This window comes from Anoxybacillus sp. P3H1B (assembly GCF_001560855.1).
Lineage (GTDB): Bacteria > Bacillota > Bacilli > Bacillales > Anoxybacillaceae > Anoxybacteroides > Anoxybacteroides rupiense.
Map to the genome: position 1 here is coordinate 1 of NZ_LPUG01000027.1, position 57671 is coordinate 57671.

The 57671-nt window shown below is 41.5% G+C and carries 51 protein-coding genes, 4 pseudogenes, 3 CRISPR repeat arrays and 1 riboswitch (1 of these 59 running past the window's edge); of the genes and pseudogenes, 36 read left to right on the plus strand and 19 right to left on the minus strand.

The genetic code is table 11. The features are described from left to right. Positions 1-301: 301 nt before the first annotated feature. Positions 302-652 carry a heavy-metal-associated domain-containing protein gene (locus AT864_RS18400; protein WP_231734671.1) on the minus strand — a complete coding sequence of 117 codons (351 nt, stop codon included), beginning with the start codon at positions 650-652 and terminating at the stop codon, positions 302-304. Positions 653-921: 269 nt separating this feature from the next. On the opposite strand from AT864_RS18400, the gene AT864_RS15050 reads away from it, so the two are divergent. The 3 genes from AT864_RS15050 to AT864_RS15055 all read left to right on the plus strand — a co-directional run bounded on the left by AT864_RS15050 (position 922) and on the right by AT864_RS15055 (position 3785). Then, entirely contained in the window at positions 922-2769 is a 1848-nt protein-coding gene (locus tag AT864_RS15050; protein WP_066150295.1) for a monovalent cation:proton antiporter family protein, read from the plus strand. A gap of 184 nt (positions 2770-2953) precedes the next feature. After that, complete coding sequence (locus tag AT864_RS18405; protein ID WP_159720030.1) at positions 2954-3106, plus strand: hypothetical protein; 153 nt, start codon at positions 2954-2956, stop codon at positions 3104-3106. A 16-nt stretch (positions 3107-3122) separates the two neighbouring features. Next, positions 3123-3785, plus strand: coding sequence for a DUF975 family protein (locus tag AT864_RS15055; RefSeq protein ID WP_066150298.1), 663 nt, complete (start codon positions 3123-3125; stop codon positions 3783-3785). Positions 3786-4375: 590 nt separating this feature from the next. Here AT864_RS15055 and AT864_RS15060 read toward each other — a convergent pair. Continuing rightward, on the minus strand, positions 4376-5566 hold the full coding sequence (locus AT864_RS15060) for an MFS transporter (RefSeq protein ID WP_066150301.1): 1191 nt from the start codon (positions 5564-5566) through the stop codon (positions 4376-4378). Positions 5567-5689: 123 nt separating this feature from the next. Here AT864_RS15060 and AT864_RS15065 point away from each other — a divergent pair, with 123 nt between their 5' ends. Further along, on the plus strand, positions 5690-6574 hold the full coding sequence (locus AT864_RS15065) for a LysR family transcriptional regulator (protein ID WP_066150306.1): 885 nt from the start codon (positions 5690-5692) through the stop codon (positions 6572-6574). A 300-nt stretch (positions 6575-6874) separates the two neighbouring features. Here the strand turns inward: AT864_RS15065 and AT864_RS18795 are convergent, their stop codons facing one another. Next, positions 6875-6985 (minus strand): zinc-ribbon domain-containing protein, encoded by a 111-nt coding sequence (locus AT864_RS18795; RefSeq protein WP_244963593.1) that lies wholly within the window; start codon positions 6983-6985, stop codon positions 6875-6877. Positions 6986-7525: 540 nt separating this feature from the next. Beyond that, positions 7526-9223, minus strand: coding sequence for a sigma-54-dependent Fis family transcriptional regulator (locus AT864_RS15075; protein ID WP_066150309.1), 1698 nt, complete (start codon positions 9221-9223; stop codon positions 7526-7528). A 320-nt stretch (positions 9224-9543) separates the two neighbouring features. Here AT864_RS15075 and AT864_RS15080 point away from each other — a divergent pair, with 320 nt between their 5' ends. Both AT864_RS15080 and AT864_RS15085 read left to right on the plus strand, forming a co-directional pair. Next, on the plus strand, positions 9544-10392 hold the full coding sequence (locus AT864_RS15080) for an N-acyl homoserine lactonase family protein (protein WP_066150312.1): 849 nt from the start codon (positions 9544-9546) through the stop codon (positions 10390-10392). A gap of 17 nt (positions 10393-10409) precedes the next feature. Next, positions 10410-11609 (plus strand): iron-containing alcohol dehydrogenase, encoded by a 1200-nt coding sequence (locus AT864_RS15085; RefSeq protein ID WP_066150316.1) that lies wholly within the window; start codon positions 10410-10412, stop codon positions 11607-11609. A 291-nt stretch (positions 11610-11900) separates the two neighbouring features. On the opposite strand, the gene AT864_RS15090 is transcribed toward AT864_RS15085, so the two are convergent. Then, positions 11901-12080 carry a hypothetical protein gene (locus AT864_RS15090; protein ID WP_066150320.1) on the minus strand — a complete coding sequence of 60 codons (180 nt, stop codon included), beginning with the start codon at positions 12078-12080 and terminating at the stop codon, positions 11901-11903. A 1350-nt stretch (positions 12081-13430) separates the two neighbouring features. Here AT864_RS15090 and AT864_RS15100 point away from each other — a divergent pair. After that, positions 13431-14168: a geobacillin-26 family protein gene (locus tag AT864_RS15100; RefSeq protein WP_066150327.1), complete on the plus strand. Its 738-nt coding sequence runs from the start codon at positions 13431-13433 to the stop codon at positions 14166-14168. A 92-nt stretch (positions 14169-14260) separates the two neighbouring features. Here AT864_RS15100 and AT864_RS15105 read toward each other — a convergent pair whose 3' ends face one another. The 3 genes from AT864_RS15105 to AT864_RS15115 all read right to left on the minus strand — a co-directional run bounded on the left by AT864_RS15105 (position 14261) and on the right by AT864_RS15115 (position 15178). Further along, the gene (locus AT864_RS15105; RefSeq protein WP_066150329.1) at positions 14261-14458 is read right to left on the minus strand and encodes a DUF4177 domain-containing protein; all 198 of its coding nucleotides are present in this window, start codon (positions 14456-14458) and stop codon (positions 14261-14263) included. A gap of 100 nt (positions 14459-14558) precedes the next feature. Further along, the gene (locus AT864_RS15110; protein ID WP_066150334.1) at positions 14559-14876 is read right to left on the minus strand and encodes a helix-turn-helix transcriptional regulator; all 318 of its coding nucleotides are present in this window, start codon (positions 14874-14876) and stop codon (positions 14559-14561) included. Positions 14877-14986: 110 nt separating this feature from the next. Next, entirely contained in the window at positions 14987-15178 is a 192-nt protein-coding gene (locus AT864_RS15115; RefSeq protein ID WP_066150337.1) for a hypothetical protein, read from the minus strand. A gap of 312 nt (positions 15179-15490) precedes the next feature. Here AT864_RS15115 and AT864_RS15120 point away from each other — a divergent pair, with 312 nt between their 5' ends. From AT864_RS15120 to AT864_RS15150, 7 genes and pseudogenes are all read left to right on the plus strand, one after another. Beyond that, positions 15491-16471, plus strand: a complete 981-nt coding sequence (locus AT864_RS15120; RefSeq protein ID WP_066150340.1) for a YafY family protein — start codon at positions 15491-15493, stop codon at positions 16469-16471. 72 nt (positions 16472-16543) lie between these two features. Continuing rightward, positions 16544-17593, plus strand: coding sequence for a hypothetical protein (locus AT864_RS15125; RefSeq protein ID WP_066150343.1), 1050 nt, complete (start codon positions 16544-16546; stop codon positions 17591-17593). Beyond that, on the plus strand, positions 17593-20670 hold the full coding sequence (locus AT864_RS15130) for a hypothetical protein (protein WP_066150346.1): 3078 nt from the start codon (positions 17593-17595) through the stop codon (positions 20668-20670). Before AT864_RS15125 ends, AT864_RS15130 begins: the two co-directional genes overlap by 1 nt. A gap of 20 nt (positions 20671-20690) precedes the next feature. After that, positions 20691-23075, plus strand: coding sequence for a pPIWI_RE module domain-containing protein (locus AT864_RS15135; RefSeq protein ID WP_082741712.1), 2385 nt, complete (start codon positions 20691-20693; stop codon positions 23073-23075). Positions 23076-23399: 324 nt separating this feature from the next. After that, complete coding sequence (locus AT864_RS15140) at positions 23400-23903, plus strand: hypothetical protein (RefSeq protein ID WP_231734673.1); 504 nt, start codon at positions 23400-23402, stop codon at positions 23901-23903. A gap of 311 nt (positions 23904-24214) precedes the next feature. Continuing rightward, entirely contained in the window at positions 24215-24367 is a 153-nt protein-coding gene (locus AT864_RS18415) for a nucleotidyltransferase substrate binding protein (protein ID WP_231734675.1), read from the plus strand. Further along, a pseudogene (locus tag AT864_RS15150) lies at positions 24348-24631 on the plus strand (nucleotidyltransferase domain-containing protein). The gene AT864_RS18415 and the pseudogene AT864_RS15150 overlap by 20 nt, the downstream one beginning before the upstream one ends. Before the next feature lie 778 nt (positions 24632-25409). Here AT864_RS15150 and AT864_RS18800 read toward each other — a convergent pair. Continuing rightward, entirely contained in the window at positions 25410-26030 is a 621-nt protein-coding gene (locus tag AT864_RS18800; RefSeq protein ID WP_369815608.1) for a DUF4395 family protein, read from the minus strand. Between the two features lie 582 nt (positions 26031-26612). On the opposite strand from AT864_RS18800, the gene AT864_RS15165 reads away from it, so the two are divergent. Further along, positions 26613-27947 (plus strand): APC family permease, encoded by a 1335-nt coding sequence (locus AT864_RS15165; protein WP_066150358.1) that lies wholly within the window; start codon positions 26613-26615, stop codon positions 27945-27947. A gap of 224 nt (positions 27948-28171) precedes the next feature. Beyond that, complete coding sequence (locus AT864_RS15170) at positions 28172-28612, plus strand: PH domain-containing protein (RefSeq protein WP_066150361.1); 441 nt, start codon at positions 28172-28174, stop codon at positions 28610-28612. Between the two features lie 417 nt (positions 28613-29029). Here AT864_RS15170 and AT864_RS15175 read toward each other — a convergent pair whose 3' ends face one another. Further along, positions 29030-30055 carry an iron ABC transporter permease gene (locus AT864_RS15175; protein ID WP_066150364.1) on the minus strand — a complete coding sequence of 342 codons (1026 nt, stop codon included), beginning with the start codon at positions 30053-30055 and terminating at the stop codon, positions 29030-29032. Continuing rightward, positions 30055-31095: an iron ABC transporter permease gene (locus tag AT864_RS15180; RefSeq protein ID WP_066150368.1), complete on the minus strand. Its 1041-nt coding sequence runs from the start codon at positions 31093-31095 to the stop codon at positions 30055-30057. The genes AT864_RS15175 and AT864_RS15180 overlap by 1 nt, the downstream gene beginning before the upstream one ends. Before the next feature lie 572 nt (positions 31096-31667). Here AT864_RS15180 and AT864_RS15190 point away from each other — a divergent pair. Continuing rightward, positions 31668-32645 carry an iron-hydroxamate ABC transporter substrate-binding protein gene (locus AT864_RS15190; RefSeq protein WP_066150376.1) on the plus strand — a complete coding sequence of 326 codons (978 nt, stop codon included), beginning with the start codon at positions 31668-31670 and terminating at the stop codon, positions 32643-32645. 526 nt (positions 32646-33171) lie between these two features. Then, positions 33172-35528: a CRISPR direct-repeat array (repeat unit 30 nt; unit sequence GTTTTTATCTTAACTATGAGGGATTGAAAC). A gap of 243 nt (positions 35529-35771) precedes the next feature. Here AT864_RS15190 and AT864_RS15195 read toward each other — a convergent pair. Together AT864_RS15195 and AT864_RS15200 are read right to left on the minus strand one after the other, a co-directional pair. Beyond that, positions 35772-36182, minus strand: a complete 411-nt coding sequence (locus tag AT864_RS15195; protein WP_066150379.1) for a DUF86 domain-containing protein — start codon at positions 36180-36182, stop codon at positions 35772-35774. After that, on the minus strand, positions 36172-36579 hold the full coding sequence (locus AT864_RS15200) for a nucleotidyltransferase domain-containing protein (RefSeq protein ID WP_066150382.1): 408 nt from the start codon (positions 36577-36579) through the stop codon (positions 36172-36174). The genes AT864_RS15195 and AT864_RS15200 overlap by 11 nt, the downstream gene beginning before the upstream one ends. Before the next feature lie 358 nt (positions 36580-36937). On the opposite strand from AT864_RS15200, the pseudogene AT864_RS15205 reads away from it, so the two are divergent. The 6 genes and pseudogenes from AT864_RS15205 to AT864_RS18805 all read left to right on the plus strand — a co-directional run. Beyond that, a pseudogene (locus AT864_RS15205) lies at positions 36938-37233 on the plus strand (transposase); the annotation flags it as partial. Positions 37234-37542: 309 nt separating this feature from the next. Then, positions 37543-39270, plus strand: a complete 1728-nt coding sequence (locus AT864_RS15210; RefSeq protein WP_066150385.1) for a DNA-binding protein — start codon at positions 37543-37545, stop codon at positions 39268-39270. A gap of 304 nt (positions 39271-39574) precedes the next feature. Continuing rightward, positions 39575-39870: pseudogene (locus AT864_RS15220) on the plus strand (transposase). An 8-nt stretch (positions 39871-39878) separates the two neighbouring features. After that, positions 39879-40154, plus strand: coding sequence for an IS3 family transposase (locus tag AT864_RS17995; RefSeq protein WP_255357515.1), 276 nt, complete (start codon positions 39879-39881; stop codon positions 40152-40154). 40 nt (positions 40155-40194) lie between these two features. Next, positions 40195-40482 carry a DDE-type integrase/transposase/recombinase gene (locus AT864_RS18000; protein WP_197431030.1) on the plus strand — a complete coding sequence of 96 codons (288 nt, stop codon included), beginning with the start codon at positions 40195-40197 and terminating at the stop codon, positions 40480-40482. Between the two features lie 58 nt (positions 40483-40540). Further along, entirely contained in the window at positions 40541-40711 is a 171-nt protein-coding gene (locus AT864_RS18805) for an IS3 family transposase (protein ID WP_369815609.1), read from the plus strand. Between the two features lie 609 nt (positions 40712-41320). Here AT864_RS18805 and AT864_RS18555 read toward each other — a convergent pair. Together AT864_RS18555 and yhfH are read right to left on the minus strand one after the other, a co-directional pair. Beyond that, positions 41321-41452, minus strand: coding sequence for a hypothetical protein (locus AT864_RS18555; RefSeq protein ID WP_255357516.1), 132 nt, complete (start codon positions 41450-41452; stop codon positions 41321-41323). A 57-nt stretch (positions 41453-41509) separates the two neighbouring features. Beyond that, entirely contained in the window at positions 41510-41629 is a 120-nt protein-coding gene (gene yhfH / locus AT864_RS17750) for a protein YhfH (protein ID WP_080862588.1), read from the minus strand. Positions 41630-42026: 397 nt separating this feature from the next. Here yhfH and AT864_RS18010 point away from each other — a divergent pair, with 397 nt between their 5' ends. The 8 genes from AT864_RS18010 (at position 42027) to AT864_RS15255 (ending at position 48828) form a co-directional block, all read left to right on the plus strand. Beyond that, a complete protein-coding gene (locus AT864_RS18010) occupies positions 42027-42185 on the plus strand; it encodes a hypothetical protein (RefSeq protein WP_156450550.1) in 159 nt (52 codons plus the stop codon). A 199-nt stretch (positions 42186-42384) separates the two neighbouring features. Continuing rightward, positions 42385-42909, plus strand: a complete 525-nt coding sequence (locus AT864_RS15230) for a phosphatase PAP2 family protein (RefSeq protein ID WP_066150396.1) — start codon at positions 42385-42387, stop codon at positions 42907-42909. Between the two features lie 22 nt (positions 42910-42931). After that, on the plus strand, positions 42932-44074 hold the full coding sequence (locus AT864_RS15235; RefSeq protein ID WP_066150400.1) for a glycosyltransferase family 1 protein: 1143 nt from the start codon (positions 42932-42934) through the stop codon (positions 44072-44074). A gap of 344 nt (positions 44075-44418) precedes the next feature. Then, positions 44419-44845: direct repeats of the CRISPR family, unit length 30 nt; unit sequence GTTTGTATCTTAACTATCAGGGATTGAAAC. Positions 44846-44958: 113 nt separating this feature from the next. Continuing rightward, positions 44959-45198, plus strand: a complete 240-nt coding sequence (locus tag AT864_RS18810) for an IS3 family transposase (protein ID WP_156450551.1) — start codon at positions 44959-44961, stop codon at positions 45196-45198. A gap of 303 nt (positions 45199-45501) precedes the next feature. Continuing rightward, positions 45502-46482, plus strand: coding sequence for an ATP-binding cassette domain-containing protein (locus tag AT864_RS15240; RefSeq protein WP_066150433.1), 981 nt, complete (start codon positions 45502-45504; stop codon positions 46480-46482). Continuing rightward, positions 46472-47245 carry an ABC-2 family transporter protein gene (locus AT864_RS15245; protein WP_066150407.1) on the plus strand — a complete coding sequence of 258 codons (774 nt, stop codon included), beginning with the start codon at positions 46472-46474 and terminating at the stop codon, positions 47243-47245. The genes AT864_RS15240 and AT864_RS15245 overlap by 11 nt, the downstream gene beginning before the upstream one ends. 2 nt (positions 47246-47247) lie before the next feature. Then, positions 47248-48036, plus strand: coding sequence for an ABC transporter permease (locus AT864_RS15250; RefSeq protein WP_066150410.1), 789 nt, complete (start codon positions 47248-47250; stop codon positions 48034-48036). A gap of 123 nt (positions 48037-48159) precedes the next feature. Further along, positions 48160-48828 (plus strand): SOS response-associated peptidase, encoded by a 669-nt coding sequence (locus AT864_RS15255; RefSeq protein ID WP_066150414.1) that lies wholly within the window; start codon positions 48160-48162, stop codon positions 48826-48828. A gap of 310 nt (positions 48829-49138) precedes the next feature. On the opposite strand, the pseudogene AT864_RS18815 reads toward AT864_RS15255, so the two are convergent. The 4 genes and pseudogenes from AT864_RS18815 to AT864_RS15275 form a co-directional block, all read right to left on the minus strand. Then, positions 49139-50256: pseudogene (locus AT864_RS18815) on the minus strand (MFS transporter). Between the two features lie 172 nt (positions 50257-50428). Continuing rightward, positions 50429-51262 (minus strand): MetQ/NlpA family ABC transporter substrate-binding protein, encoded by an 834-nt coding sequence (locus tag AT864_RS15265; protein WP_066150417.1) that lies wholly within the window; start codon positions 51260-51262, stop codon positions 50429-50431. A gap of 41 nt (positions 51263-51303) precedes the next feature. Further along, positions 51304-51969: a methionine ABC transporter permease gene (locus AT864_RS15270; RefSeq protein ID WP_044741901.1), complete on the minus strand. Its 666-nt coding sequence runs from the start codon at positions 51967-51969 to the stop codon at positions 51304-51306. Then, positions 51959-52972 carry a methionine ABC transporter ATP-binding protein gene (locus tag AT864_RS15275; RefSeq protein WP_066150420.1) on the minus strand — a complete coding sequence of 338 codons (1014 nt, stop codon included), beginning with the start codon at positions 52970-52972 and terminating at the stop codon, positions 51959-51961. The genes AT864_RS15270 and AT864_RS15275 overlap by 11 nt, the downstream gene beginning before the upstream one ends. A 160-nt stretch (positions 52973-53132) precedes the next feature. Further along, a riboswitch (SAM riboswitch) is annotated at positions 53133-53241 on the minus strand. Between the two features lie 350 nt (positions 53242-53591). On the opposite strand from AT864_RS15275, the gene rpmG reads away from it, so the two are divergent. From rpmG to AT864_RS15300, 5 genes are all read left to right on the plus strand, one after another. Further along, positions 53592-53741 (plus strand): 50S ribosomal protein L33, encoded by a 150-nt coding sequence (gene rpmG / locus AT864_RS15280; RefSeq protein ID WP_066150423.1) that lies wholly within the window; start codon positions 53592-53594, stop codon positions 53739-53741. Between the two features lie 38 nt (positions 53742-53779). Then, on the plus strand, positions 53780-54037 hold the full coding sequence (locus tag AT864_RS15285; RefSeq protein WP_044741903.1) for a type B 50S ribosomal protein L31: 258 nt from the start codon (positions 53780-53782) through the stop codon (positions 54035-54037). Positions 54038-54452: 415 nt separating this feature from the next. Continuing rightward, a CRISPR array of direct repeats spans positions 54453-54944; the repeat unit is 30 nt; unit sequence GTTTGTATCTTAACTATGAGGAATTGAAAC. A gap of 579 nt (positions 54945-55523) precedes the next feature. After that, positions 55524-56324 (plus strand): enoyl-CoA hydratase/isomerase family protein, encoded by an 801-nt coding sequence (locus tag AT864_RS15290; protein ID WP_066150426.1) that lies wholly within the window; start codon positions 55524-55526, stop codon positions 56322-56324. 140 nt (positions 56325-56464) lie between these two features. Further along, the gene (locus AT864_RS15295) at positions 56465-57340 is read left to right on the plus strand and encodes a PaaX family transcriptional regulator C-terminal domain-containing protein (RefSeq protein ID WP_066150430.1); all 876 of its coding nucleotides are present in this window, start codon (positions 56465-56467) and stop codon (positions 57338-57340) included. Between the two features lie 89 nt (positions 57341-57429). Next, positions 57430-57671 carry the beginning of an MBL fold metallo-hydrolase gene (locus tag AT864_RS15300; protein WP_066150436.1) on the plus strand. The gene runs 742 nt beyond the window's last position, so only the first 242 of its 984 coding nucleotides appear in the window; the start codon lies at positions 57430-57432; its stop codon lies off the right edge, out of view.

Sequence of the window (57671 nt, forward strand, 5' to 3'; positions counted from 1 at the left end):
CGATAGTCTAACTTGTCCTCGAACCGTGGGGCACACGGGGATCGCTCGGTCAACTTCTCATCATGAGATGGGATTACCCGAGAAGCCCCCACCTCTAAGCGAAGCGTAGGTGGGGGGAGTATGTCACATATGATAAATCATTATATTATAGTGTAAGTACTTTTCATCATAAAAGAACAATTAGGAGGTTCATCTATGAGAGTAGCAAACGGGGTAGACATGCTGGAATTGACGGTTGAAGCTTTTAAAACTTGAAATGGTGGTCGACAAAGCCAAAACGGACATTGTCGATCACCATTTTTTACTGGATATGAAAATGATGCTGCTGTAACGTAATCATCATTTGTTCTTTTGAAATTTTTTTGTCGTCGAATTCGACTTTGATTTCCCCATCAGCCGTATCGATTAATACTCTTTCAACGCCTTCAAGTGAGTTTAAAAGCTGTTCGATTTGCTGAATTGGCTGCTGGGAAACTGCTTCTGTGACAAAAAAGGTTGCTTCTGACATACTCTTCTCCTTTAAATTCATAATTTCTTTTGTGGCATCCATACAAACTTGAAAATGGTTGAACCATTGTACCGCGGGAAGGTACGCCGCCGCCCCGTACTTCATGAAATCGTGCTGTGAAACGGCTGATCGGTTGTTAAGCACAACACAAATCCGGGATAAAGGCAAATGCCGCCACACACTAGTGTAACCAAACATTTGCAATTTTTATCCATAAAATGAACTCCGGCGTCTGACCAAGTCTAGGGTTTGAGCATTTTTTCGCAAAGAGTCAAGCGGAAAGGAAGCAAATGATAAAGAGCGAGCTTTTAGCTCAAAAAAGAGATCGTCCAATGGTTGGATAGGGACGGGAAAATTGTAAACTTCTTCGCGATTTTATATAATGGTGAAAACAAATGAAAGGAGGAACGATGATGGGGCAGCATTCATCGATTACATCTTTGCTCATTGTCATTGTTGTCGCATTTTTTACTCCGCTTTTCCTGCATCGTTTTCGCCTCCAAGTTATTCCGGTTGTTGTTGCTGAAACGGTTGTTGGAATTATGATCGGTAAAACGGGATTGAATATCGTTAAGTACGATATGTGGCTTGAAACATTGTCGACACTTGGTTTTCTCTTTCTGATGTTTTTAAGCGGATTGGAAATTGATTTTTCGGCATTTGCGCGTAAAACGAAAAAGAAGAAAGAGGACGAACCGAACACATTTGTTCTGGCCTCTACAGTGTTTGTCGGAATTTTTCTCGTATCACTTGGTCTGTCTTATTTATTTGTCTGGGCCGGCTACGTGGATAATGCCTTTTTAATGACGCTGATCATCTCGACGATCTCGCTTGGGGTGGTTGTGCCGACGTTGAAGGATGCCCAGCTGATGAAAACATCCGTTGGCCAGACGATTTTGCTGATCGCGGTCATTGCTGACTTAGTAACGATGGTGTTGTTGGCTGTTTTTGTTTCCGCAAATGAATCCAATAGCGGAAATACGTGGCTGCTTCTTGGCTTGTTTGTTGCTGGCGTTCTGTTTTATTTCGCCGGGAAACATTTTAAACGCCGTTCGTTTGTTGAAACGATGGCAAAGGGAACGATTCAAATCGGCACTCGCGCCGTCTTTACGCTTATTATTGTGCTGGTGGCTCTCTCGGAGTCGCTTGGAGCTGAAAATATTTTAGGCGCGTTTTTAGCTGGCGTTCTTGTTTCGTTGTTATCGCCCAATCCAGATTTTGTCCATAAGCTCGATTCCTTCGGCTATGGTTTTTTCATTCCGATCTTTTTTGTGATGGTTGGAGTGAACTTGGATTTGCGGCCGCTCTTTGCCGAACCGAAAATTTTATTGCTCATCCCGCTTCTCTTTCTCGCTCTTGTCATCTCGAAGGTGGTGCCTGTCTATTTGCTGCGTATTTGGTATGATTCCAGAACCACGCTTGCTTCGGGGTTTTTGCTCGTTTCCACACTGTCGCTTGTCATTGCCGCCGCGACCATTGCCGAACGTCTCGGGATGATTGATGAAAATATGAAAGGCGCGCTTATTTTAGTGGCCGTATTAACGAGCGTCGTTTCGCCGATCATGTTTAAGAAGCTATATAAGAAGCAGGTGGAGGAAACACCGAAAATGGCAGTGAAGCTGATTGGCACGAATCAGTTTACATTGGCGGCCGCCCGGGATTTAAACGCTCAGCAGTACGAGACGACCCTATACCATATTAAAGAAGAAAAGCTGGAGCTTTTGGCATTGGATCATGTGTTCCCGATTATTGATATTGAAGATTATTCATTTGCGGTATTAGAGGAAAACGGGGCATTTGCTGCGGATGTTGTAGTCGTTCTGACGGGCAATGAAGCAATTAATGCGCAAGTGGCTGCTTGGGCGAAGGAGCAGGGAGTTTCACGTGTCATCGCCTTTGTTGACTCGCCAAATACCGTTCAAGAATTGCAGGCAAAGGGAATTGAAACAGCTTCCATTGCTCTTTCGGCGGCTGCGGTCTTAAAGTCCTTCATTGTTTCGCCTCATATTGTCGATATGCTGACAGATAGCAACGCGGCGCTCCATGAAATCGAAATGAATCATTCCGCGTACCATGGGGTCTTGCTTCGTCAATTTCCATTCTTAGGAGATTGTATTATTGTCCGCATTTTCCGCGGCAACGAGTCGCTCATTCCTCATGGAGATACAGAATTGCGCATGGGCGACCGGCTGATTGTTACGGGCTCGGAAGAATATGTGTGGGAGCTAAAGGAACTGTTCGAATACGGGAAAGCATTGTGAAGCGAAAGAGCTGTTTTTTGCTTTTGATAGAAAAGAATCAGGTTTATCCATTAAATGAAATGATAGGTAATCCACACTAGTGAGAAAGAAGGAAGCGTTGTGCGAAAGAAGAACAACGCTTCTTTCTTTTGTATATAGAAGCCTGCCAAACGCAAGATGGTGAAGGAGTGAGGGGATTCGATCAATGTTGGAACGATTTTTGTTTTGCTTCATGACGACAAGCTTAAAAAAAGGTAATTTTTTACCATTATTTGTTATGAAAGGTGGAGATTTTATGAAATCTATGATAAATTGGAAACGAGCAGCGTATATTGGGACTGTAGGTGTTATTTTATGAACAAGGAGGAAGCATCATGAGTTTATCAGCATTGAAGCGTCAAGCAAGGCAGTCTCTTAAAGGAAAATGGGGCACAGCTGTTTTATTGATGATGATCTATTTTTTGGTGAGTGTGCTCATTCCGACGGTCATAGAGATCATCATAAGCGGGGGATGGGACGTATGGCTTGAGCAGGAGAACACGCCCGCTTCGGCCGATGTATTTAACATCCTGTACTCCCTTGCCGCGATTCCATTCAGTATCGTAGTATATTGGTTATTTTTAGAGGTATATAGAGGAAGCGATTTTAACATCGCCAACATCTTCACCATTTATGGAGAAGGGAAGCGTTCGCTTAAACTGATCGGCACCTCGATTTTGTTTGGCGTTTTCGTCTTGCTTTGGAGCCTATTGCTTATTATCCCTGGAATCATTAAATCATTGGCATATTCACAAACCTTCTTTTTATTGAAAGATCACCCGGAATACGGCGCTCTTCAAGCGATTACAGAAAGCCGCAAGCGGATGAAAGGGTATAAAGGGAAGCTGTTTTTATTATATTTGAGCTTTATCGGTTGGGGAATTTTAAGTATTTTCACCCTTGGCATCGGACTATTATGGCTTATTCCTTATGTTTATGCTTCACTTGCTGCCTTTTACGAAGAATTCATCCGCACGCAAGAAGAAAGCGTGGAATAATCAGGTACGATCGCTGCTCATCGCTGCATGCACCTCCCATCGCATGCGGAACAAGATAATGGCGGCCAGCGGATTGCCTCGTGATGGGCTTTCCATTGCCGCCATTGCTTTTTGGACAAAAATTCCGATAGATTTTATGGGGAAAATCGGGATCAGTCAGATGCTTTGCTAGATTGAAAGGAAACGAACAATCGGCCTTGTGTTTGGATAAAGTGGATCGCAGGGAACCGGCCAAAAGCATTTGACAGGCCGGTTTCTCGATCGATGGATTGGATCGGCCAAAAGCAGCTAAAACTCCGATAGAAAGAGAGTATTGGCTGCTTTTTTGGTAACTATTCACCCTAGTGCTAGTATGTAAAGGAATCCAGCATAAACAAGGCCCTCTCATCATAGAAAATGCTCTGGCGGGTGGGGAAGAGATTTTTTTATTAAATGGAAATTGATCCAGAGAGAAGGGCACCATCGCCTTGAGAGGCTCCGTCCCACACTGCGGCGGCGACACGCTGAGTCCCATCGCCGCTGAGCGGTCTGCGCAGGGTCAAGCTTGGTTCGCGCGCTCTTCGGGGGCGCTTTTCTTATGGTTGGTGCCATCAGCCTGTTTGGCGGACGGTTATGCCGGATTTGCCACCGCTTCGTTGGTCGAACCAGTAATACAGCCCGATACCGGCAAGGATAAGAAACGTGCTGCCAAGATATAAAACGCTGTAGCCTGTTTTGGCAGCGACAAGCCCCACGAAAAAGGAACCCATGCCAAATCCGAAGTCGAAAATCGATAGAAACGTTGCCGTTGCCAAACCTCTGTTGGGCGGCGGAGCGACTTGAATCGCGATCGTTTGCAAGCTCGGAAACGTCGTGCCCCAGCCAAGCCCAATGAGCCCGGCAGAAACAAGAAAAACAAGCGAGGTTGTCGCCGTGCTAAGCAAATAAGTGCCAAGCGCAAAGCAAACGATGGCCGGATAGATGATCACCTTCGCTCCGTAGCGGTCGAACCATTTTCCGGTGAACGGCCGTGAAATAAGGAGAACGGCTGCATAGATGATAAAAAAGTAGCTGGCTGCTCTTGAAAACCCTGCTTCCTTCGCGTAAATCGAAACAAAGGAAATGATTCCGGAATACGCCAGCCCAAAAAAAGCCGCCAAAAGGGAAACAGGAATGGCGGAGCGTTCCCAAAGCTTTCCGGCTGTTTTCTGCGCTTGGGCGGAGCGGCTGGCCGCGTTTTGCTTTGGCAAGCGGATGAATAGCCCGATGGCAATCGCTACGAGTGCGCATAAAGCGTTTATACTAAACATAGCGGCCGCCCCGTGCCGCATGACCGTTAAGCCGAGAAACGGGCCGATGACCATCGCGAGATTGACCGTTAAACCGAAATAGCCCATCCCTTCGCCTTTTCGCGAATCGGGAATTAGGTCGGCCACCATCGCGCCGTTAGCGGTCGTCGCCATGCCGAAACCGAGACCGTGAAAAAAGCGAAGCGCAAGCAAACCGACAAGCGAATGCGCGAAAAAATACAAAAGCGAAGCGGCGCCCATGATGATCATCGCACTTAAAAAGATGACGTACTTCCCGGACTTTCCCATCCACTTTCCGGAAATTGGCCGTACCATAATGGCTGCGATGAGAAATATCGTCGTAATTAAGCCGATGGATGACGGGCTGCTATGCAGTTCTTGGACGGCATACACCGGCAGTGTGACAAGCAAATAATAAAAAATAAAAAATGTAAAAAAGTTCACAAAAGCGACGAGAATAAAATTTTTTGTCCATAGTGGCTGTTGGTGCATCTGTCTCTCCTTCCTGTTGGATCTTTGCGGTATTGCCTTCTCTAGCATATCATGTCTATAATTATATGTTAAATATCTATTAAATAGTTGATATATACGTTTTGCCTATATAGGAGGATCGCCATGGACATTCGGCAATTGCGTTATTTTCTTGCGATTGTAGAAGAAGGACAAATCTCGCGGGCGGCTAAAAAGCTAAACATGGCCCAGCCGCCGCTAAGCCAGCAGCTGCGCCTAATGGAAGAAGAGCTTGGCGTAACGCTGCTTGAGAGACAGCGAAATAAAAAGAGCGTGGAATTGACGGAAGCCGGGAAAGTGTTGTATGAAAAAGCCCGGCACGTTTTACATGTGTTGGAAGAATCAATGCGGGAAGTCAAAGAAACAGGGGATGGAGTGCGGGGAGAACTGTCGCTCGGTGTCGCTTTATTGTGTGCATCCTATTTGCCGGAGAAGCTTCAGCGATTTCGCGAGCAATATCCGCACGTCTCATTTCGCTTGTGGGGAGGGGACCCGTTCAGCATTCGCGAGCGTTTAGAGCGGCGCGACATCGAATTGGCGATTGTCAGCCTTCCGATTGATGACAGCGGGCTTTCAATGGTTCGGCTTGGTACGGAGCCGTTTATGTTGGTGGCTCCAACGTCTTGGGAAATGTTGAATAATCAAACCGCGGTGTCGATAACGGAATTGGCGGACGTTCCCCTTCTTCTCGTCCGACGCGAAAAGGGAGAAGGGCTATATGAGCAGCTGATGGCGGAATGGGGGCGTTTCGGTATTCGCCCCAATGTTGTATGCGAATGCCAAGATGTCCACATTGTGCTCTCGCTCGTCGCTTTCGGCATGGGAGCCAGCATCATGCCGCGGACGGCGATTCCGCCTTTCATTCGCAAGGAACTGCGAGTCCTTGAGATCACCGATACAGCATTATGCTCGGAGACGGCATTGGTGTGGCTGAAAGACCGCCATTTATCAAAAGCAGCCCAGCGGTTGATAAAGATGCTAGCAGAATAACGAGCTGCTGCTATGGGTTAAACCGTGAAGGAACGACGAGTTTTGGCGGCGAAAGAGGGAGGATTTCCGGCGGGGCTACCGATATTTTTTAGTGTGGCCATCAGGCGCTCTTGCGGCTGATTCAATGGTACATGCGATAAATGAAACGAGATCGGCCCAAGCTCGCGGCTGAAGGGCAAGCCGGCGGTATGTCCCAGCCTACCTAGAAGCGCTTTATCGCTATACAGTTTAGGAAGCGAGTAAAGCCCTCCTCGCCGCCGTAGCAGCCCGCAGATTATGAAATACTCCCCAGGACTCACGTCAAGGGGATAAAGCTTTCCCGCATCTCGGACAAAATTGAAAGTCGCGATGCACTTGTTTTCCGCAATCGGGGCAATAGCGGCTCTCTTGCCGCTCCGGCCGCTGGTTCATGGCCAAATCGAACGTTCAGCGGATCGGGTTCTTCGCGGCTGTCGACAATATCCAGCACGGACATGCGGTTTTTTCCTGTAGCATTTTTGTAATGATAAACCGCTTGAAAAATGCCAAGCCCGATAAAAATCAGGCCAAAAACGGAAAAAACCGGGTGGCTCCAAACGGTGAATCACGCGTGATGGAAAACGTGTAACCGACGAGAAAAATTGAACCGTTTTCGCTAAATAAGAGTGAACACTTTTCTGGAAATTCCAGCGTAATCCCTATCACTTGACATGGAGCCTCTGCGTACAAGATATTTCCTAAAAAGCGAGCAACAACAAGAATCAGCCGCATGAAACGAGGCTGTCATGTACGCCACTCCATGTAAAGTGCACGCTTCTAACTGGTAAAAAACTGTTCAATTTAATCAGTCGAATTCTGTTCAGTTTTATTTAGCGGTCACAAGAGGTGGGAGCATAAATAAAAAGAACCAATTAAACTTTCAAATAAAAGCTTATTTTTTATTGATGTTAAACATGGCACCTGGCACGGTTTTTATTGATGGAGGTTCATATTCCACTTTTTTAATTTTTTTACAAGAGTCGAATGATCTACTCCTAATTGTTCCGCTGCTTTTCGAATGGAAGGGTGCTTTTGAATTGCTTCGCCAATGATTCGTTTTTCAAACTGTTCGACCCGTTGTTTCAGCGTGAGAGAAGTCGCTGTATGTGGTCGCTCATCAATATGCGGCGGCAGGTCGTGAGGTTCGATTGACTGTGATGGTACGGAAACGATCATGCTTTCGATCAAGTTTTTTAATTCTCTCACATTCCCCGGCCAATGATAATGCTTTAAAATGCTTTTTGTATCAGGGGATAAGGATTTGTTTATGCGATATAGCTTGCAATAGAAAGAGAAAAAATGATCCAAGAGCGGCTCGATATCTTCTGGGCGCTCAGCCAATGGCGGAATATGAATTTCAACGACTTGCAGCCGATAATATAAATCTTTGCGAAATGTTCCTTGGGAAATTAGCTTCCTTACATCTTGATTGGTGGCCGAAATAATTCGAATATCTAGGGTTTTTATTTGATGGCTGCCGATTCTTTGAATTTGTTTTTCTTGCAAAACGCGAAGCAGCTTTACCTGCAAAGATAATGGCATTTCGCCTATTTCATCAAGCATAATGGTTCCTTGGTCTGCTAATTCTAATAAACCGATTTTTCCTTCTTTTCGTGCTCCTGTAAATGCTCCTTTCTCATAGCCAAATAGTTCTGATTCTAGCAGCGGCTCCGGAATCGCTCCGCAGTTTACCTTGATAAACGGTTTGTCTTTCCGATCGCTTAAATGATGGATAAGATTGGCAATCACTTCTTTTCCAACACCAGATGGACCCGTTAACAGAACACTTGTAGGATAGGGGGCGATCTGTTTTACTTTTTCGAAAATTCTCTTCATAGCATCGCTTAGAAATACCATTTTTTCTTCTGAACCATCGATCGAGAACGTATACCGATGATGCCCCATTTTAAAAAAGCTTTTGGCTTTTTCCAATTCGGCTTTCATTTGAATAAGATGGGAGATGTCTCTGACGCTTGTTACCACCATCTCGATCTCGCCTTGTTGATCAAATACAGGATTTCCCGTGACGATGACATCCTTTTTTCCGCCTATTTTTTGCAAAATCGAGATGCGCTTTTTCTCTCTTAACACAAGAAGAGAGACAGACTGATCAAAATATCCTTTCTTAACAAGGTCCTCCATATGATTGCCTATCAGTTCTTCTCTACGGAAGCCAGTGATTTCCTCATAGGCGGAGTTGACCATTAATGTTCTTCCTTCCTTATCCACCACATAGATTCCATCTGTTGAAAATTCAATAATGGTTTCCATTTGCTTAAAAAGAGAATGGTAGTGCTCTATTTCGGATATATCTTGGAGGACGCTGATGGCTCCGGCCAATTCGCCATTTTGGTACACAGGAGTTCGATTGACAAGGCATTGGCGGCCCGCTATGTTCATTTTTACTCCAATTGAGCTTGTTTCGCTCTCTAACACATAGGGAAGCCGTGTGGTTGGGATGAGCTCCCGAATATCTTTCCCTTCCCAATGTTGGTTTTCGATCTGGAGAAGTTTTTTCGCAGAGGAGTTGATAAGCAAAATTTTCTTGTGGCGATCAACAACAATGACCCCGTTATGGATAGACGAAAAAATGCTTTCCCATATATGAGAATCTATGATTTTTTGTTTCATATAAGCCCTCCATATTTTTATAGATGGTGAATGAATTCACCATGTGGTGAAAAATATCACAATTCCTTTATTCGGTTCATATTTAAGCTTCTCCTTTTTATTGGTGATTTTTTTCACCTTTTCCTCATTTCTATTTCCATCCCGTTTGCCTTTTCGCTATCTTTTCTAGCTTTGGCACGATATTTGCTTGTAATAAAAATGAGGAAGAGAGGAGGGAAGCAAATGCCATGAACGATGCCTCTTTCCATAGAAAGTAAGCGCTGGTTTGAAAAATCGCTCGTTTAATTCGAGAGAATCAAAAAGATGAAGGAGGAATTTTGATGACGAATATGGTGAAAGCGCATCCTAAATTGTATGTGATGGATAACGGAAGGATGAGAATGGATAAAAACTGGATGATCGCCATGCATAATCCAGCGACGATTCACAATCCTCACGCGCCAACAGAATTTGTGGAATTTCCCATTTATACGGTGTTAATCGATCATCCAGAAGGCAAAATTCTTTTTGATACCGCTTGCAATCCCACTTCAATGGGACCTCAAGGGCGTTGGGCGGAATCGACGCAGCAAATGTTTCCATGGACGGCGAGCGAAGAGTGCCATCTTCACAATCGGCTAGAGCAATTAAAAGTGAGGCCGGAAGATATTAAGTTTGTAGTTGCCTCACATCTTCATCTTGATCATGCCGGATGTTTAGAAATGTTTACGAACGCGACGATTATTGTGCATGAGGATGAGCTAAATGGTACACTCCAATGTTATGCGCGCAATCAGAAAGAAGGGGCATACATTTGGGCCGATATTGATGCTTGGATTAAAAATCATCTGCAATGGCACACCATAAAGCGGCATGAAGATCATCTTTTACTGGCGGAAGGGATTAGGGTGCTTAATTTTGGGAGCGGACATGCATGGGGGATGCTTGGGTTGCATGTAGAATTGCCGGAAACAGGCGGCATTATTCTTGCTTCTGATGCTGTTTATACGACGGAAAGTTATGGTCCGCCGATTAAGCCGCCTGGCATTATTTACGATTCTCTCGGTTATATGAATACCGTCGAAAAAATCCGGCGAATAGCGAAGGAAACCCATTCACAAGTTTGGTTTGGACATGACTCTGAGCAATTTAAACAATTTCGTAAATCCACTGAGGGATTCTACGAATAAAGAAGGGGAAGAAGATCATGAGTGTTGCTAGGCTGGCTTTTGCATCCCTTAGTTATGTCGGATGGGGAGCGTTGGAGCAATTGCTTCCGGAGGTCAGGCGTTTTTCGCCGAAGAGGATTCTTGTCGTCACAGATCCTGCACTTGAGAAAATCGGCTTCATTCAACGAGTAACAGGTCCTTTGATCCAACAAGGATACGAGGTGGAGCTATACACAGATGTCGTTCCAGAGCCGCCGTTAGAAGTAGGAGAGAAGCTCGTTTCTATGACGCGCCAAGGCAAGTTTGATATGGTGATCGGAATCGGCGGGGGAAGCTCATTAGATTTAGCAAAATTAGCGGCTGTTTTGGCTGTACACGAGGGAACTGTTGCTGATTATTTAAACTTGACCGGCACCAAAACCGTCCAGCAAAAAGGGCTGCCGAAAATTTTGATTCCGACTACCTCAGGAACCGGTTCGGAGGTGACCAATATTTCCGTTCTTTCTTTGGAAACGACGAAAGATGTAGTAACGCATGATTATCTTTTAGCGGATGTAGCCATTGTCGATCCAGCATTGACCGTTACTGTGCCTCCTCGCGTCACAGCGGCTACCGGTATTGATGCATTGACCCATGCAGTGGAAGCCTATGTGTCTGTCCACGCCAACCCAACAACAGATGGCTTGGCTCTTCAAGCGATACGATTGATTGGGCGGTCTTTGCGAAAAGCGGTCGCAGACGGAAACGATAAACAAGCTCGGATCGACATGAGCAATGGCAGCTATTTAGCAGGACTCGCTTTCTTTCATGCGGGGGTGGCTGGTGTTCATGCCCTTGCCTATCCTTTAGGCGGACAATTTCATATTTCTCATGGAGAATCCAACGCTGTGTTATTGCCATATGTAATGGGATACATTCGCCAAAGCTGCACAAAACGAATGGCCGATATTTTGAATGCTTTAGGAGGGAATTCCGCTTATCTCTCTGAGGAGGAAGCTTCTTATCGCTGTGTGGAAGAGCTTGAGAGACTAGTGAAAGAGGTAGGCATTCCGAGTACGCTGGGCGGTTTTCATATACCTGAAACAGCGTTGGAGAGCTTAACTCAAGATGCCGTTCAGCAAAAAAGACTATTAGCGCGAAGTCCTTTGCCGCTGCTGGAAGAAGATATTAGAAACATTTATCAATCTGCTTTTATTGGTAGAGTGACGGAGCCAAAGCGAAAAATGGAAAAATTATGAATATAGAACGTTTTCTCGGATCTCTAGCTGCAAGAGCCCATATAGGGGTCCCGCTTAACGTTCTACCATATCTCAAAAAAAGTTCAGACGCTGAGTCTGAACCTTTTTTGTAGAATGGATATCTTGTCCTTTCAAAAGAAATAAGGTGCTGTCTAGCTCTCAGCGCTATTCGCTCCGTTTTTGTTTATCTCGCTTTTGGGAAGAGGGAAACGGCTTTCTTTGTCACCCAGAAGCGCTCGGCCATATAGATGTTCAGTCCTTGGAGCTCGTACGTTTTATTGCCGATCGTCATCATGTTTTGGTTGGCTGGCAATTTGGTCGTTTTGTTTCCATTACCATCATGATGATGTTTTTGACAGGTGCCTTTTCTTGCTTTTTTTCCTCGTCACGTGCCGCAACTGCAACCGATTCTACGGCCAGCGAGCCGACAAGCACAATGCCCACCATCTTTTGACTTAACACAACACTCACGCTTCTCTCCCCCTAATATGGGATTTATCATTACTAATAGGAAGCTTTTATTAATCGTACATCAATAGATTGTAAATATTTTGTTAAAGAGGAATGTGTTAGTATATAATGAGGATGCAACTTCCGTGGCTCATGATCAGGATATCCTTTGTTTTTATGAACAAAATGCCCAAAATTCATTTTATGTTCAAAAACGTATCATTTAGAAAACTACTAATATAATTGGTTTATGTAAACGATATTACAAGAAACAGGGGAGGGAGGGATGATGGGGAGAAAGCGGTTGTGTAGCATGGTTGATAGTGAAAGAATGATTATAAATGGTTTGTAAACTCTCCACCGATTATTAACCATTATCTAGTATTTGCTCAAAATCGTGTTTTCACAAACTCCATTTTCAGGAAGGAAATTCGAAAATCGGAAAGCGATTAAATAGGATGGAAAAGCGGTTGAAAAGTGTGGAAAGCGGGCGAGGGGAACTAGTAATAATTATTTACTAAGAAAATCGGCTTAAGGAGAGAAATTAATGTCGTCGACCTCCAATCGTGCAAAAATCCCGGGGGATCGACGACATGTTGCTTTTTGGCGAAACCGTCGTCCAGCAAGGCATTGCGCTAAAATATGGGTTTCGATATAATAAAATTTACGAATTGTTCCAGAGAAGTAAAATGCTGATTTGTCAGTGAATTCTTGTGATTTTTATCGTACCTATAAGGAATTGAAATGAAGCAGCAGAGGTTAGCACTGTAGCGACGGTAAGGGAGAGCCGGATGATCGATGCTATGATTCGTTGGCTACGGGATGCGTACGAAGCAGGGAAAAGCCTAGAGAGGTAAATAATTATGATTTCTACTATATTATTTATTACCACCTATTTGAAGGTGGATTTTTTTGCATCTAATTCAGCGGTGATATCAGCTACACCAATACTAACCTATTCAGATTGTAGCAATAAATAAAATTTTTACAATAATATTGAATATGTTGAAAATATTTTATATTATGTTATTATTAAGTTTTTATAAAGAAGGTGGGTAGATAATGAAAAAAGCTACGTTGTTCACAATAATAAGTGTGTGTTTTTACTTTTGTTTATATTTCCTAACACTTTGGCTGACCAACCACTATGAATCTTTAAAAACATTTAATATTAGTTCACTTTTCCCTTTTATTTTTATTTTAGTGATTGCTTTTTTACTAGGAATTATCATAAAGAGAAACTTCACAGATAATACATCTGATAGAAATTTGTTTGCTATCATACTAAGTACTGGTCTTATCGTGTATTTAACAGTTATATCTGTTAAGTATATGAGATAAAAATAATTTTCTAAAAGGAGAGGGACTATTATGAAAAAATTTTTCCTAATGTTTTTTGCTGTACTTATTTTATTTGGAACGAACGTATCATTATTTGCCCGCGCAGAGACTACCGAATCTAGCTTAGAGATGCAAAAAATTGAGAATTTAGATGCTAATAAAGACGTTAAAATCGAAATCATAAAAGATAATAAACAGCAACGTGTAGTACAAGTTGTTGATAAACAAACCGGAAAGATTTATAAATCTACTTTTAATAAAAAAGATAATTCGTTTCAAACTGTTGAGTTAGACTCGAAAAGTAAACTGGAAAAAGATGTTTTAAACTCAAAAACTATTGAATCTCAAAACAGCACTGCGCAATTACAATCTGCTCAGGTAGCCTCAGCGTCTTTTTCATTAATTGACAGCGGATCTAACGTAAGTGGTAGATTTAAATACTATGTATATACACAAAAAATATGGGTTGTACAATGTGATGGACAATCTAAAAATCCGGTAGAAACGTCAAATAATAGTTCAGATCTTCAAAGTTTCAGAAATACAGTGAATAATCTTAGAGGTTCCGAAATAAGACTTGCTGCCGCATTAGGAACGGCTCTTACATCAACTGTAGTTGCAGCGGTTACTGCACCGACTGGATGGGGACCTATTGTAGCAACATTAACAGCAATAGGGGCTGGTGCAACGGCAATTGCAGAGGGTTATAATTCATATGTACTTGCAAAAGATTGTCGTTTTTACTTTGGTAGAATCACTTTGCGTTAACTAAGAAATAGTTACATACACTTTTCAGTTGGCATTAGTTACGTTACACTACCTTAGTAACAAGAAAGTGGCGGTAGGTTTATAACCACCGCCTATTGTTTTTCACGTTTGAAAATAAAATATAAAGTATCAGAAGCTCCACTTACTCCACCTAAACCATTTGTAATAACATTAACTAACTCCCATCCTTGTGCGCCCATTTCATTCAATATGTTATCCGGATCTGGTTCCTTATCGAATAAACCTTTTTCAATTTTATATCTAACGATTTTATACTCGAATTTCTTCATAATAGGACTTCTCCTTGCCCCCAATTCATTTTAGGAATTTTATCCCCTTTACCCTATCATTTAAAACGCGTTATACGCCAATCTGAAGCGTAATTTTACATCATTCTTCCGTTGACTTCGCCTTTTTTCTAGCGTTTCTCTTACGCATATTCCTAGTCGCCTTGACTGCCATTTCTCGCTCTGTAACATGGGCAACGTCTTCTTTGGTCATCAGATCGTCCGGTACGTATGCTAAAAAATCGTGAATCTCAATATCCAAACCTTTGCAGATCGCATCAATCGTATCTAAATTTATGTTTACTACTTCATTACGGTAAATACGTCCAAAAACCGATCTTGCTAAGTTAGTAAGTCGACAACCTTCTGCAATCGTAATGTTTCTCTCTTCACATATCTTTTTTAGCTTGTTACGAATCAATGGCAGCACCTCCTATAAATTGTATTACAAACAGTATATACCATTTGACGTACAGTCGTAAATAAAAAAACGCCCACTTGGTGGTGAGCGTGATTTAGGTGCTGGTCGTATTATTGTTGAACCTTGATTTCTCTGAGGTTGAATCGTTTTAGTCTGTGGCCATCGGTATCTGGCTCATCTAGTTGGATTTGAACAGGGAACTGATGATTAACGTACAACAGCTTCTCATCGATATACACCACTATTCCAAATCTGGAATACATATCCGATTTACAGTAAACACGGTCACCGATTTTAATCATCGTCTGAAATCTCCTTTTGCATGTTTCACCATGAATACGTAATAAACATTCCCATCATTATCAACAAATGAAAGATCTTCAATAATCGTTCCTCGTTTTTATCGTACCTATAAGGAATTGAAACGTGAAGAAATATGTTGGAACAGGAGATCTAGTAATAAACATGAAAACTCTGGAGTAGTTAAAAAGGGAAAAGATCTTTTCACATTCGTTGCCTGTAGGCGTGCATTTTCTCAATTTTATGCCCTTAAATAAAAAAGTATTTGATTGGTAAAATAAAGTTATAGCATAGTGTTGCGTGGAGGGAAAACAATGTCTGATATTTCTAGTGCGCAGCGGTTATTAAAATTAAAAGAAATTTTATTTTACGAAACAGATGAGGACCATGAGCTTGCGATTCATGAATTGGTTGATAAGGTAACAGCTGTATTTGGTTTGGAATACAAAGTGGATCAGCGAGCTTTGAAAAGAGATATTGAGGCGCTAAATAATCAAGGATTTGAGGTAATCGAGAATCAGGGGAAGTATGGAAAAATTTTTTATAGTCATCAAACAAGATTATTTGAAACATACCAGCTTCGATTGCTTGCGGATGCGGTATTGTCCGCGCGTTTTATTACGGAAGCGGAGAAAAAAACATTAATTCGAAAACTAAAAAAACTGACAAGCAATCATATAGCAAAATCTATGCCAGATCCGTTAATTTTTCAACAGAGCAGCAATCTTGATTACAACCTAATCAAACTACATATTGACAAGGTGCATAAGGCTGTCTCTGAACAAAGGGTCATTCATTTTCAGTACGGAATGTACAATGTGCAAAAACAATTTATTTTGCGGCGAGACGGGGAAGTGTATGAAGTTTATCCGTACGCCCTTATATGGCATCATGATTATTATTATTTAATTGGACAATACTATCAGGAATTCCGGCACTATCGCTTGGATAGAATGAGAAATGTAACGGTAACAGAGAAGCGTTTCAAAAAAGAAGCATTTAATGCAACCGAATATGTTCACCATTCGTTTAATATGTATTCGGGAAAAGAGGAGTGGGTGAAGATTCAATTTCATAACGATTTAATCAATTTATTTATAGATAGGTTTGGTTTGGAAGCGGATATAAAGACTTTAGATGAAGAACATTGTGTACTAACAACAAAAGCAAAAATAAGCGAAGGGTTGGTAAAGTGGATTTTAACGCTTGGGAGCAAAGCGAAAGTATTGCAGCCGGATTCACTCGTTGAGATGGTTCGGGAAGAAATCTATAAAATGAACCAATTATACACATAAGGGTGTGCCAAATTTGGCGCATCTTTTTTGTTATAGTAAAAGCAACTAACTACTAAGTGAAAGGTGAATGAAATGCAGCCAGCAGAACAAATGATATATAACCTCGCTGTCGGCATTCAAAAATGGCAGCAAAAAAAGGATGTTATACCAAACGAACTAAGAAAAGGTCATTTGCAATTAATCCGCTTATGTAGTGAATCAGGACAGCCTTTTCCGAAAAACATCATTCCTGAGTTAGTAACATTTCTTAAAAGACCATTACACGAATGGCGGATTGATTCCATATGCTCAAGGTTTGACAGTGACTTATACTTAATTGAAGATGTGGGTGGTTTATCGGATTATTTTCAAGAATGGCTTGAAATGGTCGGTTCGATTGAAAATGAGCAACAAAAAACTATGAAGGAAATCCTAAAGTATTGCCGTGACCATTCATTAAATGAGGAATACACGAAAATTCGAACGTTTCTTACTAAAAACCCCATTATTGACTATATGAAGTTACAGAGTTTTAAAATGGATTTTGCACGAGAGTTAGCCAACTTAGTTGAAGCTTGTTATGAAAAAATGAATATCGACAACGACATTGAAATTTGTCCCTATTGCGGATGGACATTAGAAAGGAAAAAAGGGGAGCTTACGTGCGCAAAACTTTGCAGACAATTAAGCGATTTTAATAATACGAAAACACTTAAGTGTACGGGGACGGTTTATTATCGTTTAAAAAAAGGGATTCAACGGTTTGTATTGTTGCCTGGGAAAGCGGAACTTGAATTATTCCACAAGTTGAAGAAAAAGTACAAAAATGCGGATGTCATGCTTTATCCCGACATCGATAAGTTTGATATTAGTGTAAAAAAAGATCATATAACATTCTATTTGGATATGAAAGATTACGCACATCCGCATCTTCTGGCAGATTACTTTAACAGCCAAGATACTAAAAAATATGTCGATCATATGCGTAGTATTGTTGTTATTCCTAATTATCGCGAAAGGTTAAAGCCGGGATATATTAAGCGATTTTGTGCAAGAATCCAAGAACTCGGATTGCATCTCCCGTTTGAAGTAATGCTAGAAAGAGAATGTATTAAAAAAATGGATAGGATGTTGATGATATAATGCGTCAGTCGGTTTATGCACTAACAAAGGACTTGAGAAAACAAATGTCTGAGTATTTAGGGGATAAAACGCTAGCGAAAATTTTAGTGTTCACGGAGCTGTTTTTGTTCGGGGTAAAGGAATTTGCCCAAGAAATAAACGTATATGATGTATGGGCCATTACAACGAAACATGGGCATCCAATTATACCGAACAATCTTTCCGAAAGGGATTATCAAATAATTTCAAGGTTGCAAATTCTATTTCCTTATTTTAGAAATAGAACTTTATGGCAACAGAATTTACAGCAATATGAAATGATAGATATAAAAATTCGTCTCTTTTCTATTCATGATGGATATGCGGTAGACCAGGTTCCATATATCCTCCATAAGGAGCGCTTGAAATTATATACTTCCATTCTCCATCAACCACTTAAAAAGGTTGAAACCATGGAGAGCTTTGCCCCTTTTGAGAAAGAGTTATGTTACATAAGAAAAAAAGGGAAAAGAGAGGAAACATATAAATTTACGATTCCATTACATTTCCAAACAGAGAATGTTCCACGATTATGTCTATATCGTCCAAAGATGAAAGTGAAATTAACAGAGAACGTGTCATTTGAAGAAATTGCAAAGGAAATGGAACGAATATCAGGCAAAAACTGGGTGAATCGAGCAAAGCAATTTACAGTGACCCCCTTTTCTTCTCAAAAGGAGCTTTCTTTTTACGAGGTGCAACATATTGCTGGAGGATTAGGAGCAGGAAAATCTACCTTTATTACTTTGGCTACTTATTTTTTGACAAAAAAGAAAATGATGAAAGTTGGGATTATCGAATCAACTGTTGAACGTGTTTTGGATAGAGTAAAGCAGTTGCGAAAATTAAACATCAAGGCGGTGCCGATTACAGGATTTTCAACACAGCGAGTGAATCTCGAAAATCAAATGAGGTCTTTTCAAAACGAAATCGAAGACGTATCGGATTGGGATGCAAAAGACTATGAGTTGTTCGGCTATTTATCTGGAGCTTGCATCATCCAGGCATTGGCACAAGACTACGAGGACGAACATAATACGAACCTTCCGTGTCAATCGATTTTAGAAGGGGAGAAAGTGAGAATCTGTCCTCTATATACAAAGTGCGGGGTACATGCCCTATCAGCCCAACTAGCGGAAGCGGAAGTTTGGGTAGCTACTTCGCAAAGCGTATTGAAGTCGAGAATTCCGAAAATGGCAGATCCTTATAATCGAATTTATTACGAAGCGATGTATGATTTGTTAGATGTCGTTTTCATTGATGAGGCAGACAAAGCTCAGCAGGATTTTGAGGAAGCTTTTTTTACTGAATATGATTTATTTGGTAATTCACACTCGTTATATGATCAATTAGAAAAAATAAAAAACCGGTATGTTTTATTGTCTCATATGGAAAACAATGAGGTTTATAAATGGACGAATCATTTGGCTAAATTAAACCAACTAATTTTAAAAGTGTATAATTTGCTGTCGCGTTCGTTTACGTTAAGAAAGTTTTTATCAGATAAACTTTTTCACACATATTATTTACTAATGAAAATAGCCGAAAAGATAGATGTTAACGGAAGCGGTGAACTGTTTCAGAAACTGAAAAAATATATTGACGAGCCGATGGAAGTGGATGAATTAGTTTCGATAGTGGATCAGCTGTTGCGGGGGGACCCAACCAAAGAAACAAGCCGCATTATTGATCATTTTCTATCTAGATTGGTTGGCAAAAATAAAGAGGATGTCGGCGATGACGAGTTGCTGAAGAGGCAAGTAGAATTTTTACTATATTTAGCGCAAATTGACTACTATATTAAATATTTAATTCAGCATTTTCCTTCAGTCAGGGAATATTTGGAGATTGAGGCAGACTTAAATGAGTTTTTAAGAATACAGTCAAGAGATTTAAAACCTTTTGTTCCGGAAACGATGACAGGAATGATGATAGGGTATCGCTTTTTGCCTGAAGAAAACAAATTTAAATTCATGGAATATATTGGGGTTGGAAGGCAGCTTCTTTCTGAGTGGCATAACCTATATGAAAATCCTGATCATCATGAGGGACCGGGAATTATTTTTCTATCAGGTACAAGCTATGCTCCTGGGTCTTCGCATTTTCATTTGCCGTTTAAAACTAAGTGGCTGTTAACCTCCAATCAGCCGTTGCCAAGCATTGAACAATTTTACTTGCCTATAATCTCCAAGGAGACAGGAGAGCCTATTTATATTTCAGGCACAAAAGATAAACAATCAAAACACTTTAAATTACAAATGATGACCAATGCACTAAAAAATACTTTCCAGAATGAATTAAAATATTGGAAAGAAGAAGATCGGCGACTTTTAATCGTTGTGAATTCTTACGAAGATACGGAGGCGGTTGCACAGGCTTTGCAAAAGGATGTGTATTGGAAGGAGAGGTTTAAGGTTCTCACAAAAGATCAGCAAACGGAACCATATCACTTCCCTAAATCATTAATAGAGAAGTTCGCCTATACGAATGCGTCTTTGCTCGTTGTTCCTTTATCCTCAATAGGAAGAGAATATAATATTTTGCAACTTCGTAAAAATGCATCGCTTTTTGGTTCTGTTTTCTTTTTCATTAGGCCTTATATTGTACCGGGAGATATGAACTATATGGTTCAAATTCTTCACTCGTTTCTCCCGTCGTTCTTACAAAGAGTGGATTATAAAGGATTACAATACGGTAAAGCAGTGGGAGAACTAAAACGAATGAGCATTGCCAAGCTTGAACAAATGATTAAAGAGCCGGATTTCTGGAATATTCTCGAAGATAAAGAGAGAGAAATACTTTCTTGGTTTACATTTATACAAGTTTGGCAAATGGCAGGCCGATTGCTTCGGGGCGGTACCAATGCGCGTTTATTTTACATAGACGCTAAATTTGCGCCTAATTACTTAAAAGGCGAAAAGGATACTCCTAGGACAAGCATGCTTGAATCTTGGAACAGCATTTTAACTCAACAAGCTGCCGATCCCATTATTCAGGCGTTATACGGGCCGTTTATCGACAGCTTAAATCGCCTTGAGAAAAAAATGATTCATTATTGATAGAAAGGATTTTGAAAAGCATGGAACAACTTGAATTACACTCGTTTTTAATAAATGAGGAGAATTGTTTGCCCAATATCGAATTGTATCAATTGGAACTGCCAAATGAATGGAGCGAGTTCTTAAAAAGTTATAAAGTTGGCGATTATAAATATAGTTTAAACATCGGTTCTTTTTCAAAACTATTGCAATCTAAGTTCCCGCAACTTGTTTCTGTTTTGGCGCTCAACACAGTAATCGATCAAGGAATTAAGCCGTGGATTATTGCGAGTGAACAAATCGATGTACGTATTATTCATCAGCTTTTTGTAAAATGGCTTTCGATTGAATTAAATAAAGACGTGAAAGACTTGCCTGAAACAGTTCGAAATCAATGCTCATTGCCACAATGGAAACATTTTTACAGGAAAGATGTATTGAATCAACCGTATCAATATGATGTGATTCCAGGGGCTTATGCCCATGATTTTTGTAAAAGAAGCTATTTTATTAAATCCGATGAAATGACGTTAGAGTTTAAGCATGTAAGAACAGATAAAGGACATGAAGTGATGTCGGATGTAATAGAAGTGGCTGGCGAACATTTTATGTATGTCATCCATTTTAAACTAACGACAAGGGCGCTTCATGGGGCGCAAAAATATTTGAACATCAAATCGTCTATACGAAAAGTCGTCAGTTCTCCGTTGATCGGTGAAGATGGCACTCTATATCTAAAGGGCGGAAAAAATATATCTGTATATCTTTCAACGGCAAACCCTTACTTAAACACGGAAGGCCGCTCTTTTGCCCATATGAGCATAAAAAGGAAAAAGAATGCTGTGGAATGGTCTAGCGACATAGAAAAGCATTTTGTTGATATGCTAACAGAGGAAAAGGGATTTTCAATTGATAATTTACTAAAAAATCCAAAAGCATATTTTCCGGAAACGGGCCGCGATGTGATCGCGTTGATTAATGAATCAATTCATTCTGTTGGAAATCCGACGGGCAAGCTAAAATCGGGAGTCGGCCTGCCGACACGCCGAGAATTTTTTAAAGTCATTACCCAACAATACCCGAATTTAATTTTAAATGACAAATTGCCAAAAGTACCAAGTCGTTATAATAAAAAAGAACGTATACTGCTTTTTCCGCTTTCAACAGAGCGGTTGACATTTGAGATTTATACGGAAGACGAAAAGTTATTTGATCGGGTTCAAGCAGAAATTGTGAGTCTGTTGAATTTGGAGAAAAAAGACGATCACTTATTCGTACAGCAACGCTCTCAAGTTGAGTTTCAAATATTGCATCTGCAATTAGGCGATCTTGTCAAAGAATTAGATGGAGAAGATAAGGCAGCAGTCAAAAAACGCATCAAGGAACTCAAACAGTTTTTCAAGCACCGAAAAGCCAATGAACCGATTATGGCATTGATTGAAATTTTTCCTTATAATCAAAACTTGATGACCGAGAAGAAAGATCCTAAAGATGCCATTCGCATAGGTATGTTGGAAGCGGGACGAATTACACAATTTATTTATCCGTTAGAAGATGAGAATGGCACGGCAAAAAATCTTGAAGATATAATAAAAAGAAATAATAGCCGAGTTAAGAACAGCGTTTTAGACCTGCTGTCCGATAAAGGATTTAGTAAAACAATCAATCAAGATGAACTAATTATAGGAGTCAGTAATTATAAATCAGAAAAAGGGAACAGAGTCATTCCATTATTATGCAAAATCGATAATAATAGAAAGTATATTAAAAAATATATTGACAAAGATTGGTTGCCTATTGATTGCGCTATTACATCTTTAAATGCAGAATCGATCCAAAAATCTGTTGTATCAACTGACAGAATATGCTCTTGGATTGAACAAGAAATGGAGTTTTTGTTGGAAGAACATCCAAGTAAAACAATCGTCTTATTGCTCGATGCTGCATTGCGCTCTCGTAAAACATGGGCTGAGCTTCTAAATGAGGAAATAAGGGTTGACCAGCTCCCTTTGCAAAACGATCAATTAAAATGGAATGAGCGAATTAAGGTCATACGCATTAATGATGCAGATGAAGTGCCTTACTACGATATTACAACCAATAAGGACGAGATTACAAAAAGCTCGGGATTGTTCCGTGATGATAAAGGGATTTACTACAGTATCGGAAGTAGACCTGATTCATTGAAGGCAAAGAAAAGCTTCGTAAAAGTATATAGAACGGACCATATTGGAAAGCAACAAAATGTAGAATTAATTGTGAGCGGGTGCGATTCGCAAGAGGAGAGAGATCGTCTAGCAATTATGTGTCACCATTTGAGAAGGGACAATTTAACTTATGAGTTTTCTACAAAATGGCCGTTACCAATGCATTGTTTAAAGACTTTGAATGGTTATATTGATGCTTTTATAAAACTTAATGATTAAGGTGCGTTCGTTTTTCATAGTATTGACTTATGCACAGGCACGTCTAATCTTAATGCTTATAATCAAGGAGTAAAGATGTGTCTGTGATTTTTTCTGTTCAATGGTTTTGTTGTCATGTTGAATGATGATACGAATAGTAGCGATATTTCCTATTGATATTGAATTTCTCTTTTCATTTCCCCATAGTGACAATATCGATGGACTATATTCTTGATGGTGATTTTTGTGAAAAATCGCGTTGTTAGGCAAAATGAGATATACTGAAAGCAAACAGAGTGAATGGGAAAAGCAATTTTTGCTTTAAAAGGATGGGGGGACTGAATGATGACAAATAAAGAATATCAAGAAATCGTAGAGAAAAAATACAGTAAGCCGTTAAAAGAGATTATGTATGAACTTTGCGTAGTAAGAGATGTAGTTCCCACTGAAGGAGCTAGCGAGCTAGGTGTGCCTAAAAGCACATTTTTAGCGTGGAGAAATAAATTTCGGTTTGGACCGCTTCAGAGAAAAGCTGATTTTGCTGAACAAATACGGGACAAGCAGATTGATAAATATAAGCAGGACAACGAATTTGAGCGTGATTTTCTTTACAAAGAGGAGAGGTCTATTAGAGGATTTAAAGAAGTGATGGAGCGTTTTTTGGAACTTGAAAAGTACAAAAGCGCATTAAATGATCCTGACGCTTCTGACTACTTGTTTATAACGATGAGAATTGCAACCATTGAACAAATGTTGAACTATTTAACCAAATATGAACAAGGAAGACTGCACGAAGCATTTGACAAAGAGTATGAATATCTACGCATGATAGTCAATAAAGAAATATAATGCTATAAAAGGAGGTCCTTGATGAGCGACTTATTTGACAAGGATCGTTCTATCATATCAATATGCGTTTCGCTTATTGCTGCATTTAAAGAACGTCATTTCCGCTTCCCAACAAGTGGCAGCGGAAGATGAATTAATGAAAGAAGTATATCGAGATTCAATCGTAAAAAATATGAAATTCTCGAAGATCAGCTTTGGAAGCTGCTGTCGAAAATTTTCAAGGCGTCCGGTTTGGAGTTACACAGCCCAAGAGCGTGCTATCGGCAAGCTTTCAAGGAAGGCTGGATTGAAATATCGATATATGGAACGATATATTAAGTTCGCGCAATGTAACGGCTCATGTATATAATGAAGAGGATGATGAACAGATCAAACAAAAAATTGTTGATGAGTACGTTCAGCAAATCGAAGCATTGTTGCAAAACATTAAAGAAGAAGTGATCGATCGTGACGCATGGAATTAACAAAAATGTTTTTGAGCGTCTGATCGCGTATGTTCAAAGCGAGAAAGAGATATTTTATTTGGCTCGCGCGCAAAAAATACGGCGCGGCATCATTCCGATATCGATCTGTGCATTGATTATACGGGAAAGCAAAAGTGGAAAGTGATCAGTGATATTGACGACATTGTTGGCATATATTCGTGCGACGTGCTGTTTTGTGATTCATTGAACCAAGAAATCGAGCGGCAAATCGAACGCGATGAAATGGTGATTTATGAAAAATGAAAGGTGTGTTAAGCGGGCAGAGGGATTGCCACTGGTTGCCCATTCTCTTTTTACCGCCAATGGCATTGGTGTCGGCAAGCTGCTTCCAACCGTTCACATGCCTGACGCACTGTTGAGCGAGCACAAAACAAACTTTTGTCCGCGATCGGCTTTCATAAAGGAGAGTGGCGACAACGAGTGCTCACCGTATTTGGCGGATTCCGCTTTAAATCTCGATAGGTTTCACCATCTCCAGACCAATTCGCTAAAAGCGGGTTACAATTAATTTTACAGCCGGCGTACTTTCATAAAGGATGGCTGTTTTCTAAGAAATCTATAACATGTCTAATAGCTATGTGCTGATCACCTGCTAAGTATGATACCGAATTAAGTTCTTTCCAAATAATAATTGAACTGTAACCCTTTGTCCTCTTCTGATGACTGGACAGTATGTGACCCTGTGGTAAAATAAACCTATGTCGTTCTTTCATAACTGGATGTAGGAGGTTGCATGGAGAAAATAAAATGCGAAAACCAAGCTGATCCTTCCATGCGTAAAATATCCAAGGTACAAAAGAACTCCGAATTGTCGGACATCTAGGGTTGGAACGACCCGAAGTCACGCTCAGGGAGACGAAAGGCGGCTTTCGTCGTGGAACTGAGAAGCTCCCACTTCAAGCTTTAGCTAAGTGGTGAGTAGTTCACTCTTATGGTAATATATCTCGCATAAAATCTCTGTAATTCAGGTTGCTTTATCTATACCCGCTTCCTCTTTCATTTCTCGTAATACAGCACTAGATCAATCACGGTCACAAGATTCAAATGTTCCTCCAAGTATTTGAATCCCTGCCTCAGGAATATTTTGATGTTCAAATACTAAAAGCTCCCAAGTATGATGAACGTTTCTGATGATATAAGCCAAAACCTTTTTTACATGGATATTGATGTATACTTCCCCTTTATTTAGACAATCTAGCTTTGCTTGGATCTTTTTTACGATAAAGCAGCCAATGCAAAAACCAAGAATGGCCGCAAAGGCTGCCAGAGCCACTAGGAGCGTCAATACGTAAGCGATCTTTGTCCATCCCGCTAAAAATGACACATCACCGATCGATAAGCAAATGACCGCAATGATTTGATTGAATGACTGCTGTGCATCATCCTCAGGAATGTATTCGCTTGGTTCCTTTCGTAAAAAGAACTTTGCTGCTCTCATCACGAGATGGAAATGAAAGAATAATCCTAAAAGGCTGGAGATCAATGGAAATAGCAGCGACCATTCTTGATAGGTCATCGAAGTGAAGAGAACCGAAAAAACGATAAACCATTGATTTACACGTACGAATGGACGAGGAACGGAGGAAGGGGTTTTTGGTCTCCTAATTCCAGTATTTCTTATATGTTTAATTATATTTATGATATTTTACAGTAGACGTCATGATTTGTGAAGAAAATTTGCAGAGGAGGAGTTTTAGATTGCTTATGGGCTGACGTAAGCGATGATACCGATAATCATTTTGTGTTCTATCCCCAGCATTCAGTATAGGAATAAAAACGAGTCTCAGCCAGCCGCTAATAAATTGTGCATAAAAATCCTAAAAAGCTTTCATCCCGCGTCACGATCCTCGCCAGCCCGTCTGTACATCACATCTCCACTTGTCTGTCCAGCGTTTTCGGTCTTTCGTGCTTCAGATGGTTGAGCATTAGCTTTACCTCCAACTTCGAAGCTCTTAAAAGGCTTTTTGGGTTCGCGTAGAACAACAGACAAATAAAATATCATTAATTTTTAGAATATAGTAAAAAATAAAATTTTATATAGTATTATTTTTTTGTTTGTTTGATAAAAGCTTATTATACAAAGGATTTTAGATAAGACACGAATGAGAAGTATTGAAAAAATAATAATAAAATAATTCGGAAAAATTATTTTGTGCTGTTTAGTATGATATAATCCTTGCAACTATATAATTATACATTTGTACTTCTGAGGGGGACAGGAGAAATGGAAAAGGAAATGAAATTAAAGCGCAACATCGGTTTTTTTGTTTCTACGTCTTTAGTGATTGGAACTGTAATAGGTTCCGGAATCTTTATGAAGCCGGGGGTCGTCCTGTCTGCGACCGGTAATTCCAATATGGCGCTTTTGGCGTGGATTATCGGCGGCATTATTACATTGGCGAGCGGCCTAACCATTGCAGAAGTCAGTGTGAAGATTCCTAAAACCGGCGGATTATACGCTTATATTGAAGAAGTTTATGGGAAAACATGGGGGTTTTTGTGCGGCTGGGTGCAAACTATTGTCTATGGACCGGCTGTTATTGGTGCTCTTGCTCTATATTTCGGTACATTAATGGCTGACTTTTTTCATTTTCCAAAAGGAAGCAGCCTGATCATCGGAATTGTAACGACGATTTTACTTGCAGGTTTGAATTTATTGGGAACAAAGTTTGGCGGATTTATTCAAACGGCTTCCACAATCGGAAAGCTGATTCCGATTATCTTGATTGCCGTATTTGGAATGTTTAAAGGCGATGCCGCTGTTTTTAATGTAGAAAGTGGAAATATTCAAAATTTAAGTATGGGGGCTGCCATTTTAGCCACGCTCTGGGCCTATGATGGTTGGATGAATGTCGGATTCATGGCGGGAGAAATGAAAAACCCGGCAAAAGATCTTCCAAGAGCCATCATTTCGGGACTTTTAGTTGTTATTATTGCTTATTTATCGGTTAATATTGCTATGCTGCATGTGCTTCCTGCTGATCAGATTGTTGAGTTAGGACCAAATGCGGCATCAACAGCAGCAACATTATTGTTTGGCGAAATCGGCGGTAAAATTTTAGCGATCGGTATTTTAATCTCGATTTTTGGATGCTTAAATGGAAAAATTCTTACATTCCCGCGAATTCCTTACGCTATGGCAGTAAGAGGGCTTCTTCCAGGATCGAAATTCCTTTCCGGCATCCATCCAAAATTTAATACGCCGGTAGGGGCCACTGTTGTACAAGCTGTGATTGCGATCGTGATGATGATCTTTTGGAATCCTGACAGGCTGACGGATATGGCGATTTTCGCTGTCTTGCTATTTTATGGATTGTCTTTTAATGCGGTTTTCTTGCTTCGCAAAAAAGATAAAAATGAATCGCGTTTATATAAAGTTCCGTTATATCCGATTACGCCGCTTGTGGCGATTGGGGGCACAGCATATATTATTATCAGTACGCTGATGAATGCTCCTGCCGACACGCTTTTCTCGATTGGTATTACGTTAATTGGTTTGCCGATCTATTGGAAACTGAAAGAAAAAAATAAAAGCACTTCAAATTTAAAAGCAAGCTAATGTAAACAAACGCGAACAGTGATCACGCTGTTCGCGTTTTCAATTGAATGGAATTTTTTAATGGAGATATCCTTCCATTCAGATTTTGAAAGCCGATGCTTCGATCATTGTCACAGATTTGATGAGATGACGCATCTGACTGATTCAGGAGGAGAAATATGGACTCATCTTGCTCTGTATTGTAAAATATAACATATAAAGATAAAAATGAAAGGAGGGTTAAGTTGGTCTTTTACTCGAAAAAAGGACCCATTAGTTCCATCCTGATATGGCTATTAATCGTTGGAAGTATTGCGTTGCCAACAGCTGTCCACTTAGAGTTAGGTACTATAGCGGAGGATCTAACTGTTACTGACAAAATTTTATTAACCGTCATTTGTAGTTTATTTACACTATTTTTGCTTTCAGGATGGTTTCATACATTTTACATTTTAACTGACAAAGTCTTAAAAGTAAGAGGAGGAATTTTTAGTTGGACAATTCCTCTTGAAGAAATTGAAGCGATCACCGAGTCTAAAAATCCCCTGGCAGCACCGGCTTTATCCCTTGACCGCTTGCAAATCACATATGGAAAGTCGAAGTTCATCTTAATTTCTCCTAAAGACAAATCGTTATTTTTAAAACAAATAAAGAAAATAAGACCGGAAGTCATTATTGAGGGTTAAATTTTATTTCACTGATTCAAAATTAGACTTATAGCTGATTGAAAAGAAACGGTTCTGTTTTTTAACTGTCGAAGGCAAGTCATCGACTTACCTTCGACAGTTAAAGTGCGTGGCCGGCCTCCGAACAACAGGACGGCTTACAGAGATCTATTTTGTGTGTAAGCAACGTTGTTCAGCTACTCGACCGTGGAAAAACGGACTAAACTCCATATCGATGCAAATGTTAACTTATTATCTATATCCTATAGATATATGTTTAACAACATCTAAGTCGTGGTCAATCAATATTGCTGTATTATTTTACACCAGACTGTACGAAGATGATCAGATTGATTTTTCGATGGGCATGAGGCAAACTTTTTTCACAGTACACTTCGCTTTTACTGAAGAAGCATCTAAACGTTCTCACCGCAACTTTTAAACAGTTTTCAATAGTAAGTATATAAAATAAGGAACACTTAAAATAGAAACCACTAATCCGACCGGCAGTTCCACAGGTGCCATAATGACTCTGCCTAACGTATCGGCTGATAGCAGCAATAATGCCCCGATGATAGCGGTAAGCGGAAGCAGCTTGGCATTTCGCGAGCCGATGAGAAGCCTAGAAATATGCGGGGCGATTAAGCCTAAAAAAGTAATGCCGCCGCCGACCGCCACGCAAGCCCCGGCTAATGCAACAGAGACGATCAGAAGCTTTCTTTTTTCTCTTTCAATAGGAACGCCTACGCCGGTAGCTATTTCGTCCCCCATCGATAATGCATCGAGAAATCGAGCTTTATAGACCGCATAAGGAATCAATAGGATCAGCCAAGGAAGCAACGCAAGTACAAATGTCCAGTTCGTTCCCCAAATCGTGCCTGACAGCCAAATAATCGCCTTCATAAAATTGATCGGTTCCATTTTCATTTGAAAAATAATGAGTCCTGCTCCAAACGCTGCGTTGATGCCGATGCCAACCAACAATAAGCGAACGGGAGTGACTTTGCCATTTTTCCACGAAAGCATGTAAATGAGTATAGCCGCCCCGAACGCCCCAATTAATGCGGTAAGCGGCATAATAAATACCGATAACTCCCCTTTAAAAAATGCCGTCTGTTGGAAGAAAAACATGTAAAGAACGGTCGTAAACCCGGCACCGGAATTGATGCCAATAATTCCAGGATCGGCAAGAGGATTTCGCGAGACTCCCTGCAAAATGGCTCCTGATACAGCAATGCCCGCTCCAACTAAAAGCGCTAGAATGATTCTGGGCAGCCGAAATTGAAAAATGGTCAGTTCATTTTGTTCCGTGCCTTGCCCTATCAGTGTTGCTAATACGGCATCGAAAGGAATTTTAATAAATCCTGCGTTAATGCTAAGAATCAGCATCATAATGGTTAACATACTCGTAATGGATAATAAGAGCTTAAATTTCTTTTGATTTTTGGATAAAAGATGATCCATTATAGCTCTCTCCCTTCTTTACGCGCTAAGTAAAGGAAGAAAGGAACACCAACCAATGCAGTGATCGCACCTACAGGCGTTTCGAAAGGCGGATTGATCATGCGTCCGACAATATCGGCAACAATTAATAAAATGCCGCCGAGAATCGCAGAGCACGGGATGATCCAGCGATAGTCTACCCCGGTTAAGAAGCGGGTGATGTGCGGAATCACAAGACCCACAAATCCAATCATTCCGGCGATGGATACCGCTGCCCCTGTTAAAAGTAAAACGACGATGGTCCCTAAAAGCTTTATCATCCGTGTATTTTGCCCTAAACCTTTTGAAATTTCTTCTCCCAAACTAAGAATTGTGATCGAACGGGACAAGATAACAGCTAAAATGAGCCCTCCCAATACAAAAGGAGTTAAATAGTGCAGGTGCTGCATTTGCACGCCGGCCACACCCCCAGCGTACCAATAGCTAAGATCCTTTGAAACATTATATTTGATTCCAATCGCTGTAGATAGCGAACTAAGCAGGCCTGTTATGGCTGAACCGGCTAACGCAAGCTTTACCGGTGTCATTCCTCCCTTAGACAGAGAAGCAATTCCGAATACCAGTCCCGCTCCCACACCGGCTCCAACGAATGAAAAAAAGATTAGCCCGTAATAGGAAATGCCGGGAAGGAAAGCGATCGCAATCGCTACTAAAAAGGCGGAACCCGCTGATACTCCCATGATGGAAGGGGAGGCGAGAGGGTTTCGCGTCATTCCCTGCATAATCGCCCCAGAGGTGGCGAGAGCTGCACCGACTAAAACGGCAGCGATCGCCCTTGGAAGTCTTAACTCCCTAATAATCACGTGAGAAGAATGGTCACTATTAAAATGAAATAACGCCTTCCATATGGTAGAATAGCGAAGATCTGCCGCTCCAACATGGATAGAAGCGATGATGAAAAAAAGCAATAGAAGGGAACCGAACAGCAAAATCGCGATGCCCGACAGATGATGGTTATGCAAAGCTTTTGTAGCTGACTGTGCCGAGTTTTTTATCGTCATATCCAACAACTTCCTTTTCCTATAAAAATACGAATTCTTTTTTTGATAGCTAGAAATCATTTTTGACCATCCAACTGGTTCTGCTACGATCCTTATTTTTTCGTCCCGCATTCGCATCATGAGAAGGTTCAGCCAGAGCTGCTTTCAGGCTTATGGCGGCTTGATTCGGCCAACCGACTGCCGAAAAATCAACCAACTCCATCAATATGAACATGAGTCCCATTATCATTTTAGCTGGATATATATAACCATCATGGGACAACCTTTTATGACGCTCATTCATACCAAATTCATTGGACAGCAAAGCGCCCTTCGGCGACGACGATTGAACGGAACGATTAGAAAACGTTCAGCTTGCTAATTATCTACGATTTTTAAATGTTTAAAAGAATGCTGGGGGGTTGGAACATTTGGTCACACTATTATTCTTACTTTAAAGGCAAAGCTGATGCAAGGGCTATTTTCATGCTAATTTTTTTCGGGCAATTGACAATCTGTCTATTATATGATTCAATTGATGTTGATAATCAATATCAACAAGAGAATTCTATCATATTTTAAGGGGGATTTAAATGGTTCGTGCATTAAGAAAATGGAAACTCCCACAGCTGGTTGGGATGGCATTGTTGATCTTATCCCTTGCAGCTTGCGGAGCGGCCAAAGAAGACACGGCAGGGAAATCTGCAGACAATGCGAAAGAAGAGACACCGAAAGAGCGCATTTTAACGGATGCAATGGGCCATGAAGTGAAGATTCCAGCCAATCCTAAGCGTGTGCTTGCTTCATATCTTGAAGACCCGCTACTCGCTTTGGGAATCAAGCCTGTTGCCCAGTGGAGTGTCAATAACGGCGCAAGCGTTCAAGGATACTTGCAAGACCAATTAAAAGATGTTCCAACGATTCCATATGATTTGCCATTTGAAGCCGTCCAAAAATTTTCGCCGGATTTAATTATCATAGACTCTGCGAGCATGGTGGAAGGCGGAAAGTACGAGCAATATAACCAAATTGCCCCAACGTATGTCATTGGTAAAGAAGAAAATAATGATTGGCGTGAGGAATTGCTGCGTGTGGGAGAGATTTTTGGCAAAAAAGAGAAAGCGGAAAAACTTTTAGATGATTATGAAGCGAAGGTCAAAGAAGCAAAAGAGAAAATCGCTGATGCTGGCAATCCTTCTGTAGCCGCTATTTGGCTAGTCAATGGAAGCTTTTTTGTCGTAAGTGAAAAACTATCAAGCGGTGCCGTTATGTATGAAGATTTAGGATTAAAAGTTCCAAAAGTAGTAAAAGAAATTTCAGAAAGTGGAACAGCAAACTGGAATCCAATTTCGTTAGAAAAATTAGCGGAGCTAGATGCTGATTACATATTTCTTGTTAATAGCGACAAAGCGAATGGCTCGCCTATCCTAAATAACAAGCTATGGAAGAGTATACCTGCTGTAAAAGCCGGAAAGGTATATGAGTTTTCTCCAGATGAAAGCTGGCTCTATACAGGCATTATCGCGAATGAGCAAATTATTGATCATATTTTGAAATCAATAGCGAAATAATAGAGAAGAATATGAAGGAAGTAGACAAAGAGTCATAGGATTTGATCTTTTGTCTACACGCGAAAGACAGAAGCGAAATAAGGCTTCTGTCTTTTGTTTGATTATAGGCAAGTTGATTTTCTGCCCTCCTCCATTATTGTTCCGTTTTTTCTGTCCGTTGAACGCCTTTGTTTGCCTCCATTTATCCGAAAAGCTTCTATTGGCCATAGGGGCAAGCATACAAATGAATCGAGTAGCAAAAGAATCTACCGCTATCGTGCTTTTAAAACAGTCTACGACTTTGATATTTCGGAAAGACCGAATGGAAAACGCCGCTGCGAGACAATCGATTTTTTACTGAATCTATTGAAAAAGATTTGTCGTCGACCTCCAATAGCGCACAACCCCCTGGGGATCGACGACACATGGCCAATCGCCAAAAATCCCACAGCCATATGGAAAAGAAACGATTGATTGAATTTTAAGATAAGTTTATAATGACATTGTATCCATTTTTCAAACGTTGATTTTATCATCATTTTTTGGGGTTTTTATCTTAACTATGAGGGATTGAAACTTTGCCAACACGCCTTCTGTATTCCACTTGTTTTGTGTTTTTATCTTAACTATGAGGGATTGAAACCAGGATCATATCACGCATACTCTTTGACCCTTTCGTGTTTTTATCTTAACTATGAGGGATTGAAACTCTCAATAAATGCCCCTGACAAACCACCTGCAAATCCGTTTTTATCTTAACTATGAGGGATTGAAACTTCACCTGCTACAATAAACGAATATCACTAAGTTGTGTTTTTATCTTAACTATGAGGGATTGAAACTTGTTTCCCGGCGGCGCACCGCCACCTCTATTGCCGTTTTTATCTTAACTATGAGGGATTGAAACCGCAATACACTGCCGTCTCCCAATGTATATGAATAATCGGTTTTTATCTTAACTATGAGGGATTGAAACCTAATTGAACCCGTGCCTGTTGGATTATCGTCCTTTCCGTTTTTATCTTAACTATGAGGGATTGAAACAAATAGGCAGCGGAACATACGGTATTCCTAGATGGGTTTTTATCTTAACTATGAGGGATTGAAACCCTCAATTGCTCTTTTTCTTCTTTAGATAACCCCAGTTTTTATCTTAACTATGAGGGATTGAAACTTCAGAAGAGAAACGTTAAATCAAATGAAGCGTGAATGTTTTTATCTTAACTATGAGGGATTGAAACACGCAATCGGAACATAATTGACCGTATGACATTCAGGTTTTTATCTTAACTATGAGGGATTGAAACTCAACTAAAAGAGGGTGTTATTCTTGAACCATGTGCGTTTTTATCTTAACTATGAGGGATTGAAACCCTCACCGAACTCTTCAACAAATTCGTCGGCAGCAAAGTTTTTATCTTAACTATGAGGGATTGAAACGGAATCCATTCTCCTTCGCTTGTCATGAAAAACGAGTTTTTATCTTAACTATGAGGGATTGAAACTCAAACGCTCCTGCAGGTGCCTTCTTGGCTACGTCTGTTTTTATCTTAACTATGAGGGATTGAAACCATTCCCATATCGAGACACGTTGGTTGTTTGAACTGCGTTTTTATCTTAACTATGAGGGATTGAAACTTGATTTGTAATCTGCAACATGGAGGGATTTGTTCGTGTTTTTATCTTAACTATGAGGGATTGAAACTCTGAACACTGCTTGAGGATATGCAGAGATAACTCGCGTTTTTATCTTAACTATGAGGGATTGAAACTACTTGAGGTCTTACCGAACGGTATCAAGGAAACGGTTTTTATCTTAACTATGAGGGATTGAAACTTTTGCTTTCAAGAGTTAAATCGTAAAGATCGCCCGTTTTTATCTTAACTATGAGGGATTGAAACCCATTGCAGCTTCAAAAAGCTCCCTGTAGTGCTCGACGTTTTTATCTTAACTATGAGGGATTGAAACTAGTGTATGGAGAGCCTTAAAAAGACAGAATTTGTGTTTTTATCTTAACTATGAGGGATTGAAACTCAGTTCTTCCACGGCTGCCGGCGTCCCTTTGTGCGTTTTTATCTTAACTATGAGGGATTGAAACTCCGACCGCTCGAATCAAAATTTCCATCCGGCCGCCGTTTTTATCTTAACTATGAGGGATTGAAACAAAAAGAATGGATTTCGGCATATCAAATTGCATGCCTTGCGTTTTTATCTTAACTATGAGGGATTGAAACTAAAAAATTTTTGACCCGCCCCTCCCCGTATATCCTGTTTTTATCTTAACTATGAGGGATTGAAACATGCGCACGCGGCAGGCTTTGAGGATGTGCAAACATCTGTTTTTATCTTAACTATGAGGGATTGAAACGATAAAGAAGAGAACGTGGTATTAGACAATTCTTATGTTTTTATCTTAACTATGAGGGATTGAAACAATGTGGGAATGCAGGCGGGAATATGCGCGAGCATGTTGTTTTTATCTTAACTATGAGGGATTGAAACTGAAGTAATCAAACCTTTCCGTGATAAACATACCGGTGAGTTTTTATCTTAACTATGAGGGATTGAAACATTGATGCGTTGGCGCTCATTCTCCACTCTCGCACGCGTTTTTATCTTAACTATGAGGGATTGAAACCGGACTCTCCCCCCAGGTTCTAATCCACCATTTCTGTTTTTATCTTAACTATGAGGGATTGAAACACAGTCCAACATCCGTTGTAGTCTTCAGCCAGTTGAGTTTTTATCTTAACTATGAGGGATTGAAACTTAAATACATGAGAGAAAAAGGATTTAAGAACGGAGTTTTTATCTTAACTATGAGGGATTGAAACTTGCAGAGCCGATTTTAAGAGGTGTTCCGTTTAACGCGCGTTTTTATCTTAACTATGAGGGATTGAAACATAGTTGGTCGATTTACAATGAACCCATAAGCTGAAACACAAGGAGGCGATAAATAAGTTATACTGAGGACATGGAGAAGCGGAATCGATATACAGCAGGATGTAAGACGAAGGTCGTACTGGAAGTGCTGAGGGAAGAGCAGACGGCAAATTGAGCGCGATGGAATAATGATTTGTCCCTATCTTGAATTATGTCTTTGCTTAAATAACATGCTCGGACGGCGCGCATCTGCACCGCCCGCTTCACTGTTCATAAAAAAGAATCGCTTTCGTGAACTCGGTAAAGTCGGTTAGATGGTGATCAAGTATTTTTTGCAAAATTGTCAAATTAATCTCCTGGTAGTCGTGAACAGCGATGTTTCTAAATCCGACCATCGCTTTCATTTTTTGTGAAAGAAAAGGAGTGATGATGCCGTGCTGTTCTAAAAGAGAAAAAGCGTCTCGACTGTTTTGGGGGAGGCCTAGCTTTTTCTGTGCGACCATGTGCATCGCCAGGCCGATGCTTGCTTCACATGCTCGTTGGAGATTTAAGATCATAGAGTCTTGCTTCGTGTAGTTTTCTAAATTTTTCGGGTTGTTCTCATATTCTTCGTGAATGCGCTTTATGCACCGCTCGATCACGCTAATTTTATTTAAAATGACATCATTTTTCATAAACCGACCCGCTTTCATTAATGTTTCGCAAGATTTCCATGCGTTCTTCATTCAATTTTGCGTACATCTTCAAGGCTCTCCATTCATATTCGGCTTTTTTCTGTTCATTTGTACAATAGATGACTTTGCCATTACTGACCACTTGCGCCTGAAACACGGTGCTTGCTTGTTTGAGGTCCACAAGATCGACGTCCCGGTGCAGTCTGGATGCCAATTCTTGCGCAACCATAAATCGTTCATAATGATCCAATTGTTTTTGGTCGCTGAGAAAAGCGATATCAATGTCGCTGTCTTGATGAACATGTCCTGTAACCGTTGATCCAAACAAATAAATCAAATATGGGGACACCGTTTCGATCAACACTTCAATAATGATTGGCTCGATCTGTTCCGTCAATACCGTCCCTCCTTTTCTTCGTCGCAATCCGGGTCATTTTCTTTCATTATATTACTTTTTATTTCCTGCCTCAAACTTTGCGTAAAACGATAGTTTAACGAAAAATTCTCCTCAAGTTTCTGGCTTAAAAGTGAAGCCCCTTAGTCCGGTGTTTTATCATCTTCCCTTGTTTTGCAATCCCCCCTTAAGTTTGGGAACCATCATTCATACCCTCTTCTCTTGTTTTCTTATATAATGAACTGTAGATGAGCAAATTCGCTAACATAAATTGACAACCAAACAAAAAAGGAGACAAGAACCCGATTCCTTGATTAGAATAGATGTGCCACCAAACCATTCACAAGGAGGTTCATGTCTCATGAATAGACTAGCGCATCATCAAGGAATTCACAAGTTTTTCACGACGTTGGGGTTAGCGCTTTATTTCTCGAAACGGTTCTGAAGCATCTCGTTCACATGGTAGATGCGATGATCACGAAAGGTTGTTCAGGAACGTTGACCGATCTTCATCATGAGAGTTTTCATCCGAATCACCGCACGACACTGAGCCATTTTTTCACGAAAAGTCCGTGGGATGAAGAAACATTGCTTCGCCAACTCCGGCAATGGGTGCTCCATCGTGTCGAACGCAGCGCGAAACGAGAGAATCACCCTTTTTTGTTTCAATCGCAACGCCCATATCGCTATAAGAAGGATGGCGTCTAGGCATGCGGCGCCCTCGATGCTGACAAAGGGATGGGAAGGTTGAAAGTCCAGCAAATATGCGGGTAAAAAGTTGCTGTCGTTCGGTTCAAGCATGTGCTTGAGCAAAAAAGTTTTATTTTTGTTTTCCTAGCGTGGTGGTTGGAAATAAAGGAGAGAGCAGACAATAATGAAAGGTGGGGACTTGTCGGTAAAAAATGTGAAACTTTTCTTTTGTTCGTACGTATAAAACAAGTAGCGATACATAAAAGGAGGGGCATCATGAATGGGACTTTGATTGCGACAGCGGCCGCTATGGCTTTTTATGCGGCGGGGTTATTATTCGTTGTCCTGTTTTCTTCTGTGAAAAAGGTACGGACGTTGAAACTGGGGGCTATTCTTTTTGTGGGCGGTTATGTAATCACGGCCGTTATTTTTTATTTTCTGATGCCGACGATTACGGTTCCGAACATGCTGCTGGCGAATTTAATGACGGCCGGCGTGCTCTTGCCGCTGCTGCTCTATGCGGTCCGTCCCGATCAAAAATTTGAAGCGCGCGTGGCCACTCCCATTATGTTTCTTTTTGGCTTGGGGTTGGTTGGGCTGCTGGTGACGTTTGTGTTAGGCTTTACCGCATTGGGGACGGCCCACGAAACCATCACCTACCAAGAAAAAGACGAGGCTGAACCGCTTTCGAAGGAAGAGACGCCGATTGCGGTCGCTCCGGAGTTTGCTAGAAATAAAATTCAAAAAGCGATGAGCGTCGTTCCCAACACGCAATTTTTTGATTTAGGAAAATTGCAGGTGCAAAAAGTGAATGGAGAAGTCGTTTATGTGGCTCCGGTCGAGTTTGCGGGATTTTGGAAATTTTTAAGAGGGCAAGAAACAGCCGGATATTTCACGATTTCCGCGACAGATGTGAGCGGGCAGCCACAGTTTCATGAAAGTCCGATGAAATATACGAATTCCAGCTATTTACACCACTATATTCAGCGGGTCATTTACAATGAATATCCGCACTATATTCAAAGCGGGGAGGCGCAAATCGAAGTCGACGATAATGGGAAACCATGGTATGTTCAAACAGTATACCGGCCGCTTCATTTTACAAACCGGCCGGATTTTGATGAAATCAAGGTGGTTGTCATCGACCCGGAAACAGGGAAAATGGAAATGTACGATACGGAGAAAGCGCCGGAATTTATTGAAGGCTCAGTTAGTTCCGAGATGGCGACGATGGAAAACCATTATTTTGGGAAGTATGTCCACGGCTGGCTGAATAGCGTGTTTGGGAAAAAAGATGTCAAAATTCCGAATAAATCGGGCACCGAATCAGAAGTGACGCCGATTTTCAACAACAAAGGGGAAATGCTTTATTTTACAGATATGACATCACCTAAAGAAAACATTGATTCGGCTTTAGGGTATACATTGATTGATGCGCGAACGGGCGAACTTGTTTACTATAACGGCGAAAAAAACAACGGGATCATGGATAGTGAAGGGGCAAAACAAATTGTCAATAAAGAATTTCCAGAGAAAAAATGGGAAGGTTCCATGCCTGTTCTTTATAATGTCGACGGCCATCCAACGTGGATCGTCAATGTGCTTGATCCGAATGGTTTGTTGAAACAATATGCCTATATTAAAGCGAATGATTCCGATTTTGCCGTTTTTGGCGATACGGCGAAGGAAACATTGGACGCCTACCGCATGGCGCTGATGCAAGATCCGGGAAATATCGGCGCGACGGAAGAAACGGTAACCGAGCCGGTGGAAGGAGTAGTCAGTCGCGTTTCTGTCACTTCTTCTGAAAAAGGGCAGGTTGTCTATTTCTTACTGGAAAATGACACCACCATTTATATTGTCAATGCGAGCAAGTTTCCGCTGGCTATTTTCTTAGAAAAAGGCGACCGCATTAAAGCAAGGGCACAAGTATTGGATAATGAAACGGCCACGATCGAAGACTTGACGATTGAAGGATTGACAGGGGCTTCCAGCGCAAGATAGAAAAACCGCAAATTTCTCACAGGTGCTTGTCCGTTTGGGTTGCCCAGGCTGGACGGCACCTTTTATATCCGCCCGTGGGCAACAAAAAGGATGGCATTTTGAAAAAACCGAAAAATTCATTGACAGAAAAGTGTTTGCGGGCATTCTTTTTTCGGCAGATCGAAGGCTTAAACCGTTTAAAAAACCTCCTTTTTCCAACAAGCTTTTTAATCGCCGGGGCCGTCCTGATGGTTGATATGATCCCCTTATAGTAGACAGAAAAAAGAAAGCCAATTAATCTGTCTACTATGGAGGGGATTTTTCTATGGGGAAAATACGAAAAACATATGATGCAAAGTTTAAAAAGAAAGCCGTGGATTTATATTTAGAAGAGATCATGGGATACAAAACGGTGGCGAAAGAATGGGGGATTAGTCCTTCCATGGTACGTCGATGGGTGAAACGCTATGAACAGGAAGGAATACAAGGTCTGGAGGAAACCCGGGGCAAAGCGAAAGGACGAAATAAAGGAAGACCGAGAACTCGCCAGAAGATCCTGAAACGAAAATCAAACGTCTTGAGGCGGAAGTAGAAATGCTAAAAAAGCTCTTAAAGATGTGAAAGGTGGAATGGAAGTAGTAACAGCTCACAAGAAGTTCGCGATCATTCAAGAAATGGCCGAGTGTTACGATTCGATTCAACTATTATGTGAAATAGCAGGCGTGTCTCGAAGCGGATATTACAAGTGGGTAAAACGACAGGAACGCCCTTCTCAGAAGCACTTGGAAGACGAGCAGCTAAAGGAAAAAATCCAAGAGTGCCATGAAGAAGCGAAAGGAATCTATGGGTATCGGAGAGTCCAAGTTTGGCTGAAACGGAAACACAAACGGGATATCCAACCATAAACGAGTACAAAGGCTGATGAGGGAGATGGGAATCCGGACGGTGATTCGGAAGAAACGGCCTTATTACGGAAAGAAAGAGCCTTATGTGATTTCGGACAACCATCTAAACCGAGATTTCCATGCGTCAAAGCCAAACGAGAATTGGGTGACGGATATGACCTATTTAATTTTTAATGGGCCAAAGCTCTATTTGTCCGCCATTAAAGATCTATACAACAATGAAATCGTGGCCTACCATATCAGTCAAAGAAATGACATCAAACTGGTCATCGACACGCTAAAAAAGGCCATAAAAAAAACGGAATGTAAATGGACTCCTCCTCCATAGTGATCAGGGGTTCCGGTATACATCCCATCAATACAACAACCTATTAAAAAGATACAATATAAAGGCCAGTATGTCCAGAAAAGGAAACGGTTTAGACAATGCCTGCATAGAAAACTTCTTCCACCATTTCAAGGCCGAGTGTTTCCATCTGTACGCTTTCCGCACGTTCGAAGAAGTGAAGGATGTCGTACACAAATATATTCGTTTTTATAACCACCATCGTTTCTAAAAGAAATTACACAACCTGAGTCCTTATGAATATCGGACTCAGGCTGCTTAAATGTGCTTTTTTATTCCTGTCTACTTGACAGGGGTCACTTCAATACACGGTTGCTCTTTTTATTTTTTTATAAGGAAGATGGTTTAATAAAGTTTATCAAAGAGAGTGCGTTTGATCTGACCTACAAAGAATCAAACTCTTTGCTTCCAGTTTGTTTTGAAATAGTTGATGGATTGGGATGTTTATTTTCTTTTGGGGAGATGGGGAATGAAAAGTCAATCTGTTATCGGGGGCATTGAGAAGCTTTCGCAGTTGAGTTTAGATTTTCATAATGATCTTATGATTTTTCTTTCAGCACTGAGAAAGGCGAGATCATGCTGGACACATCCTGCTGCGGTTGGCCCAAGCAGATAAATGATAGATAAGAAGGCTGATTCACTGAACAGTTCGATCATGAGGGGTTCGATTGGTTCTGTCAACTCCCTCTTTTTTGCGCGATTATATGATTTTTTTACTTCGAAGGAATGGCAAAATCCCCTGTTCAACTCTATTGGCGGAATGAACAGGGGATGACAAGCTTACAGCGGGATTTTTCTTCATTTTTTCGCTCCGTTTCATTCATTGACTCAGCATCATTTGAATTTGCTCAGGTGTTAAATTATGAATAAATTCAATTGGATCAATCGCTTGAATTCCAAACTCCTCGCATTTTTCCAAATATCGTAGATAAGCTTGTTCATACATTTCCATCTGATGCTGTCCCCCTTTTTGTCGTTTGTTTGCTGTTGTTTAGAGATAGCGGCTCTGTTATTCTTCCTGTTGGCTCATGCATTTTTCGCATTCATATAAATAGGATTCGCGCTGTTCTACAATTTCTTCCCCGCATTCTTGGCATTGCTTTGGCGGTAACGGATGGAATGTTAACATGCTGGTAGCTCCCTTCCTGTTTTCAATTTGTTGATTATATTGTATTATAACAGATATCAAAAATCAATATCTGTTATATAATTAATTTAAAAATTTTTTGCCATCTTGATCTTCAAAACAAAGAGATGCATGAAGTTTTGAAGGACAAATCCCCTGAAGCTTTGTTACTCGTAAAACAAAAGAAAGTCCACATATTTGCTGTCCAGTCTCAAGCCTTAGCAGACACGATCCGTTTTCCGCGTTTTTTGCCGTGTTGAATGTTTGTAAAAAGAGTGTAAGGCTTGTTATTTTTGTTTATATTTACTGTAAATTTAAACATTATTGGAATAAAAAACCTTATAATGGTACCGAAGAGGCCCAGATGTATAGGGTCTATAGAATCATGGGGGGAATGGCGATGAAAGCAAAGCAAGCGTTATTACTCAAAGTGGGGGCATCATTATTAACCATTATGCTATTGGGAGCATGCAACAATGAAGAGGATCAACCAGATAATGGAACGAATCAGACAGAAGAAACGGACGAAAATACAGAGCAGTCAGAGGATAATCAATAAACAAACGGAAAAGGCGGCTATTTTCTTTTAGCCGCTTTTTTCATCGAACGATTGAAAAAGGGGGTTCAAATGATCATGGTTAGGTGAAGCGAGGGAACCATCGGCTCAGAAAAAAATTTACAATTTATTCTCATTTCCTCAACATTTCTGTTTTAATCTGAAGATGTAGCACTTTCTTTAAAAAGGAGTTTGACGCGCGATGACAAAGCTTTTACAGCAGGCTTACACGTTGGAATGTCGGATGTTCCGAACCATTAATCGTTATTTTGACTACCAATGGCTCAATATTTATTTTCGATTGGTTACACATGTTGGCGGTGCCACTTTTTCGATTGTCGCTGTGCTGCTGGCGATGATTTTCTTTGAGCAGGAGTGGCGCATGACGGCGGTTGCCAGCGCGTGTGCTTTAGCCGCCAGTCACATCCCTGTTGCTGTGATGAAGCGCCTCTATCCGCGGCCGCGGCCATACGTTGTTTTATCGGAAGCAAAGGTATATGGTCCGTTAAAAGATCATTCATTCCCTTCTGGGCATACAACAGCTGTATTTGCGATCGTCATTCCATTTGTTTTCGCATTGCCTGTTTTGTCGTTTGGTCTTTTACCGATTGCTTTCAGTGTGGCCATTTCTCGAATTTATTTAGGGCTTCATTATCCTTCTGATGTTTTGGCTGGCTGTTTGCTTGGAACAGCTGCCGGTGCGTTTGCTTTTTACTTGCTTCTTTAAATGCTGAAGAGGAGGGGCTCGCATGAGAGTTGCGCTTTTTACGGATACGTTTGTGCCTGAAATCAATGGTGTGGCGCGGACATTAAAGCGCCTAACCGATTTTTTTGAAAAGAAAAACATCGAATACAAAGTGTTTGCGCCGGAAATCCCAGATTACCCGTTCTTTCATTCCCGCATTCACCGCTTGAGCAGCTTTCGTTTCTTTTTATATCCGGAATGCCGTGTGGCCGTTCCGAATGTGTTGCAAATGAAAGCGGAGCTACAAGCTTTTCAGCCTCATCTTATCCACGTTGCTACCCCTTTTAACATCGGGCTTTGCGGTTTGCATTATGCAAAAAAAATGCAAGTTCCCCTAGTCGGATCGTACCATACAAATTTTGATCACTATTTGCGTTATTACGATTTACAATTTCTCTCGAATTTTTTATGGCGCTACATGCATTGGTTTCATCGTTCAATGCAAAAAATCTTTGTTCCATCACAGGATACAATAGAGCAATTAAAGCGGCGTGGCTTTACGAATTTGCATCTTTGGCCACGCGGGGTTGATTGTTCACTGTTTCATCCTTATTATCATCAGCGTGAAGTGAGAGAAAAGTATAACATTGATGAAAAATATCTTCTTGTTTATGTTGGCAGAATAGCGGTAGAAAAAGATGTCCAGCTTTTGCCTGAAATCGCTAAACGTCTGCCGGAATCATTACGGGATCACGTTCACTGGCTGGTGGTCGGCGATGGTCCGTTAAAGGAGGAGATGCAGCAGCGTGCACCAGAACGTATGACCTTTGTTGGCTATTTGCAAGGAAGCGACTTAGCGAAAGTGTACGCGGCGGCCGACTTATTTGTGTTTCCGTCGGCGACGGAGACCTTTGGAAATGTCGTGTTAGAATCGTTAGCGAGCGGCACGGCTGTGATTGGCGCCAACAGCGGCGGTGTGAAAAGCATTATGCAGCACGGAGCATTCGGCTATTTATGTGAGCCGGGAGCGATCGATGAATTTGCGGCTGCCATTGTCCGCTTTCTGTCAAACGACACACAACGAAAACAAATGGAGCTTGCGGGGCGCGCCTATGCACTCACCCAAAATTGGGAGGTTATTTTTGAAAACTTAATTTCTGAATATGAAAAAGTATGGCGCCACCATGCGGAGAGGCTACATGCATAGCGTGTGGGGAGACAAACAAAAGAATAAGTTTATATACTTTCGATTCATTACAAACTCAAGATGTATTGATATCACTAGCGATGTTTATTTTATGTGTTTTCCGCAACTGATCAAGATCAGGGTTAATTTGCCAGTTTGGCTTCATGCACCAGAAGGATGACAAGCTTCTGATGAAAGCTGTCGTCGACCTCCAATGCTGCTAAAATCCCTAGGAATCGACGACAGTTTATTTTTATAAAAAATCTTGGCACAATCAGCAATTGCCCCCATTTCTGATTTTCGCTATAATAAAACCAACCATTCCCCCAACGAGAGAAACACGGCAACATCAACATTTTTTTGGGGTTTGTATCTTAACTATCAGGGATTGAAACTGATGAATGGATTCTAGATGAAACAGGGGGTAATTCGTTTGTATCTTAACTATCAGGGATTGAAACTCCACTCGTACAAGAAGAGTCAATCATCGAACTAGACGTTTGTATCTTAACTATCAGGGATTGAAACCGAAGAATTGCTGAAACGCGAAGGAATTCGCGAAATGTTTGTATCTTAACTATCAGGGATTGAAACACTTAAACGAGCCTATTAGTACAGTTAAGGATCATCGTTTGTATCTTAACTATCAGGGATTGAAACGCTCGCAACCTTCTATTTTTTCTCCTCCTTTCCTTACGTTTGTATCTTAACTATCAGGGATTGAAACTTTTCTAATTCGAAGTCCGAAAGAGCCTTTCGAGCGTTTGTATCTTAACTATGAGGGGTTGAAACGACATCAAATTGGTCATCGACACGCTAAAAAAGCTATAAAAAAAACGGAATGTCAATGGACTCCTCCTCCATAGTGATCAAGGATTCCAATATACATCCGTTGATACAACAACGTGCTAAAAAAATACAATATAAAAGCCAGTATGTCCAGAAAAGGAAACGGTTTGGACAATGCCTGCATGGAACACTTCTTCCTCCATTTCAAGGCAGAGTGTTTCCGTCTGTACGCTTTCCGCACGGCCGAAGAAGTGAAGGATGCCGTACACCAATCTATTTGTTTTTATAACCATCAACGTTTCCAAAAGAAATTAACTAACCTGAGTCCTTATGAATATCGGACTCAGGCTGCTTAAATGTGCTTTTTTATTCCTGTTTACTTGACAGGGGTCTCTTCACCTTGGAGTGCTTTTTTATTTTAAGAAGGTGGCGGGGAAGGGAACGACATTTACGGAAGCGGTATCGAATTCCTCCTTCTTGCATCCATGGTTTGCTGGGGACGTGGATGAAATGCTTGCATAAACGTATGATTTTTGTAAAATATCAACTAGAATGCCATTTGTTTTATGGAAAGGACAACGTCGGGCTTCGATGATGAGGAAGCCTGTTTTTTGTTGGGCGATAGGTGGCTTCAAAAGTGGCGTTGGAGGGTGGACATGATGATTGAAGTTCAGCATTTGCATAAATCATTTCGCGTTCATGTTCGACAGGCGGGGTGGCTGGATGCGGTCCGCCATTTATGGAAGCGGCAGTATCAGGTAGTCGAAGCGGTGAAAGATATTTCATTTACCATTCCAAAAGGAGAAATTGTTGGGTTTTTAGGCCCGAATGGAGCAGGAAAGACAACGACGATGAAAATGCTCGCTGGGCTGCTTCACCCGACATCGGGAAAGATGAATGTTGGAGGATTTGTTCCGTTCGAGCAGAGGCCGGAGTTTAAAAAAATGATGAGTTTGGTGATGGGACAAAAAAGTCAGCTGATTTGGGATATTCCGCCCATGGAAACCTTTTTAGTCAATAAGGCGATTTATGAAATCGATGACCGCACCTTTCGTCGGACGCTTGATGAATTAGTGGAACTGTTGGAGCTACAGCCGCTACTAACAAAACCGACGAGAAGCTTGTCGCTTGGGCAGCGGATGCGCTGTGAGCTGGCTGCGGCTTTATTGCACCGGCCGGCCATTTTATTTTTGGATGAGCCAACGATTGGCCTTGATGTCCATACACAGGAAAAAGTCCGGCGTTTTATTGCGGAATATAATCGTGAGCACCAAACGACCATTTTATTAACATCGCATTATATGGGAGATGTGACTGCACTGTGTGACCGCATTATGATGATTAACTACGGCCAGCTGATTTATGACGGAGAATTGTCGGTGTTAACGGAAAAGCTGGCGCCATACAAACGGCTTGAGGTGCGCTTTTCTGAAGTGCCGAATGCGCGCTGGGAAGATTATGGGGAAGTGGCAGAAATCGAGGACAGCCGGGTGGTATTGCGGGTTAATCGCGAGAGGGTAGCTGAAGTGTCGGCGCATTTCTTGCAGCATTTCCACGTTCATGATATTAACATTCAAGATCCGCCGATGGAAGAAGTGATTACGCGCGCCTTCCAGGAGGAGTTGTCCCATGGTTCGTAAATATGCTGCTCTTTTACGGATGAAGTACATGGAAATGCTGGCTTACCGCCTAGCTACGATTGTATGGATGACCGGGGCTATCACTCAGCCCTTGATTACGATGGCTGTTTGGATCAACATTGATCCATCGCAAAGCGATGCGTTCTTTTTTTACTTTATGGCCGTGATTTTTGTAGAAAGAATGACAAGTGCATGGGATGTTTGGGAGCTCGATCGCGAAATTCGCGAAGGGACATTTTCCAACTATATCATCCGGCCGTTGCATCCGATCCATTGGGCGATTGCGGAGAATGTAGTGTATAAGCTATTATTTCTTGTTATTTTAATACCGATATGGGCGGGGGCGGCGCTGTTTGTGTCGGCACTGCGCGTTGAGATATCAATGAGTCAGCTGTTGTTATTTTTGGCGGCGGTGTTGATGGGGGCGCTGCTTCGTTTCTTGCTTAGCTATACTTGCGGGCTGCTTGGTTTTTGGATAACAAAAGTTGCGGCCATCTACAGCGTGCTGGAAGTTATCTCTTTATTTTTATCAGGGAGAATAGCGCCATTATCGATGCTTCCACCGCTTTTGCAGCAATGGAGCATTTTCCTGCCCTTTCGTTACATGATCGGTTTTCCGATTGATCTGATCAGCCAAGCCGCTAATGGTCATGAGGTGCGCCAGGGCTTTATGATCGCATCGGTTTGGGCCGTGATATTCATTATGATGCTTCAATGGATCTGGAAAGCGGGATTAAAGAAAAATCAAGCGGTGGGTGGTTGATCATGGGCAGATACTGGCGAATTTTCCGCGAATTTTTCCGAGCGTGCTTTGTTGAAGAGCTGGAATATCGTAGCGAGTTTCTTGGGAATCTGGTTTCCAGCTTTTTTGGCATTGGGATTGCGATTTTGACCATCCATATCTTTTTTTATCAGACCGATCGGCTTGGAGGATGGACATATACAGATGTACTTGTGCTGCTCGGCGTCTTTAATACATTGAAAGGCTGGATCGATTTTGCTTTGCGCCCCAATATGCCGCGCTTGCTTGAGCACGTTCGCCGCGGCACGCTTGATTATATTTTAACCAAGCCTGTTGATAGCATGTTTTATGTGAGCTTTCGTCATTTAGTGTTTTGGCGGTTGATTGATGTTGCTCTTGGCCTCGGTCTGATCGTCTATGGACTAGCGGAAAAGCATTATATGCCATCATTGGTTGATATACTCGTTTTTCTGATCACGATGGCTTCGTCGCTTGTATTGATTTATTCGTTATGGATGATGCTGATGACGACTTCGTTTTGGGTGATCCGCATTGATGATTTATCTTTTATTTTTGATTCCTTCTTTGAAACGGCGCGGTTTCCGATCGGCATGTACCGCGGCTGGGTGCGCGTGATTTTGACTTATGTGCTGCCAGCGGCGGTGATTACGAATATGCCGGCTTTATCGTTGCTGGGAAAATGGAATATGGCGACTGCGCTTATTGCTGGATTGCTGGCTGTTGTGTTTTTATGGCTGGCACGTCGCTTTTGGCGGTTTGCATTGCGTTCGTATACAAGTGCAAGCAGCTGAGGAAAGCGCAAGGTAGAGAAAACGGATGGACATAATGGAGCAAAAGACGAAAGGGAGCGCGCATATCGCTCCCTCTTAGTGTTATACTTGTACATAAGTATATATTTAAAGGAGGGGATTGGGATGTGCGGACGTTTTTCGTTGGCGGCTGATATGGAGCAGTTGCAAGCGTTGTTTCATTTTGTTTTTCCTGAACCGCTATCGCCCCGTTTTAACATCGCTCCAAGCCAGGCGGTGCTGACGGTTGTTGAAGAGAATGGGATGAGGATCGGAAAAATGATGAGGTGGGGGCTCGTGCCCGCTTGGGCGAATGATCCGAAAATTGGCTGGAAGATGATCAATGCGAGAGGCGAGACCGTCGATGAAAAAGCGAGTTTTCGTCAAGCGTTGAAACGGCGCCGTTGTTTAATTTTAGCGGACGGCTTTTACGAATGGAAAAAGGAAGGGACGAACAAAATTCCGTATCGTTTTACGTTGCGAAATGGTGAGCCTTTTGCTTTTGCAGGGCTGTGGGAAAAATGGGACAAGCAAGGGACGGCGTTGTATACATGTACCATTATTACAACGGAAGCAAACGAATTGGTCAGCCCCATTCATGAGCGGATGCCGGTCATTTTGCCGCCAGAGCAGCATGAAGCATGGCTGGATGCAAAGCTAGAGGATACCGATTATGTGAAATCGTTGCTTAAGCCATATGCCGCGGCAAAGATGAGCATGTATGAAGTAGCTTCGATTGTCAATTCACCGAAAAATGATGTTCGTGCATGTCTGGAGCCGATTCATAGTCAATGAGAGGAAGGGAACTTGCACGTTCTTATCCTTTTAAGGACGAAATGAATGATCTTTGGAAGAGTGTAGGTTGGAAAAATATGTATGATCTTGCCGTTGTCATCGATTCGTGTGATCAAGGTGAACTCTTTTTCGAGCCTCGGCCGCCCGACTCTACTAGACGACATTGAGGAAACTTACATTCGGAAGGTTTGTTTTAGGGATTGAAGCATGGGGGAACGCTAGCGGAAACAGAAGATCGGCCGGCGTTTTTTATTGAAGGAGAAAGCGGCAACGCTTTTAGGAAGAACGAGATAGCAGACAGGACGAACACTTATTGGAGATGCTTTTGGGCATATCCAATCACCGGATAGCTTAACAGCAGCAAAGCAATGATAAACGCGATCACACCCAACCAATGAAAATGCATCCAAAAACAACCTCCTGCTGTCCCCGCTAAGCTCGACCCTACATAATAAAATAGCAGATAAAGAGAAGCTGCTTGTGCTTTATAGAGCCTTGTGCATTTGCCAATCCATGTGCTGGCGATCGAATGGCAGCCAAAAAAGCCAAACGTAAATAGTGAAAGCCCAATCAGCTTTATCGCAACAGAAGGAATAAGGGTAATAGCGGCACCGAGAATGGCGATAGACTTAATGTGGGCGCATATCCAGATAAATCGGCTTTTTTCCCATAAAAACAGAGCTGAAGCTTCCGAATAAGTACACCATAAACAAAAATCCAAGCACGGATAGACTTAATGAGTATGGCGGTTCACTTAATAAAAAGCTAATATAGTTGTACAGTGTCACAAACTCTCCCATAAATAAAAAGCCGAGCATAATCAGCGACATCAGCGGTTTATTGCGCAAATGGACAACATAGGCCGCCAAAGCCGTTTTGCCGCTAGACGGCTTTGGGGCAGAATGGCGCGGCGCCGGCAGGATCACGGCGAAAATAACGCTTAATAAAAGCGAAAAGGCTCCTATGGAAAACAGTGCGGTCCGCCATGAAAACCAATCGGTTAATAGCCCGATCGCTATTCGTCCAGCCATGCCTCCAATGCTGGTTCCGCTAAATAAAGCCCCATCGCTTTGCCAATTCCTTCTGCTTGAAATTCCTCCGTAATATAAGCCATTGCTAAAGAGGGGCCGCCGGCAGCTGCCATACCGAGTAACGCGCGCGCAAGCACAAGAGAAGGAAAGTGGGAGAGTAGCGCGCTTGCCATCGTTAATAACGATGTTAACAGCAACGAGATGGTCATCACTCTCTTTTTTCCAGCGCGATCCGAGTACTCGCGGCAAGGAGAATGATAATGGCTAATGCACCGGTCGATACAGACATGGCTAAGCTAGCTGAAGCGGCAGAAATGTGAAAGGTTTTTGCGAACAGCGGCAAGAGCGGCTGAGCCGTATATAAGCTGGCGAAGGTGACAAAACCGCCCAAAAACAGCGCCTAGCTTGCTTTGCTAGATTCTGTACTGCCTCCTTGAATGTGTATCAATAGTTCTCGCCTCTTTATTGTTCTTCGATCTATTTTTACTATAATGGTTCGATGGCGAAACGTCTATTTCCATGCTGTGAAAAAGACACACGCCGTGAGGAGACGGCGTGTATGGGAGAAGTTATTGTTTTCGTTCCAGCATCCATTTTGGCTTTCCAAAGCCTTTGAAATTTTGGTCGATCACTTTTTCAAATTCTTTTGATTGAACCACTGCTTGGATATCTTTGACAAACGGTTGATTTAAATCTTTTGTATTCACAACGATGCGATTGCGATAATCATCCGGCATATTTTCTAGGGCAAGAGCGTCATTTAAGTCCATTTTTGCCGCTAAAGCGAAGTTGCCGGGCACCGCCGCCAAATCGACGCTTTCAACTGTCCGCGGCAATTGCCCTGCTTCAATCGGTTTAAATTTAAGGTGCTTGACATTTTCTTTGATATCTTTTTCCGAAACAGTGAGCGGATTGACGGATGAGTCAAGCTGGATCAGTTTTTGGTCTTGTAAGATTAGTAGTGCTCTTGCCAGGTTCGTAGGATCATTCGGAATCGCCAGTTCGCTTCCATCCTTGATTTCATTTAGTGATTTAAATTTTTTTGAATAAATCCCCATTGGAGCAGTTGGAACAATAATGACTTCAGAAAGATCAAGATGATGCTCTTTAGCGAATGTCTCCATATAAATTTTATGCTGGAATAAATTAGCGTCTAAATCGCCATTGGCTAAAGCTAAATTTGGTTGAATGTAGTCGCTGAATTCCACTACTTTGACTTTATATCCTTTCTTTTCTAACAGCGGTTTGATCGCTTGGTTGACCATGTCGCTGTATGGACCGGAAGTTGCGCCAATCGTCAGCTCTTTTTTCTGCGTGCTTCCGGAAGCAGCTTCTTTATTGCCGCATGCCGCTAAAAGTGAAAAGGAAAGAAGGCAAATAAGTAAAACCAGTCGTTTTTTCATGTTGAAATCCCCCTTGATTATTTTATCGATTGCGTTGTTTTTTACCGTTTATCGACAAGACGGGCGATGCGTTCACCGCTAAATTGAATGATTTGAACAAGACAAATTAAAACAACGATCGTTGTAATCATCACCGTATTGTCATAGCGATAATAGCCAAAACGGATCGCTAAGTCGCCAATGCCCCCGCCGCCGACAATGCCGGCCATGGCAGAATATCCGACTAAGCTAATCGTTGTAATGGTGATCCCGTGGACGATGCCCGGGCGAGCTTCCGACAGCAGTACATCTTTAATAATCATCCACGGCGTAGCCCCAACGGCAATTGCTGCTTCAATCACTCCCTTCTCAATTTCTCGCAATGAGGTTTCTACCATTCTTGCGAAAAAAGGAATGGCGGCAACCGACAGCGAGACAGAGGCAGCAGTAGGACCGATGGTGGTTCCGGTAATCAGTCTTGTCAGCGGCAGCAGCCCGACGAGCAAGATGACAAACGGAATCGAACGAATCAGATTGACCGCAAAGCCTAGAACGGATTTGACGATGTTATTTTCTAAAAAAAGGCCCCGATCCGTGACGAAAAGCAGAATCCCCAACGGAAGTCCAATAAGGATCGCGATACAAAGAGAGATGGCGACCATATAAATCGTTTCTAAAAACGCTTTGTTTAGTTCAGGAATAAGATCGATAAGAGCATTAAGCAGCATGCGCAATCACTTCCAATCCATTGGTTCTTTCGGAAATATAATCGAGCGCTCGTTCAATTTCTTTGCGCTCTCCTGTCAGCTCCATGATAAAGACGCCGAGCGGGATGTTTTGAATATATTCGATTTTCCCGTGTAAGATATTGCCTTTCACTTTAAAGGTTTGCAACATATCGGAAACGATCGCTTCTTCGGCGCTCTCTCCCTTGAATAAAATTTTCACCATCGTTCCTGTCCGTTTTTGCAACAGATGGTCAGGAACTTCAAATTGCAGGATGCTATTGATGAAAGATTTCGTTAATTCCTCCTTTGGATTGGTAAAAAGCTCATATACCGTTCCTAATTCTATAATTTTTCCATTTTGCATAACCGCGACGCGATCGCATATATCTTTCACTACCTCCATTTCATGGGTAATCAATACAATAGTGATGCCTAATTCGCGATTAATTTTTTTCAACAGTGTCAAAATGGATTTGGTTGTGCTTGGATCGAGTGCCGATGTTGCTTCATCGCACAAAAGGACATTGGGATCATTCGCAAGCGCCCGCGCGATGCCGACTCGCTGTTTTTGTCCGCCGCTCAACTGGGCAGGGTAGGCATCTCGCTTGTCAGACAGACCGACTATGTCTAGCAACTCATTGACTCGTTTCTCTATTTCCTCCTTCGGTTTGTTAGCGGCTTTTAAAGCGAATGCGATATTTTCAAAAACTGTTTTTGAACTGACAAGATAAAAATGTTGAAAAATCATTCCGATTTTTAGACGCGCTTGCCGTAGCTGTTCGCTGTTTAAAGATGTTAAATCAACGCCGTCTATCATAATTTGTCCAGATGTCGGCCGCTCCAAAAGGTTGAGGCAGCGCAGCAACGTGCTTTTGCCGGCGCCGCTATAGCCGATGACGCCAAAAATTTCTCCAGCTTGGATGGTCAAAGAGACGTGATCGACGCCGATGACTTGCCTGTTTTTCGATGTGTAAATTTTAGTTACATCCTTGATTTCAATCATCACTTTCCCCCCTGAGAGTCGAGCTTTTTTAAAAAGAATGGAATTTGCAAAAAGTCTCGCGATGGCTCTTTTCATATGGTAACGAAAATTTTTGCATGGACCTCCATATAAAAGAAAAAACCTCTTTCACTCAGAAAGAGGCATCGGTATGTAAATACCAGACTTATCTTTCAGAATGAAAGCCATTCTGCAGGATGTGGCACCGTTCCCGATTGCGGGAGGTTGCCGGACGTCATTGGGCCTGTTCCCTCGGTCGCTCTTGATAAGCAGTTTGTTTATGGAATTTTTATACTCATCATAATTCCGATAAAGCTGATTGTCAATATCGGTTTTTATGAAAAAAAGATAAAAACGCTTACATTATAGGGAAAATAAGAAAAAATTTTTATTTATAGATGGCCCGAAAGTAAATCTATATTTGTCCACAAAAGGAGAAGAGAGAACGACAAAGCGATCGTCAACTTTTAGGATTTTTTCTCTAAGCTATGAGAGGGCGAATCTGACTTTCTTTCTTGACGATTGACAGTTGCTTATTTTTTTGATAAGTTGAATATGTTAAATCGTAATTATTACGATTTAATGGTGTATCAAATATTTTCAGTTTGGAGGGATCTTAGGCATGAGAGTAAAAGTTATTTTACAGTGCACAGAGACAGGTGACCGTAACTATATCACGACAAAAAATAAACGAAATAATCCAGAGCGCTTAGAACTAAGAAAATATTCACCACGTTTAAAGCGCTATACGCTGCATCGCGAAACGAAGTAGCGCTTTGCTGAAAATAATCTAAAGGAAGTGATTCTCAAATGAAGCCAGGCATTCATCCTAACTATCAAAAAGTGGTTTTTATGGATGTCAACAGTGAATATAAATTTTTAAGCGGATCGACCAAATCTTCTAACGAAACGATCGTATGGGAAGACGGGAATACATATCCGCTTATTAAAGTGGAAATTAGTTCAGATACGCACCCCTTTTATACTGGGAAACAAAAATTTACGGACCGTCGCGGAAGAGCTGAACAATTTATGAAAAAATATCATTTGCAGCAGCAAGATAAATAATGGAAGGATAAAGCCGTACGAGACCGACCGGGAGCCAATGGTTTTATTGATGAGGGAGAAAAAATTGTTTCTCATAAACTGTTGAGTAAAAAAAGAGGATTTCTATATAAACCCAGTCTGCCTTTCCAGATGCGCCCGTTTAAAATTTTACTGGGATGAATTGATAAGCCGGATTGATATAGCTTATTGGTCATGCGATCCCCTTCGGATCGCTACGGGGTCTGAACAAAGCACAGATAAAAAATAAAGTCGTCGACCTCCAATGGCGTAAAAATCCCTGGAGATCGACGACACATACATTTTGAATGAAACGGTTGTCCGATCAACCATTGCACAAACATGCACCTCTCGTTATAATAAAACTAACAAATCGTTCCAAAAACCAAAAAGCTTAATCTATCAACATTTGTTGGGGGTTTGTATCTTAACTATGAGGAATTGAAACGTCCCTTTCGATGATAAAGAGAAGTTACTTCCTACAGTTTGTATCTTAACTATGAGGAATTGAAACAAGAGTCGCCGGAAGTGAAATCCGATCCGGTGGCACAGTTTGTATCTTAACTATGAGGAATTGAAACTCGTTTTTGATATAATAAAAGTAACAAAACGATAACAGTTTGTATCTTAACTATGAGGAATTGAAACCATCGAAACGGTTCGTGCTCCGTATGGTGAGATTTAGTTTGTATCTTAACTATGAGGAATTGAAACTTCGAACTCACAGGCGGGTGAGGGGGTTCTAGCCACGTTTGTATCTTAACTATGAGGAATTGAAACTTCTTTGGGACTTGAAATGTATAAGTTGGGATATAAGTTTGTATCTTAACTATGAGGAATTGAAACAAGGGATTAGTTCATCAATCAGTCCATCGGCTATGTTTTTATCTTAACTATAAGAAATTGAAATATCGTGTGGGATGTTAAGGGATTAGCTGAAAAAGAACGCAGAGCCAGTGTATGGTTCTACGTTCTTTTTTATATAACTTAAACGATCGTTACTTTTTTGTTGAAAAAACAACCTATAAAAAATACAGATAGAATATAGATGTATTAAATAAATACAGGATATTTTTTGTTTTATTGTTGACAATATTCAGACAATTAATTATTATGTTTTATATACGATATTTACAAAAACATAATAAAAAGAGGTGCCTGAAAATGGATAGGCAAGAGGCGGTGTATTGCTCGTTTTGTCATTCGGTGGATGTGGCAAAAATGTCTATGTTTGGAACTGCGCAGCTTGTTTCGCAATATTACTGTCATCAATGCAAAAGTGTTTTCGAATGGGTGCGATGGCGGAGGACATTGGATGAAGTAGAGAAAAAGCGATGAAAATCTGAGGGTGCGCTTTGTCTTTTGAACCGCTTGTTAATGGAAAGATTGCTTGTGGAAGGGGGCGAAAGCGGTAATTTTTAATGGATGTTGCAGCATTCATGTGTTCAGTATGGAGCGATGGATGACTAATCTATTTGGAGGGATGGGTATGGCACAAGAAACAGTCACAAAAACGAAAAATTTAACAGTGGTGAAAAACGAAGGGGTGGCGGAAATTCATTTGCACATTAACAAATCCAATTCTTATGATCTCGCCTTTTATCAGGAGCTGAATGCGGCGATCGACGACATTCGGTTTGATCCAAACATAAAAGTGGTTGTGCTAATGAGCGATATGCCGAAATTTTTCTCAGCGGGGGCGGATATCCATTTTTTACGGGCAGCGGATCCACGGTTTAAAACGCAATTTTGCTTGTTCTGTAACGAGACATTAGATAAAATCGCGCGCTCTCCTCAAGTGTATATCGCTTGTTTAGAAGGGCATACGGTTGGGGGAGGACTGGAAATGGCATTGGCGTGCGATCTTCGGTTCATGGGAGAGGAGGCAGGAAAAATCGGACTGCCGGAAGTGACGCTGGGAGTGTTGGCGGGAACAGGAGGCACGCAGCGGCTGGCGCGTCTGGTTGGCTATTCTCGTGCGTTGGATATGAACATTAGCGGGGAGACGGTGACGCCGCAAGAAGCGCTAGAGATGGGACTGGTAAATAGGGTATTTCCACAAGCGGAGACGAGGGAACGGACGTTGGAATATGCGCGGAAGATCGTCAACAGTGCAACTTATGCGGTATCGAATATTAAGCTATCGATTATGAATGGAAAAGAAATGCCGTTAAATGTGGCAATTCGTTACGAAGGGGAGCTACAAAACTTGTTATTCCGTTCGGAGGATGCGAAAGAGGGATTGAGCGCCTTTTTAGAAAAACGCCAGCCAAATTGGAAGGGAATTTAAATGTTTTAGATCACATGTATCGGCCAATCTGGCCGATCTATTTTTTAATTGGCTTTCATCATGCTTGAAAAAATCGGCAAACATTCGTCATAATACATAATAAAGGCGAAAAATTCAAAAAAAGACAGGTGTGAACAGCTATGAAACCAAGAGCGCTCATGTTTACTTTATTTGGGGAGTATATTCAGCATTATGGGAATGAAGTGTGGATTGGCAGTCTCATTCAAATGATGTCTCACTTTGGCATTTCTGAATCGTCCATTCGTGGAGCCGCGCTGCGGATGGTGCAGCAAGAATTTTTTGAGGTGCGGAAAATTGGAAACAATAGCTACTATTCTTTGACTCCAAAAGGAAAGCGGACGATGACGGATGGATTTATCCGCGTCTATTCATTGAAAAACTACAAATGGGATGGCTACTGGCGTATCTTAACCTATTCTGTACCGGAGGAAAAGAGGGAGCTGCGCAATCAAATTCGCAAAGAATTAAGCCTGATGGGGTTTGGTCTTATTTCCCATGGAACGTGGGCAAGCCCTAATCCTGTGGAACAGCAAGTAATGGAATTGATTAGGGATTATCATTTAGACCCATATGTGATTTTATTTACGTCGAGCTCCATTGTATCGCACAGTCATGAGCAATTGATTAAGCGCGGGTGGGATTTTGCGCAAATTGCTAAAGAATATGACCGGTTTATCGACACCTATCAACGAATATATGAAGAATTCCAGCGGCGAGCGTGGAACAATGAGCTGTCTGATCGAGAATGTTTTATTGAAAGGACCAAATTAGTACATGAATATCGTAGCTTTTTCTTTATGGACCCGAGCTTTCCTCATGATTTATTGCCAGATAATTGGAGCGGTACGAAAGCCCGTGAGCTGTTTTTTAATGTGCATCAGCTTTTGGCGGTGCCCGCTATTCGTTATTTTGAAACGCTGTTTGAATCGGCTCCTGACCGTGAGCCGCAATTGAACCGGGAAAAGGCGATCAATCCGTTTATCGGAATGATCTAGCGCATCGTATGATATAGAAGTTGTTTCGCTGAAGGAACTGGATGGACTCGACGGCGGTTGAAATGAGGAAGGCGGATAAGAGAGGGAGGATATTGATGGTGAATATTGAAATAATCCAGGATCATATGTATCGTATTCCGGTTCCTGTGCCATTTCCGATGAAATACGTTTATTGCTATTTATTTCGCGAGGCAGATGGATGGAGCATAGTCGATGCGGGGTTTCATTATCCTGATGCCATCGATACATGGGAAAAAGCATTTCAGCAGCTTCATGTGGATCGCCGGCAGATTCATTCTATTTATTTAACGCATTTTCATCCGGATCACTT

Bases quoted from the DNA above. Each gene is read 5' to 3' on its own strand.
- AT864_RS15050 (WP_066150295.1), top strand. From the start codon at position 922: ATGGGGCAGCATTCATCGATTACATCTTTGCTCATTGTCATTGTTGTC.
- AT864_RS18405 (WP_159720030.1), top strand. From the start codon at position 2,954: ATGTTGGAACGATTTTTGTTTTGCTTCATGACGACAAGCTTAAAAAAA.
- AT864_RS15055 (WP_066150298.1), top strand. From the start codon at position 3,123: ATGAGTTTATCAGCATTGAAGCGTCAAGCAAGGCAGTCTCTTAAAGGA.
- AT864_RS15060 (WP_066150301.1), bottom strand. From the start codon at position 5,566: ATGCACCAACAGCCACTATGGACAAAAAATTTTATTCTCGTCGCTTTT.
- AT864_RS15065 (WP_066150306.1), top strand. From the start codon at position 5,690: ATGGACATTCGGCAATTGCGTTATTTTCTTGCGATTGTAGAAGAAGGA.
- AT864_RS18795 (WP_244963593.1), bottom strand. From the start codon at position 6,985: ATGAACCAGCGGCCGGAGCGGCAAGAGAGCCGCTATTGCCCCGATTGC.
- AT864_RS15075 (WP_066150309.1), bottom strand. From the start codon at position 9,223: ATGAAACAAAAAATCATAGATTCTCATATATGGGAAAGCATTTTTTCG.
- AT864_RS15080 (WP_066150312.1), top strand. From the start codon at position 9,544: ATGACGAATATGGTGAAAGCGCATCCTAAATTGTATGTGATGGATAAC.
- AT864_RS15085 (WP_066150316.1), top strand. From the start codon at position 10,410: ATGAGTGTTGCTAGGCTGGCTTTTGCATCCCTTAGTTATGTCGGATGG.
- AT864_RS15100 (WP_066150327.1), top strand. From the start codon at position 13,431: ATGAAAAAATTTTTCCTAATGTTTTTTGCTGTACTTATTTTATTTGGA.
- AT864_RS15105 (WP_066150329.1), bottom strand. From the start codon at position 14,458: ATGAAGAAATTCGAGTATAAAATCGTTAGATATAAAATTGAAAAAGGT.
- AT864_RS15115 (WP_066150337.1), bottom strand. From the start codon at position 15,178: ATGATTAAAATCGGTGACCGTGTTTACTGTAAATCGGATATGTATTCC.
- AT864_RS15120 (WP_066150340.1), top strand. From the start codon at position 15,491: ATGTCTGATATTTCTAGTGCGCAGCGGTTATTAAAATTAAAAGAAATT.
- AT864_RS15125 (WP_066150343.1), top strand. From the start codon at position 16,544: ATGCAGCCAGCAGAACAAATGATATATAACCTCGCTGTCGGCATTCAA.
- AT864_RS15130 (WP_066150346.1), top strand. From the start codon at position 17,593: ATGCGTCAGTCGGTTTATGCACTAACAAAGGACTTGAGAAAACAAATG.
- AT864_RS15135 (WP_082741712.1), top strand. From the start codon at position 20,691: ATGGAACAACTTGAATTACACTCGTTTTTAATAAATGAGGAGAATTGT.
- AT864_RS15140 (WP_231734673.1), top strand. From the start codon at position 23,400: ATGACAAATAAAGAATATCAAGAAATCGTAGAGAAAAAATACAGTAAG.
- AT864_RS15165 (WP_066150358.1), top strand. From the start codon at position 26,613: ATGGAAAAGGAAATGAAATTAAAGCGCAACATCGGTTTTTTTGTTTCT.
- AT864_RS15175 (WP_066150364.1), bottom strand. From the start codon at position 30,055: ATGGATCATCTTTTATCCAAAAATCAAAAGAAATTTAAGCTCTTATTA.
- AT864_RS15180 (WP_066150368.1), bottom strand. From the start codon at position 31,095: ATGACGATAAAAAACTCGGCACAGTCAGCTACAAAAGCTTTGCATAAC.
- AT864_RS15190 (WP_066150376.1), top strand. From the start codon at position 31,668: ATGGTTCGTGCATTAAGAAAATGGAAACTCCCACAGCTGGTTGGGATG.
- AT864_RS15195 (WP_066150379.1), bottom strand. From the start codon at position 36,182: ATGAAAAATGATGTCATTTTAAATAAAATTAGCGTGATCGAGCGGTGC.
- AT864_RS15210 (WP_066150385.1), top strand. From the start codon at position 37,543: ATGAATGGGACTTTGATTGCGACAGCGGCCGCTATGGCTTTTTATGCG.
- AT864_RS17995 (WP_255357515.1), top strand. From the start codon at position 39,879: ATGGAAGTAGTAACAGCTCACAAGAAGTTCGCGATCATTCAAGAAATG.
- AT864_RS18555 (WP_255357516.1), bottom strand. From the start codon at position 41,452: ATGGAAATGTATGAACAAGCTTATCTACGATATTTGGAAAAATGCGAG.
- yhfH (WP_080862588.1), bottom strand. From the start codon at position 41,629: ATGTTAACATTCCATCCGTTACCGCCAAAGCAATGCCAAGAATGCGGG.
- AT864_RS18010 (WP_156450550.1), top strand. From the start codon at position 42,027: ATGAAAGCAAAGCAAGCGTTATTACTCAAAGTGGGGGCATCATTATTA.
- AT864_RS15230 (WP_066150396.1), top strand. From the start codon at position 42,385: ATGACAAAGCTTTTACAGCAGGCTTACACGTTGGAATGTCGGATGTTC.
- AT864_RS15235 (WP_066150400.1), top strand. From the start codon at position 42,932: ATGAGAGTTGCGCTTTTTACGGATACGTTTGTGCCTGAAATCAATGGT.
- AT864_RS15240 (WP_066150433.1), top strand. From the start codon at position 45,502: ATGATTGAAGTTCAGCATTTGCATAAATCATTTCGCGTTCATGTTCGA.
- AT864_RS15245 (WP_066150407.1), top strand. From the start codon at position 46,472: ATGGTTCGTAAATATGCTGCTCTTTTACGGATGAAGTACATGGAAATG.
- AT864_RS15250 (WP_066150410.1), top strand. From the start codon at position 47,248: ATGGGCAGATACTGGCGAATTTTCCGCGAATTTTTCCGAGCGTGCTTT.
- AT864_RS15255 (WP_066150414.1), top strand. From the start codon at position 48,160: ATGTGCGGACGTTTTTCGTTGGCGGCTGATATGGAGCAGTTGCAAGCG.
- AT864_RS15265 (WP_066150417.1), bottom strand. From the start codon at position 51,262: ATGAAAAAACGACTGGTTTTACTTATTTGCCTTCTTTCCTTTTCACTT.
- AT864_RS15270 (WP_044741901.1), bottom strand. From the start codon at position 51,969: ATGCTGCTTAATGCTCTTATCGATCTTATTCCTGAACTAAACAAAGCG.
- AT864_RS15275 (WP_066150420.1), bottom strand. From the start codon at position 52,972: ATGATTGAAATCAAGGATGTAACTAAAATTTACACATCGAAAAACAGG.
- rpmG (WP_066150423.1), top strand. From the start codon at position 53,592: ATGAGAGTAAAAGTTATTTTACAGTGCACAGAGACAGGTGACCGTAAC.
- AT864_RS15285 (WP_044741903.1), top strand. From the start codon at position 53,780: ATGAAGCCAGGCATTCATCCTAACTATCAAAAAGTGGTTTTTATGGAT.
- AT864_RS15290 (WP_066150426.1), top strand. From the start codon at position 55,524: ATGGCACAAGAAACAGTCACAAAAACGAAAAATTTAACAGTGGTGAAA.
- AT864_RS15295 (WP_066150430.1), top strand. From the start codon at position 56,465: ATGAAACCAAGAGCGCTCATGTTTACTTTATTTGGGGAGTATATTCAG.